Genomic DNA, 57671 nt, shown 5'->3' with positions numbered 1-57671 from the left:
GATCACCTGCTTGGTCTCGCCCGAGAGCTTCAGGTTGAAGCCCATATTCTCGGCGACCGTCATATGCGGATAGAGCGCGTAGGACTGGAAAACCATAGCAATGTTGCGCTCGCGCGGCGTCATGGCGTTGACCACCTGGCCACCGATCGAAACGTCGCCATCGGTGATTTCCTCAAGGCCGGCGATCATCCGCAGCAGCGTGGACTTGCCGCAGCCCGAGGGGCCGACGAGCGCGATGAACTCGCCGTCCTCGATCGACAGCGAGATGTCGTGGATGACGGTCAGCGCGCCATAGGCCTTGTGGATGTTGTGCAGTTCGACGGATGCCATGCTTTTTACTCCAGTAAGGCTCAGGATTTCACGGCGCCGGCGGTGAGGCCGGCAATGATGTGCTTCTGCGCCAGGAAGAAGACGATGACGGTGGGCAGGATAGTGAGTGTGATGAAAGCGAGTACCAGCTCCCACTCCGTGCCGAATTCGCCGCTATAAACCATCATGCCGAGCGGCCAGGGATAGATCGAATCCGAGTTCAGCATGATCAGCGGCAGGATGTAACTGTTCCAGCTGCCGACGAAAGAGATGATGCTGACGGTCGCGATGATCGGCCGCGAGAGCGGCAATGAGATGTGCCAGAAGAAGCGGATATAGCCGCAACCGTCGACAAAGGCCGCCTGGAACAATTCTTCCGGAAGGTTTCGAAAATAATTTCGGAAGAGCAAAATGCTCATGCCCAAGCCGAACGCCACCTGCGGCAGCACCACGCCCCAGTAGGTGTTGAGCAGACCGAGATCGCGGATGCGGATGAAGAGCGGCAGGATGGCGGTGGCGGCTGGGAACATCAGGCCGATCAGGAAATAGTTCAGCAGGAAGTTCGAGCCGAAGAATTTCACATGCGCGAAGGCGAAGGCAGCCATGGCCGAGACCGACAGCGTCAGGAACACGGTCAGCACTGCGATGATCAGGGAATTCATCATCTGCCGCCAGTAGCGGTCGCCGAACAGGATGCCGGTATAATTCTCGAAATGCCATTCCGCCGGCAGGCCGAAGGGATTGGTGCGGAGATCGCCGAGCGTCTTGAAGCCGCCAAGCGCGGTCGTCAGCAGCGGGATCAGCACGATCGCGGCAATAATGGTCAGCGACACGTAGAGATAGATCTTCGTGCCGGTGGTCAGTCGAACGGATGAGGCGAGGTCAGTCATTGCGCATAAATATCCGTTTGTAGCCGAAGGCGAGGGTGACGCAGATCACGAACAGCACGACGCCGACGGCGCTGCCGAGGCCGACCTGCATGCGGGTGACACCGAAATTGTAGAGGAAGGTCACCATCGTCTGGGTCGAATTGAACGGGCCGCCTCCGGTGAGCGGCATGATCATGTCGAAAAGCTGCAGCGATCCGACCACGGCGAAGAAGACCGAGAGACGCAGCGTCGAGCCGAGCAGCGGCAGCGTCACATAGCGGAATTTCTGCCAGCCGGTGGCGCCGTCGATTTCGGCCGCCTCAAGCACGCTCTTGTCCAGCGACTGCATGCCGGCGATGAACAGCATCATGTGAAAGCCGAAATATTTCCAGACGATCACGCCGAGCACGGCGTACATCGCGAGATCCTTATCGGCGAGCACATAGGGCGTCGGCGTGCCGAGGAAATGCGCGATTGCTGCAAACAGGCCGTAGTCGCCGTCATAGACGAAGCGCCAGATCAGGCCGGCGGCCACTTCGGCCAGCACATAGGGCAAAAAGAAGATCAGCCGGAAAAGCACGACGCCGCGAATGCGGTGCGCCAGCATCGTCGCGAGCCAAATGGCAAGCGGCACTTGGACCGCGATCGACACCAGGATGATCAGCGCATTGTTCTTCAGCGACGTCAGGAAGGCGCCGTTCTTGAAGAGAACCTGGAAATTGCGCAGCCCCACGAACTCCGTCGGCGGGCCGTAGCCGTTCCAACGATAAAGGCTGTACCAGGCAGCTTCCCCCATCGGCAGGATGACGAAGATGGTGAAAAGCAGCAGCGCCGGCGGCAGGAACAGCAGAATAACGGGGAGGCGGCCACGGGCAGCCGGCGATTTTCGCTTCGTTGCGGGTCTCGCTCTTGCGACGGAAGGTATGACGGTCGTGGCGCTGACATCGGTCATGGGCAGTCTCGACAATTGCAATTCAAAGAAAAGCCGGCGCCGGCACAAGGGAGAGGCCGGCGCCGGAGGGCGCTAGAACTGGTCCTGTTCGAAGGCGTCCTGGACCTGCTGTGCGCCATCCTTCGGCGAAATCTGGCCGGACACGATGCCGACAGCCACATCGTTGACGACGCGGCCGACCGAGGGTCCAAGATCCTGGTCGAAGAAATTCTGGTGCCAGGTCGAATGCGCCAGCTGGTCGGCGGCTTCGTGCATCAGCGGACCTTTGACGCCGTCTTCGGCGCCGACGGCGACCGGGATGATCATGCCGGCCTGCGCCATGGCGCGCTCGTTTTCGGCATTGGTGAGATAGGCGAGGAAATCGAGCGCCTCGGGTGGGGCCTTCTTGGTGACGGCCCAGCCGTTCAGTCCGCCGAGCGTATCTGTGGGAAGGCCGGCACCGCCGGTCACGGCCGGGAAGGCGAAGCGGCCGATATTGTCATCCGCCAGGCCCTTGCCGTTCCCGGAATTGGTACGCTGGTTGGCAACGGTATTTTCGAAGCCGAGGATCATCGCAGCCTTGCCATCGCCGAAGACGCCGAGCGCCTGCGGCCATGTGGTGCCGAGATAACCGGGCTGGAAGGGTTCGAGCTTGCCGAGCTCGGCAAGCTGTTCGCCGGCCTTGATGATCGCCGGATCGTTGAAGCCGTTGCCCTTGCCGTTCTTGGCGTCGTTGAAGACCTGCTGACCGCCGTCGCGCATCACCAGATAGCTCCAGTAGAAATGGATCGGCCATTTCTCCCCGCCGCCACCGGCGATCGGCGCAATACCGGCAGCCTTGATCTTCTTGACCGCGGCCAGATAATCGTCCCATGTCTTGATGGCACTGGCATCGACGCCGGCCTTGGCGAACAAGGCCTTGTTGTAGAAGAAGGAAACCGTGCCGAGCTTATAAGGTACGGCGCTGATTTTGCCGTCGAAGGTCAAGCCCTTGACGGCTGCCTGATTGTAGCTCTTAAGCCAGGCGCCGTCCTTGGCGTTCATCGCCGCAGTCAGGTCCATCAGCGTGCCCGTCGCCTGCTGCTGCTTGAGCACCCCACCGCCCCAGCTGAAGAAGAAATCGGGAGCGTCCTTCGATTGCAGCAGCGTCGGCAGCTTTGCCTTGAAGGCTTCATTGGCCAGGAACTGCATCTCGATCTTCGTGCCGGGATGCTTGGCCTCGTACTGATCCGCGATCTTGCGCCAGACGGCGACATAGTTCGGATCGGTTTCCAGATGCAGCCATTTGACGACGGTGTCGGCGGCAGCCCCCGTCGCACCGGCGAGAATGGCCAGTCCGGTCGTGGCGGCGACAGCTGCGATGCGAAGGGCTTTAGCCCCACGTAAATGGATCATGATTTTCTCCTCCCAAGGGAACAAAGAGCCTCAATATTTTTTCCCTTATGCGGAATAATTCAACGGAGCTTTGCTGAAATGTCAACCGCCGTCGCTAAATTTTCGGCAGATTGCCCGTAAAATGGCTTGACATTGGGCAAAGGCCATAGGTTATTTAATTCGCACCCCGTTAAAAATACCAGGCCGCAGCCGAGCGGGTTCGTCATTCGGCGCCAATTTCATGAAAACAGCAGATCCCGAGCTTATGCGGGCGATAAACCGCTTCAATGTGCTGGATACGATCCGGCGGGCGGGCTCCATCGCACGCATCGAAATCAGTGACCGCACCCAGCTTTCGACGACCACAGTTTCGGCGATCACCGCGTCGCTGCTGGATGACGGGCTGATCCTGGCCCGCACCGAAGGCGACCTGCGTGAGGCTGCAGCCCGCGGCCGGCCCCGCGTCATGCTGGAGCTCAATCCGGATGCCGCGCGCGTCGTCGGTGCGAAAATCGCCGCCAACCGCATGGTCTTCGTCGTGACGGACTTTCGCGGCGAGGTTCTGTCGACGCTGACGCTGGCGCTACGCGTCGACCGACAGCCGATCGGCGTCATTGCAGATTTGATTGAGGATGGCGTGCGTCGCTGCGTCGTCGATGCCAACCTAGCCCTCGATGAGATCGATTCCGTCTGCCTCGGCCTGCCCGGCGTCATCGAGCACCGCACCGGCCATGTCCGCACCAGCCCGATCTTCCGCGAGACGGGCGTCGATTTCGCCAAGGAGATGTCGGAGCGCCTGGGCGTGACCACCATCGTCGAAAGCGATGCGCATGCCATCACGCTGGCGCATCACTGGTTCGGCAAGGCCAGGGATCTGGACGATATGGTACTGGTGTCGCTGGAACAGACGCTGGGGCTTGGCGTGCTGCATGGCGGCCAACTCTTTCGCGGCGCCGGCGGCCTCAGCCATAATCTCGGCGATCTCGTTCTCGGCATGGGACCGCAGGGCATCATTCGTCTGGCAAGCCTTGCCGGCGAAAGCGCCATTCTCGGCGATCAGCCGAGCGGCCGTTTTGCCGAAGCCATCCGCCTCGGACGCGGAATGGCACATGCCAAGACGCTGATAGACGCCGAGGATAACACGTTGATCAGCGCGGCCATCCGCGCTGGCGAGGCCTGCGGCATGGCACTCGCCAATATCGTCACGCTGTTTGCCCCGCCACGCGTCATTCTTGTGGGTTCGAGCCTGGCGCTCGGCCAGCCCTTCCTCGACAGCCTGCGGGGGGCCTATTCGCTGGCCATCCCGCCATCGATCAGGGGCGTGACCGAACTCGTTTTCGACCAGTCCACCGATGAGACCTGGGCGCAGGGCGCCGCCGTCGTGGCACTGCGCGAACTCTACGAATCGCCCTGGGGAACGACGGGGCCGGCACCGGCCCTGTGATTTTGCAGGACAGCAAAGATAATTCATCTGGAGGAATCTATGAACAAGGTCGGCATCGGCATCATCGGCTGCGGAAATATTTCCGGCGCCTATCTCACCGCCATGAAATCCTTTCCCATCCTCGACATCAAAGGTGTCGCCGACCTCAATCGCGAGCTCGCCGAGGCGAAAGCCGCCGAATTCGGCCTGAAGGCGGTCGACATAGCCGCCTTGCTGGCGGACCCGTCGATCGAGATCATCGTCAACCTGACCATTCCGAAGGCGCATGTCGCCGTCGGTCTGCAGGCGCTCGATGCCGGCAAGCACACCTATTCGGAAAAGCCGCTCGGCATCAATTTCGCCGAGGGCAAGACGCTTGCGGATGCTGCTGCCGCCAAGGGGCTGCGGATCGGCGCTGCGCCCGACACCTTCCTCGGCGGCGGCCACCAGACGGCGCGTGCCATCATCGACGAGGGCGCGATCGGCATCCCGGTCGGCGGCACCGCCACCTTCATGTGCCCGGGGCACGAACGCTGGCATCCGAATCCAGCTTTCTATTATGAGGTCGGCGGCGGCCCGATGCTCGATATGGGTCCCTATTACATCACCGATCTCGTTAATCTGCTCGGCCCGGTCTCGCAGGTCGCCGGCTTTGCGGTGACGCCGCGTAAGGAGCGCATCATCACCAGCGAACCCCGTAATGGCGAGCGCATCCCCGTGCATGTACCGACGCATGTTGCCGGTGTCATGGCCTTTGCCAATGGCGCGGTCGTCCAGATCGGCATGAGCTTCGATGTCGCCGGCCACAAGCATGTACCGCTCGAAGTTTACGGCACCGAAGGCACGCTGATCGTGCCTGATCCGAACCGGTTCGGCGGCCCGGTGGAATTCTTGAAGAAGGGCGGCGAATTTGCCGAGCGCGAGATCACCGCGCCCTATGCCGATGGCAATTACCGCTCGCTCGGCGTCGCCGACATGGCGCATGCCATTCGCTCGAACCGTCCGCACCGGGCCAATGGCAGCCTGGCGCTGCATGTGCTCGAGGTTATGGAAGCATTCCAGACGGCTTCCGATACGGGTCGTACGGTCACCATCACGACGCAAACGGAGCGTCCCGCTCCTCTGTCCGAATCCCTGGTGGATGGACAGATCGGCCGCTAACAGCACAATTTCAGGAGGAATACCATGCGTGAAGCACTTATCGTCTGGGGCGGCTGGAGCGGCCACGAACCGCAGGAATGCGCCCATATCATCCGCGACATGCTGCAGGAGGACGGCTTCAAGGTCTATCTCGAAAACAGCACCGAGGCCTTCGCCGACCCCTCGATCCACGATCTCAGCCTGATCGTGCCGATCGTCACCATGTCGAAGATCGAGAAGGAAGAGGTTAAGAACCTCGCCGATGCGATCGAAAGCGGTGTCGGCATAGCCGGCTATCATGGCGGCGCTGGCGATAGTTTCCGCGAAAGCGTCGAATATCAGTTCATCATCGGCGGCCAGTGGGTCGCCCATCCCGGCAATATCATCGACTATACGGTCAATATCACCCGCCCGGACGATCCGATCATGGAGGGGATCACCGATTTCCCCTACACGTCGGAGCAATATTACATGCATGTCGATCCGTCGAACGAGGTGCTGGCGACCACGACTTTCACCGGCGACCATGCCTACTGGATCGACGGCGTCGTCATGCCCGTCGCCTGGAAGCGCAAATACGGCAAGGGCCGCGTCTTCTATTCCTCGCTCGGTCACCAGGCCAAGGAATTCGATGTGCCGCAGATGAAAACCATCTTCCGCCGCGGCGCCAATTGGGCGGCACGCTGAGCCCTACCTCTTTCGAAAAAACCGCTCCTCATATTCATTTGAGGGGCGGCCTTTCGCAATCATCCTTATGAGGCTCGGCCGGCTACAGCCTCATTGCTTCGAGCAAACCGCAGTCGGAGCAGACCGGACAAGCGCCGCGATAATCGTCCGCGAAAATACCGTGCGGCATTTCTTCTTTAAGGCCTTCTTTCCAGCCCATTCCCAGACATTCCAATTTGTCAGTCTCGCATCCAGCGGCTAACTCAGAGCCAGATCGTACGCGCCGCTGACGCCGAGGAGCAGTCATGCGCCTCGACTGGCGCGAACGGCAGGGCCGCGACGAAAGGCTCGTCGGGCTTCATTTCCAATGCCGATCAATCGGTTAACGGTTTTGTTATCTATCCCTAAAATAGACCTCCAACGAGATTTATGATGCGAAACTGAAACGCGACCAGTTTTCGTTTGACATTCCTTTATCTTCATTTATCGTCATTCTTGTTTCGGTTTTCGCGTGAGGGATGCAAATCGAAACAAAGGGAGGAATAATTGTCCGAAAATCAGATCAAAACGGAAAACGGCATGGTTTGCGGCGTCGGCCGCACTGCCACTGACATCGTGCGGTGCAACTCTCGCCGGCGCGATATTTCCGCAGACAGCTCGGCACAATCCACCTCCCGACAACCATAATCTCAGCAACAGACACCGCCCGGCGATGGCATTTCCGGACGGATCAGTCTCTTCGCGATCCTCGCGGCAGCATCGATATGCGACGCATGGAAGGAATTTATCGTGCTTGAACTTAGAGGCGTATCGAAGTCGGTCGGCGGCGAGACGCATATCGCAGAAACGAACCTGACGCTGCAGCGCGGCACGTTGAATGTGCTGCTGGGACCGACTCTGTCGGGCAAGACGTCGCTAATGCGGCTGATGGCCGGGCTCGACAAGCCGACCACAGGAACGATCCATGTCGACGGCGCCGACGTCACCGGCCAGCCGGTGCAGCGCCGCAACGTCGCGATGGTCTACCAGCAATTCATCAATTATCCCGCCATGACCGTCTACGACAATATCGCCTCACCGATGCGGCTGAGCGGCAAAAGTGCTGCGAGCATCGACAAGGAAGTGAAGAAGGCAGCCGATCTTCTGCGTCTCGGCCCCTTTCTCGACCGCCTCCCCTTGAGCCTGTCCGGCGGTCAGCAGCAGCGCACGGCGCTCGCCCGCGCCATCGTCAAGAATGCGGGGTTGGTGCTGCTCGACGAGCCGCTCGCCAATCTCGACTACAAGCTGCGCGAGGAACTGCGCGCCGAACTGCCGAAGATCTTTGCCGAATCCGGCGCGATTTTCGTTTATGCCACCACCGAACCTTCCGAAGCCCTGCTCCTCGGCGGCAATACCGCAACCCTGGCGGAAGGCCGCATCACGCAATTCGGGCCGACGATCGATGTCTTCCGTAATCCTCGCGACCTGATTACCGCCACGACCTTTGCCGATCCGCCGCTGAACACCATCGCGCTCGATAAGCGCGGCAGGGAATTCGTGCTCGACAGCGATATTCGCCTGCCCGTACCGAGGGGCTTAGAGGATCGGCCGGATGGCCGCTACACGATCGCTTTCCAGCCGCATCATCTCGCGCTCGCGCCGCAGACGCCAGAGGCTGTCGCCGCCCCGGCACGGGTCATGGTGACCGAGATCACCGGCTCGGAGAGCTTCATCCATATCGATTTTGCCGGTCAGCGCTGGGTGATGCTGACCCAGGGCGTGCAGGATATCGATGTCGACGATGCGATCGATGTCTACATCGATCCGCGCCACATCATGGTCTTCGACACCGAAGGCACCGCCGTCACTCCCGCCCTGCAACAAGCCGCCTGAGGAGAGACAATGGCCCGCATCGACCTTGACCACATCAGGCACGCTTACAACGACCATCCCAAATCCGACGCCGATTACGCGTTGAAGGAGGTCAATCACAGCTGGGAAGACGGCAGCGCCTATGCACTGCTCGGCCCCTCCGGCTGCGGCAAGACCACGCTTCTCAACATCGTTTCCGGTCTGGTGCAGGCCTCCGAGGGCCGCATCCTCTTCGACGGCAAGGACGTGACCCGGCTGTCGACCCAGGAGCGCAACATCGCCCAGGTCTTCCAGTTCCCGGTCGTCTACGACACGATGACCGTCTACGACAATCTCGCCTTCCCGCTGCGCAACCGGCACGTTCCGGAAGGCGAGGTCAAGCGCAAGGTCGATGAGATCATCGAGATGATCGGCCTTTCCGACAGTGCCCATCGCAAGGCCCGCGGCTTGACGGCCGATGCCAAGCAGAAGATTTCGCTCGGCCGCGGTCTCGTGCGCTCGGACGTCAATGCCATCCTGTTCGATGAGCCTCTAACCGTCATCGACCCGCATATGAAGTGGGTACTGCGCTCGCAGCTGAAGCAACTCCACCGCCGCTTCGGCTTCACCATGGTCTATGTCACCCACGACCAGACGGAGGCGCTGACCTTCGCCGACAAGGTGGTTGTCATGTACAATGGCGAAGTGGTGCAGATCGGCACGCCGAACGACCTTTTCGAGCGCCCGCGCCACACTTTCGTCGGTTATTTCATCGGTTCGCCCGGCATGAACGTCATGCCTGTCGAAATCGAAGGCAGCAGCGCGCGCATCGGCAACCGCACGATCGCGCTGCCCGGCGCGCCCAGGGAAAAGCGGACCGGCCGTTCCGAACTCGGCATCCGCCCCGAATTCGTCCGCATCGGCCGCGAGGGCATGCCCGCCACCGTCACCAAGGTCGAGGATCTCGGCCGCCGCAAGGTGGTCCGCGCCAAGCTCGACGGCCAGGAGATCGTCGCCGTCATCGGCGAAGACCAGGTGGTGCCGGCCGAGCCGCACATCGCCTTCGATCCGGCCGGCATCAATATCTACGCCGACTCCTGGCGCATCGAGATGGGAGCCTGACGATGGACAAGACCTGGAACAACAAAGCCTGGTTCATGCTCATTCCGGTTCTGCTGCTCGTCGGCTTTTCCGCCGTCATTCCGCTGATGACCGTCGTGAACTATTCGGTACAGGACACGTTCGGCAACAACGTCTTCTTCTGGGCGGGCACGCAGTGGTTCGAAGAGATTCTCCATTCCGGGCGTTTCTGGGATTCGATGATCCGCAACCTGATCTTCTCCTTCGTCATCCTGGCGATCGAGGTGCCGCTCGGCATCTTCATCGCGCTTAACATGCCGAAGAAAGGCATCGGCGTTCCCGTCTGCCTGGTGCTGATGGCCTTGCCGCTGCTGATCCCGTGGAACGTCGTCGGCACGATCTGGCAGGTCTTCGGCCGCAGCGATATTGGCTTGATGGGCTATGTGCTGGTCAATCTCGGCATCGACTACAACTATGTCTCCGATCCGGCGGACGCCTGGGCGACGATCATCATCATGGACGTCTGGCATTGGACGAGCCTCGTCGTGCTGCTCTGCTATGCCGGCCTCGCCTCCATTCCCGACGCCTTCTACCAGGCCGCCAAGATCGACGGCGCCTCGCGCTGGTCCGTCTTCCGCTATATCCAGCTGCCGAAGATGAACCGCGTCCTGCTGATCGCCGTGCTGCTACGCTTCATGGATAGCTTCATGATCTATACCGAACCCTTCGTCGTGACAGGCGGCGGCCCAGGCAATTCCACGACCTTCCTGTCGATCGATCTCGTGAAGGTGGCGCTCGGCCAGTTCGACCTCGGCCCGGCAGCAGCCATGTCGCTGATCTACTTCCTGATCGTGCTGCTGCTCTCCTGGGTCTTCTACACCGTCATGACCAATTACGATGCAGGAGCGAGCCGATGAGCGGCAAACCTCTATCCACCACGGCCGATGCCGCCGCGATGCACAAGATGGCCGCTTCCGATGCCGCCGCAAATGCCGTTACGGCGACGGGCGCGCGGGTCAGCCGCCGCCAAGTCGAGAAAGGGCGCTGGTCCTGGCTGGTGCCGACGCTCTATATCGTCTTCCTGCTGCTGCCGATCTATTGGCTCGTCAATATGAGCTTCAAGACCAATGAGGAAATTGTCAGCGGCCTGACGCTCTATCCGCATCAGCCGACGCTGCGCAACTACGCGATCATTTTCACCGATCCGTCCTGGTACAGGGGCTACATCAACTCGATCACCTACGTCGTCATGAACATGGTGATCTCGGTTGCCTGTGCGCTTCCCGCCGCCTACGCTTTCTCTCGCTACCGCTTCCTCGGCGACAAGCATGTCTTCTTCTGGCTGCTGACCAACCGCATGGCGCCGCCGGCGGTCTTCGCGCTCCCCTTCTTCCAGCTCTATTCGGCCTTCGGCCTGATCGACACCCATATCGCCGTGGCGCTGGCGCACTGCCTGTTCAACGTGCCGCTGGCGGTCTGGATTCTCGAAGGCTTCATGTCCGGCGTGCCGAAGGAGATCGATGAAACCGCTTATATCGATGGCTATTCATTCCCGCGCTTCTTCATCAAGATCTTCATTCCGCTGATCGCAAGCGGTATCGGCGTCGCCGCCTTCTTCTGCTTCATGTTCTCCTGGGTGGAACTGCTGATCGCCCGCACCTTGACCACGACTGATGCCAAGCCGATCGCCGCCATCATGACACGCACGGTCTCCGCCGCCGGCATGGACTGGGGCCTGCTTGCCGCCGCCGGCGTGCTGACCTTGGTTCCCGGTGCGCTCGTCATCTATTTCGTCCGCAACTACATCGCCAAGGGCTTCGCGCTCGGCCGCGTCTGAAGGAAAACCGCCATGAATACAGACTTTTCCTGGATGGCCTGGACGCTGCCGACGGTGCTGTTCTTTGCGACGATCCTGCTCTTGCTGATCGGCATGGCGGTCTGGGAATATTTTTCGCCGGGCGGCAATCCGCGTCTCGGCATCCTGCGCTTCGAAACGACACGCGGCGATCGGCTGTTCATCTCGCTGCTCGGCGCCGCCTTCATCCATCTCGCTTGGCTGGGCCTGGGAGGCCCCAGCCTCTGGTGGGCTCTTGCTCTTTCCGTGGTCTACGCCGTCGGCGTCTTCCGTCTGGTCTGAAGCAAACCGATAAGGCGGCCGGCGGTCCGGCCGTCCCGAAATGCACTCGCAACCTGTAGGGAGGAATATATGCGAAGACATCTCTTGACGACGACGGCTGTCGCCCTGCTGGCCCTGGCCGGCACGGCCAACGCCGGCATGAACGAAGCCAAAGCGTTCCTGGACAAGGAGATCGGCGATCTTTCGACACTCTCGCGCGCCGACCAGGAAAAGGAAATGCAATGGTTCGTCGATGCAGCCAAGCCTTTCCAGGGCATGGAAATCAAGGTCGTTTCGGAAACGCTGACGACCCACCAGTATGAATCGCAGGTTCTGGCACCCGCCTTTACCGCCATCACTGGCATCAAGGTCACCCACGACGTCATCCAGGAAGGCGACGTTGTCGAAAAGATCCAGACACAGATGCAGACCGGCCAGAACCTCTATGACGGCTGGGTCAACGATTCCGACCTGATCGGCACTCATTGGCGCTACAAGCAGGTGCGCAATCTGACAGATTGGATGGCGGACGAGGGCAAGGACGTCACCAATCCCAATCTCGATGTCGCCGATTTCATCGGCACCAGCTTCACCACCGCTCCGGACAAGAAGCTTTATCAGCTTCCCGACCAGCAGTTCGCCAACCTCTACTGGTTCCGCTACGACTGGTTCAACGACCCGAAGAACAAGGCCGACTTCAAGGCCAAATACGGTTACGAGCTCGGCGTACCGGTCAACTGGTCGGCCTATGAGGATATCGCCCAGTTCTTCACCGGCCGCGATGTCGATGGCAAGAAGGTCTTCGGCCATATGGACTACGGCAAGAAGGACCCGTCACTCGGCTGGCGCTTCACCGACGCCTGGCTTTCCATGGCCGGCAACGGCGACAAGGGCCTGCCGAACGGTCTGCCGGTTGACGAATGGGGCATCAAGGTCGATGCCAATTCGCGTCCTGTCGGCTCCTGCGTCGCGCGTGGCGGCGACACCAACGGACCGGCCGCCGTCTATTCGATCCAGAAATATCTCGATTGGCTGAAGGCCTATGCTCCGGCGGAAGCGCAGGGCATGACCTTCTCGGAATCCGGTCCGGTTCCGTCACAGGGCAATATCGCCCAGCAGATCTTCTGGTACACGGCCTTCACCGCCGATATGGTCAAGCCTGGCCTGCCGGTCATGAATTCGGATGGCACGCCGAAGTGGCGCATGGCGCCGTCTCCGCACGGCGTCTACTGGAAGGACGGCATGAAGCTCGGCTATCAGGACGTCGGTTCCTGGACGCTGATGAAGTCGACCCCGGTCGACCGCGCCAAGGCCGCATGGCTCTATGCGCAGTTCGTAACCTCGAAGACGGTGGATGTGAAGAAAAGCCATGTCGGCCTCACCTTCATCCGCGAATCCACCATCCGCGACAAGAGCTTCACCAAGCGTGCGCCGGAACTCGGCGGCCTGATCGAGTTCTATCGCTCGCCAGCCCGCGTGCAATGGTCGCCGACCGGCACGAACGTTCCTGACTATCCGAAGCTCGCGCAGCTCTGGTGGCAGGCGATCGGCGATGCCGCATCGGGTGCCAAGGATGCGCAAGGAGCCATGGATGCGCTCTGCGCCGATCAGGAAAAGGTGATGCAGCGCATCGAACGCGCGGGCGTTCAGGGCGATATCGGTCCGAAACTCGCTGAAGAGCACGATCTTGCCTACTGGAACGCCGATGCCGTGAAGAACGGTCATCTCGCTCCGCAGCTGAAGGTCGCCAACGAGAAGGAAAAGCCGATCACCGTCAACTACGACGAGCTGGTCAAGAGCTGGGCCGACGCGAAGAAATAAATCGGGTTCATGATGCTATAGTGGATGCCGGGGCTCGAAAGAGCTCCGGCATTTTTCGTTTGGTCTTGCAAAAATAACGCTGCGATGACTGTCACAGGCTTGACACATTTCCCGCGAGCACGAACTATCCCTATCCGGATCATGATGTCGACATACATCAGAACCCATTGATATATTTCATGGATTTCTGCACAAGGAGAACAGCGTGAGAAACGGATATTTTGGGCGCAGGACGCTCATCACCGCCATTGGCCTTGCGTCCGCCTTGCCGGCTTTGGCCGCCGATCTGCCGGCGCCATCGCCCGACGACAATCTCAATGCCGTTCTTTGGGACCAGACCTCGGTGGAGGCGCAGGCCAACGCGCTGGGTGCCTATGCGCTCGGCCGTATCAGGCTCGATGAAGCGCTGGCCGACAAGAACTGGACCGCAGCTCCGGTCGAGCAAACAGGTAATTTCCAGGACTTTCCGCCGGCCATCATCCTCGATGTCGACGACACCGTGCTCAATACATCGCCCTACCAGGCGCGTAACGTCACGGCGGGTACGAGCTTCAAGCCAGAAACCTGGACGCAATATGTGAATGCCCAGCAGGACAAGCCGATTCCCGGCGCGGTGGAATTCACCCAATATGCCGCTTCAAAAGGCGTGAAGGTCTTCTACGTCACCAACCGCACTGCCGATGAGGAAGGCCCGACCGTCGAGGAAATGAAGCGCTTCGGTTTTCCGATGGGTGACAATGTCGACACTTTCCTGAGCGCCAAGGAACAGCCGGACTGGGGTTCTGCCAAGGGCACGCGCCGCGCCTTCATCGCCAAGAACTACCGCATTCTCCTGATGTTCGGCGATAATTTCGGCGACTTCACCGACGACTACAAGGGTACGGTCGAAGAGCGTCAGAAAGCCTTCGAGGCCAACAAGGCGCATTTCGGCCACGACTGGATCGCCATCGCAAACCCGACCTATGGCTCGTTCGAAAGCGCACCCTACAAGGGTGACTACAAGCTCGCGCCGGAAGAACAGCGCCGGATGAAGCAGGATGCACTGAAGCCCTGGGATGGGAAGTAACGGCAGACTTTGAGGAGAGTGCGACACCCCCTCTGTCACTTCGTGACATCTCCCCCATAAGGGGGAGATTATTAGGAGTTTGCCGCTTGTCACTCGTAAAACAATAAACAGCAATTTGAGCGAATTCGATGTTTCCTTGAGGTACGGCATGCCCGCGAGTTACCGATCTCCCCCTTGTGGGGAGATGTCACGAAGTGACAGAGGGGGTGACGGCGGCGCGGCATATAACAAAGCCCGGATAAACTCCGCTCAACCCTTCCGCTTCAGCTTCGTCGCACCTTCCTCCACCAGCCGCTTCGCTGCCTCGGCAACCGTGATCTTTCCGAAGGCGAGCTGGTCGGCGACGGGGCGGGCGACGTTTACGTCGAATTCCTGCGAACCGAGCGGTGCCGGCACGGGATAGGTGCCGACCTGATCTTTCAACAGCTCGATATAGTGCACCGTCTGCTGCTCCACCGGATTGAGCGTCGGCAGGATGGCGGCGCGTACGGTGGGCGACATCGGCACGCCGCGTTCGACGCCGAGGATCTTGCCGGCCTCTACATCGTTAACGAAGAAATTGATGAATTTCGCCGCCGCTTCGCCGTTCTTGCTGGTGGCGCCGACGCTCCAGATCAGCGCCGGGCGATAGTAGTGGCCAGATGGACCATCCTTCTTCTCGCGCGGCAGCATGGTGACGGCAAGCTTACTTTTGACGACAAGCTGGTAGCCAACGAGCTGGTTGGAATAGGCCATGCCGATGGCCGATTTGCCGAGCGCCAGGCAGTTGCTCTCGATGACGTTCTGGTCGAGCGTCTGGACATCGGCAGAGACCGTGCCGCCGCGTTTGCGCAGGTCTTCCCAGTAGCTGTACCATTCCTTGGCATCATCGACGCCGAAGCCGAGCCCGCCGTCCTCCGTAAAGAGGCTTTTGCCGCGCTGGCGCAGCCAGACATCGAGCACGTAATTGTAACGTGCGCCATAAGGGCCGCCCCAATAGCCGCGCTTACCGGCAGCCTTGGTCATTTCCACCGCGAGATCGGCATATTCGGCCCATGTGGTTGTCGGACCCGGCGGCGTCAGGCCGGTCTTCTTGAACATCTCCTCGTCATAGAACATTGCGAAGGAATTCAGCCCGAGACCGACGCCGTAAAGCTTGTCGTCGATCGTGGTCAGCTTCAGCACGTCCTTGCCGAAACTGTCGACATTCAGCGTCGAAGGTACGAAGTGGTCGAGCGGCATGCAGGCGCCGCGCTTGGAATAGTCGGAGATCGTGCTTGGCTCGAGCTGGAAGACATCGGCGATGTTCTGGCTGGCCATGCCAGTGGCAAGCTTCGCCCAATAGCCGTCGCCGCTGATGCTCTCGCCGATGACGGACAGATCGGGGTTCTTGCTATGGAACAGCTCGGCAACGGCGACCGTGCGCTTGCCGCGATCGGGCGAACCCCACCACATGGCTCGGAGCTGCGTCGTATCGGCAAAGGCGGGCATTGCGCTTCCCCCGACGGCAAGGCCAGCTGCGGTTCCGGCAGCTCCGATCATGAAAGAACGACGATTCATGCGCATGAGATTCCTCCTTCTCTTGCGTATCATCCGCAGCGATCTCCCCGACGCCTTCAGCGGACAAGTCGGTGCGACGATATGCAACTTCATTGCACTGTGCAATAAAAAATCTTTCTGTTGCAAATTTGCATAATTTTGCATAGCGTTTGCGGCATGAACGATATACGCTCCAAACGCATCAGGCAGGCCGACATCGCCACTGCCGCCGGCGTCTCCGTCTCGACGGTATCGCGGGTCCTCACCAATGAACCCGGCATCAGCGAGATGATCCGCCAGCACATCTTCAAGGTGGCGAGCGATCTCGGCTATCCGCTGAAGACAGCAGCCGAGACGGCGGCCGGCGGCCTGGCATTGATCGCCAGCGACAGCGTCACCGGCGGCCTGAGCGTCTTCTATGAAGGCATACTGGAGGGCCTTCGCGCAGGCGCTGCCGAGCGCGGCATGCGCTTCGACATCCGCCTCATCCGCGAGGCAAGGACGGAACCGGAACTGGTGAGGGAATATCTGCAGGCCGCCGGCGCCGAAGGCCTCTTCCTCGTCGGCATCGACCCCTCGGAAGAGCTCTGCCGGTGGCTCGACGCCAGCGGCACCCCGACTGTGCTTGTCAACGGCACAGACCCGAAGCTGCGCTTCGACGGTGTTTCACCCTCGAATTTCTTTGGCGCCTATAACGCAACCCGACGCCTGCTCGATGCCGGTCACCGTCGCATCCTGCATTTGACCGGCTCACATCGCCAGACGATCCGCGAGCGCATCCGCGGCTTTGAGGCGGCGATCGCTTCGGTGGAAGGCGCTGAAGGCCGCATCGTGCCGATGAATTTTCGCGGTAGCTCCAGCCAGGAAGCTCATGACAAAACCGCCGAGATCCTTGCAGCAGGCGAAGGCTATACCGCCGCCTTCTGCATGAACGATTTCATCGCCGTCGGCGTGCTCGACGCCGTCGTTGAAGCCGGCCTTCGGGTGCCGGAGGATTTTGCCATCGTCGGCTTCGATGATCTTCCCTGTGCCCTGATGACCAATCCCCGGCTGGCAACCATGCGCGTCGACCGCGCAGCCCTTGGCCGGGAAGCCATCGGCCTGATGATCGCACGCTTCCGCGACCGCGATGCGCCGGCCCGCCACATCTGCCACGGCGTTCCGCCGATCGCCGGCGGCACGCTGCCACCCGAAACCTGAAGCGCAATCCCGCCGCGGAAACGATCGAGAAGGCCGAACCGATGATCTATGACCCCGTCAGCGCCAATCCGCTTGCCGGCAATCCGCTGAAGACCCTTACGGACATGCGCCGCGCGCTGACTGACCTGTTCGATCCGCTGCTGCCTTATTTTTCCGAAGGCAATGCACGCGTTCGCATCGATGGTGCAGGCGCCCATTTCGACCGCGCAGCCGCCGATCTCGAAGGTTTCGCCCGCCCCCTCTGGGGCTTGGCTCCGCTCGGCGCCGGCGGTGGCGACTTCAGTCACTGGGATCGCTACGCAGAGGGCCTCGCCAATGGCGTCGACCCGAAGCATCCGGAATATTGGGGCACGGTCAACGGCCGCGATCAGCGCATGGTCGAGCTGGCCGCCCTCAGCTTTGCGCTGGCGCTCGTGCCCGAAAAGATCTGGGAGCCGCTCGATCGGCGCGCCCGCGACAATCTGATTGCCTACCTCAAGCACGCCCGCACCTTCGACTACGCCGACAACAATTGGAAATTCTTCCGCATCTTCGTGGATGTGGCACTCGACCGGCTCGGCGCCACCTTCGACCGCAGCCTGACGGAAACCTATCTGAACGAGCTGGACGGCTTCTACATCGGCGATGGTTGGTATCGCGACGGCAATGTCCGCCGCATCGATCACTATATTCCCTTCGCTATGCACTTTTACGGGCTGATCTATTCCAAGCTCGTCAATGACGACCGCGCCAAGCACTATCGTGAGCGTGCCGTCCTCTTCGCCAAGGATTTCCGTCACTGGTTCGCGCCCGATGGCGCCACGATCCCTTTCGGCCGCAGCCTCACCTATCGCTTCGCCTGCGCCGGCTTCTGGTCGGCATTGGCCTTTGCCGATGTAGAAGCGCTGCCTTGGGGCGAGATCAAGGGCCTGTGCCTCCGACACCTGCGCTGGTGGGCCGACAAGCCGATTGCCCACCGCGACGGCACTCTGCCGATCGGCTTTGCCTATCCCAACCTGCTGATGTCGGAGAACTATAATTCTGCCGGCTCACCCTATTGGGCCTTCAAGGCCTTCCTGCCGCTGGCGCTGCCCGAAACACATCCATTCTGGACTGCAGAAGAAAAGCCACCGGAGAGTGAGCCGGCTATCATCCCGCAAAAACATCCCGGCATGGTCCTGATGCGCAGCAAGGATGACGTCGTTGCACTCTCCTCCGGCCAGGAAAACCAGCAGATGCGCTTCGGCGCGGAGAAATACTCGAAATTCGCCTATTCTGCCCGCTACGGCTTCAGCGTCGAGAGCGACGAGCGTATCTTTGCCGGCGGCGCCTTCGACAGCATGCTCGCCTTCAGTGACGACGGCCTGCACTATCGCGTACGCGAGACCAATGAAGAAGCGAAGCTCGCCGGGTATACGCTTTACGCCAAATGGTCCCCTTATCTGGACGTGACGGTAGAGACATGGTTGGTGCCGGCCTCGCCCTGGCACATCCGCCTGCACAGGATCACCACGCCGCGGCCACTGCAGACGGCCGAAGGTGGCTTTGCCATTGCACGGCGCGACTTCGAGGCCGACACGCTCTTCTCCGCGACCGGCTCCGCCTATACGATCGGCGAAGAGGATTTCAGCGGCATTCTCGACCTCAGCTCGACGATCGCACGCGAAGGCGTTGCGCAAAAAGCGCCGCCGAATACCAATCTTATCGTTTCCAAAACGCTGGTGCCGCAATTGCGGGGCACGATTCAGGCTGGAGAGACCATTCTCGTCTCCGCCGTGCTTGCGGCGAAAGACCCATCCGCCGTCCAGTATGCCTGGAGCAACCCGCCGGCCAAACCCGATATCGATACGCTGCGCACACTCGTCAAGGACAAGGGCATTATGGTCAGCGCCATCGAGGCGCCGGGTCGCCTGCCATGAGGCCATTCCCCTCCAGCCGCCCCGCCATCGCCCTCGCCATGCAGCCATCGCGCACGCAGCATGTGCTGCCGGACGCACTCATCCGGCGCCTCGATGCCGTCGGCCGCGTGCTCGATGCCGCACCGATGCAGCGCTTCGACGATGAACGTGCGGCCAAGCTGCTCTCGGAAACCGAAATCCTAATCACCGGCTGGGGAGCGCCGACAATTGATGTTGCTGCGCTCGCACAGGCGCCGCATCTGAAGCTGGTGGTCCACGCCGCCGGTACGGTGAAGGGCCTGCTGGGGGACAGCCTCTTCGACCGCGGCGTCCTGGTGAGCCATGCCGCCCAAGCCAATGCGCTGCCGGTCGCCGAATTCACGCTGGCCGCCATCATCTTCGCCGGTAAGAAGGTCTTTCAGTTTCGTGATCTCTACGTTGCCGATCGCAACCGCAATCGGACGATACCGATGCACGCCGAGGCCATCGGCAACTACGGCCGCACCATCGGCATCATCGGCGCTTCTCGCATAGGAAGGCGCGTGATCGAGCTGCTTTCGCCCTTCGACTACCGAATCCTGCTCCACGACCCCATGATCGGTGACGCCGAGGCGGCCACACTGGGCGTGGAGAAAACCGAGCTGGACGCACTCATGGTATTAGCCGATATCGTCTCGCTGCATGCGCCTTCGCTGCCGGCGACGCGGCACATGATCGATGCTCGCCGACTCTCGCTAATGAAGAACGGGGCGACGTTCATCAATACGGCACGCGGCGCACTGGTCGATGAAGCGGCCCTGATCGCCGTGCTGAAAACCGGCCATATCGACGCGATCATCGACGTCACCGACCCGGAAATTCCGGAGGCCACCTCGGCGTTTTACGAGCTGCCGAACGTCTTCCTGACACCGCATATTGCCGGTGCCGTCGGGCTGGAGCGAACCCGCCTCGGTGAGATGGCGATCGATGAAGCCATCCGCTTCATCGAAGGCAAGCCGCTGCTCTACGAAATCCGCCGCGAGGATATGGCACTGATGGCATGATGCGGCGCAGCAAATCCATGAAAACACCCTGAAATCGCCCCATTTCGGTACAGGCAAACAACCCGTTTTTAATCATTCCGCGCTAGCAATCTCATAAGCGTAGGTCCGCCAAAGGCTCGGTCTCGAATTTTCGGAAAGGATCATACGCCGGCAGGTTGTTGCTGCGTATCTCGTGCCTTTGAAAGACGCACGGCGCAGCAATGAAGAGGTTCTAGCAATGCGTACCCGCGTCCTTTCCATTCTGGCCGTAATGCTGCTCGGCGTGCTAGCGGGCTGCGCCACCGCACCCCGACATACCCGCAACATCTGCGCGATCTTCGACCAGCGCGATGGCTGGTTCAACAATTGGCAGCGCGCAGCCGAACGCACGGAACGCAAATACGGCGTGCCGGTGCCGATCCTGATGGCGACGATCTATACCGAATCCGGCTTCCGGCCGCGCGCCCGCCCGCCGCGGCGCTATTTGCTCGGCTTCATTCCCTGGAAGCGTCCGACGACGGCTTACGGCTATTCGCAGGCACTCGACGGCACCTGGGACAAGTACAAGCGCGAAACCGGCAACTGGACGGCAAGCCGTACCAACTTCGCCGACGCCATCGACTTTGTCGGATGGTATCACTACCAGACGCATTTGCAGACGGGCGTTGCGCTGAATAACTCCTACGATCTCTATCTCGCTTATTACTCAGGCCCGAAGGGCTACTTACAGGGATCGTGGCGCGGCAATTCGACCGCACTTGCCGGGGCCAGACGCTTCAACGGCATGACGCGAATTTACGCGCAGCAGCTGCCGAGCTGCAGCTGATTTCGAAACGCGAAAGCTCAATACCGCGGCCCTAAGGCCGCGGCTCCAGCAGATTGAGACCGCCATCTTCGCCCCAGATATCGGCGACCGACACCTGCTGGCCGGTGCGGCTGCTCTGCAGCGCGGCAATGCCACAAAGAACCGACATCGCCCCTGCCCGCGAACCTGCTCGCTGCTTGAGTTCGTCATTCGGGCCGGAGCGAAGCAGCATGTTGCGCAGTCGATCGTCGCCGCCATAGTGCCCGCCGGACGAATGCGGCACCCATATGCGCTCGACATCGCCGGAATTCTTCATGACGACGATCTCGTCGGCCGGCGGTGTCGTCCAGTTCTGCTTCTCATATTGCCGGAGCTCGATGCGCCCCTTGTGTCCGTTGAAGGCGATGTGATGACCTTCGATCGGCATATAGGTATTCAGGGAATAGGAGACGTTGATGCCGTTGCGATAGCGGATGGATGCCACCATCGTATCGGGGATATCGATATCCTCGCGGAAGACGCAGGCATCGCGCACATAGCCGTCGACGGTCGATGGATCCTCATAGAGACTTTCGAGCAGTGGCGTCGCGCTGATGTCGAGATAATAGTCGCATTCGCCCTTGTAACGACAGGTGCGACAGCGCTCGCCGCGGAACGGGCCTTTGCGGCCATAATGCTTGAGATCGGCAAAAGCGGCGACCGTTTCCGGATCGGAATCCAGATACCAGTTCAGAAGGTCGAAATGATGCGTCGCCTTATGAACGAAGAGACTGCCGGAATTTTCGACATAAGCATGCCAGCGGCGGAAGTAATCGGCGCCATGGCTTGTATCGAGATACCAATGGAAGTCGACCGAGGTGACATTGCCGACGACGTCGGAATTGATCAGCTCCTTGATCTTCGCAGCGGTCGGCGCGAAGCGGTAGTTGAAGGAGATATCCAACCGTTTGCCGGTGCGCGCCTCGGCATTGAGAATGCGTTTGATCTTCTCGACCGTCGTCGTCATCGGCTTCTCGCTGATGACATCGGCGCCCGCCTCCATCGCCTTGACGATCAGGTCGTCATGGGTGGAATCGCGGGTGCAGACGATGACGAGATCCGGCTTTTCCGTCCGCAGCAGCTCGTCGAAGTCGGTATAGATGGGCACCGATGCGCCGATATACTGCAGCGCCCGCTTCGCGCGCATGGCATTGAGATCGCACACCGCCACGAGTTCGACCTCGTTGCTCCAACGCTCGACCAGATCCTTGCCCCACATGGTCGTGCCACGATGGCCAGTGCCGACGAGGGCGTAACGTTTTTTCGATGGCTGCATCTGCTCCTCCACAATCTGCGAACAGCGATAATGAGGCCTGGGCGGCCTGAACTTACCTCAGCGAAGTGCCCCTCACCCGACCCTCTCCCTGCTTGCGGGGAGAGAGGGCTTTCCCACCAAATCAGCACCCAACCCGCGTCCTGAACTTGAATGTCTTACCCTAGCCCTCTCCCCGGGCGCGGGAAGAGGGCTAGGGTAAGGGGCCAGGCACGGGGGCAGGACGCCAACGCAGACCCTCATTACTCTGACTAACGTCCTATGCCGGCGACCTCTCCATCGCCGTCCAATCCGGCTCCACCGATGAACCAAGTCCGATAGCACCGATAACGGAGCTGATCGCGAGTTGCCCCGCCTCGATCCGCAGCCGCGTGCGGTCATTGCTGACGCGGTAGAGATCGGAATGCGCCTCGGCGAAAGCTGCCTGCTCCGCCTCGGGCGCACCAGCCATGCCGTCGACATAGTGATGACCGTTGCGTTCGATATGTGTCATGCCGATGAGGGAAGCGAGCGCCAGATCCTGCTGCACGGCAAGGCCGCCCTGCGTGGTCAGATCCTCGGCCGACATGAAATAGGGAATGCCGTCCTCAGCGCTCCATTTGGCGACACGCGCCCGGTTCAATAGCGAGCGATAGAAGCCCTTGCAGGATTTGGAGGATATGCCGGTATAGCCGAGTCGCCTCGCCGTGACGAACGCACCGATACCGGCATCGGATTCATCGATCTCCACCGGCCTGAAGGCGGCTAGCGCGTTGACCGGCTTCTCGAAGGCATGCGCGCGGGCGATCGGCTGCTCGACGAACAGGATCGAAGAGGCGAAACGCGCAAGCCTCGGCTCCTCCTTCACACGGGAAAGCAGATCGGCAACGGCTTCGGCGGAGGAAAATTGTTCGTTGCCGTCGAGCGTCACCGAATAGTTCGGCACCTTGGCGTCGATGACGGCAGCGACGCGGCAAAGGCGGTCGATATCCGCATCGGGAACGCCCGACACCTTCACTTTGAAGAACGTCAGCCCATAGGCGTCGATCGCCTCTTCGAAACTTTCCGGCAGGCCGTCGTTCAGCCGCTCGCTTGCCGGAATATCATCGGGCACGATGGCATCGACCAGGCCGACAGTATGGCGGGCGGCAAGGCCTACGGATGGCTGCAAAGTCGCAAGGAAACCTGAGAGATCGAAACCCGAGAGATCGTGCGCGGTGGAAGCATCGATGGCGGGACGGTTCGCCTTGATCGCTTGCGCGACGGTCAGCCCTTCCAGCCGGCAGAGTGCATCGAGAATAGCCCGGTTGGCTAGTGCCAGGCCGAAGGATGCGACAAGCCCGTTCAGCTTCTCGGCTGCCGCTTGCGCATGATGCGAGGCCTCGACGGCGGCATGCAGGCCAAAAGCCGTTCCCACACCCGCACCTCTCAGCGAATCGAGCGCCAGAGCCAGCGAACGCCGCAGCTGGTTTTCATTGTCGGCATTGGAAAGCTCGGGCGATTTGTCGAACCATTTCGGCACCATCAACTCGGCGGCCATCCCCTCGGCCGAGCGCCCTAGCGCATTCTCGATGCGTACGCGCAGAAAAATCTGCCGCGCCTCGCGCAAGGTTGCTGCACCGAAACGGAAGGGCAGCCGCAGCTTGACCGGACGCTCAAATGTCTCGGCCTCGACAAGCCTGATGGTCAATGGTTCGATCATGATGCTGGTCGGCTCCTGTGATTGTCAGGCAAGTCTATTCGTGTACGCATTGCGTTGCATTGCCCCTCACCCCAGCCCTCTCCCCGCCCCTTCGACAAGCTCAGGGCGGGGAGAGGGAATCTTCCAGCCGATATCCAGCTCGAAATAGGGATAGCTAGTCGGCTTGCTCTGTCGCCCCTCTCCCCGTTTCAGCGGGGAGAGGGCTGGGGTGCGGGGCTATTCAGTTCATTGCAGAAACAGTTGTACCGTCAGCCGGTCGCATCACCTTGTGGCAGGCGATGGATCATGTCGATACGACAGGCTTCATGATTATCCTCCATGCCTGGTTCCCTCCAGAACCAGGAAAAGCAAATGCTTGGTCACCCAAGCAATGTAACCATATAGTTACAAGATCGCGCGTTGCCGTCAACCTTGTCAATCGCCTTTTGAAAATTTCTCCAAACCATCACGGTAGGATCACCTACGCCCGGATTGAAGCGAGCGTGACGGCAACGATATGCTCACCCCAGTCATTCAGCGCATCCGGCGACGTTAGCTTCCGCGCGAAAATTGTCGACAGCGTATGGCGGTTCGACAGATAGAAAAAGCCGAGTGCCGCGATCGTGAGATAGACGGATATGGGATCGACCGCCGGCCGGAAAATACCAAGTACCTCCCCACGGCGCAGCACGTCCGCGAGTTCGTCGATCAGATGCGAATGCATGGCCGACACTTTGTCGGAGCGCTGCAGATAATGCGCATGATGTAGGTTCTCGGTGGCAAGCAGGCTCAGAAACTCAGGATGCGCGAGAAAATGCCGCCATGTGAACAAGGCGAGTTCGCGCATTCCCTCCTCCGGATGGCGACGGGCGAGATCGAGCTGCTTTTCTGCATTACGGATCGTCGCATAGCTCGCCTCCAGCACGGCGAGATAGAGCCCCTCCTTGTCGCCGAAATAATGATAGAGCATCCGCTTGTTGGTCTGCGCCCGTGCGGCGATCGCATCCATGCGAGCGCCGCCGAAACCATGGGCGGCAAATTCTTCCGTCGCCGCGTCCAGGATTGTGGCATGGGTGCGTTGCGGATTGCGTGAGACCTTCGTCGTTTGCGTCTTTACAGTCTTGCCGGCGTCGGCTTCTGCTTTATTTCCAGTCTGTTGCCGCGCCTTGGCCGCCATGGACGATCTCCTTCCCGATCGGGGCTGCAGCAATGGACGCCCACCGCCGCGCATAGGCCCGTTTTGATTGTGACGCGATTGGCGCTTGACAGCGGTCGCGTTTCTATCCAACTTGTAACCAAATAGTTATATCATGCAAAGCAGTTCGTAAATCATCGGTTCACTGGGGAGGAGACCAGGATGACGTTGACGATCGACCGCCGGCAGTTGCTAGCCGGCATGGCAGCCACGCTTGCCTTCAGCTGTATGGGACTTTCGAGCGCCAATGCGGCAACCGCGATGCGCCTTCTTTGGTGGGGGTCGAAGGAGCGCAGCGACCGGACATTTGCAGCCGTAAAGGCCTATCAGGCCAAGAATCCGGATATCACCATCGCCGGCGAATCCTTCGGCTGGGACAGCTATTGGACGCGCTTGGCCACCCAGACCGGCGGCGGCAATGCCCCCGACCTCATCCAGATGGATTACCGCTACATCTTCGAATATGCCCGTCGCGGCGCGTTGCTCGACATGACGCCTTATCTCGGCAAGAGCCTGGCAATCGAGGATTTCGGCACGGCCAACATCGATTCCGGCAAAGTCGACAACAAGATTTACGGTGTCAGCCTCGGCGTGAATTCCTCAATGGTCGTCGTCAATACTGCCGCCTGGAATGAAGCCGGCGTCGAGCCGCCGCATGACGGCATGACATGGGAGCAGCTCGGCGAGGCCTGTGCCAAGGTGACGGCTGCCAAGAAACGCCGTGGCTTCTATGGCACGGCAGATGCCGGCGGCAGCGAGCCGGCTTTGGAATGCTGGCTGCGCCAGCGCGGCAAGGCTCTCTATACGGCTGACGGCAAGCTGGCTTTCGAAGCCAGGGATGCCACCGAATGGTTCGACTTCTGGGGCCATATGCGAGAGATCGGCGCGTGCACGCCAGCCGACGTCCAGGCGCTGGACCAGCAGACCCTCGAAACCGACATGCTCGTGACCAAGAAGGCAGCGGTCAGCTACGCACATTCCAACCAGTTCGTCGCCATTCAGGGCCTTGTCAAGGAGAAGCTCGATATCGTCTCCTATCCGGCCAATGCCGACAGCAAGCCCGGCCAGTATCTGAAACCGTCGATGCTGATGTCGGTTTCGGCCACGTCCGCGAACAAGGATGCCGCCGTCGCCTTCGTAAACTACCTGGTCGAAGACCCGGAAGGCACCAAGGCGCTCGGAGTCGAGCGCGGCGTTCCGCCTTCGAAAAAAATCCGCGATCTCCTGACCCCGGGTCTGGATCCCGTCAGCAAACAGGTGGTCGACTATATCGGCCGGTTGACGCCGCGTGTCGGAGCGCTACCGCCGTCTCCACCGAACGGCGCCGGCGAGAACGCTTTCCTGCTGAAGAAGATCGCCGAGGAGGTGGCCTTCGGCAAAACCAGTGCACAGGACGCTGGCACGAAGTTCACCGAACAGGCAGCAGCAAACATTACGCGAGGCTGACACCGTGGGTACAAACAGCAAGAGCGTTGCCGGCGGCTTGGCCGTCGGCGCGCGCGCGCCGTTGCGCGTTGAAACTGCCTATAAAGCGCCGAGCGCATTCGCGCGCAACGCACCCGGCTATCTCTTCCTTCTGCCGTGGTTCATCGGCTTCTTCGGACTGACCCTCGGGCCGGCGATCGCCTCACTCTATCTCTCCTTCACCGATTACAATCTGCTGCAGGCGCCGAACCTCGTCGGTATGGAGAACTACGTGCGGATCGCGACGGCCGATGACAAATTCCTGTCGTCGATGAAGGTGACGCTGTTCTACGTCGTCTGTTCGGTGCCGCTGAAGCTCGCCTTCGCGCTGCTGGTGGCGCTGCTGCTCAACCGCGGTATCAAGGGCCTACCGGTTTACCGTGCCATCTTCTACCTGCCCTCGCTTCTCGGCTCCAGCGTCGCGATCGCGGTGCTGTGGCGGCAGATCTTCGATGCCGACGGCATCGTCAATACCCTCCTCTGGTACGCCTTCGGCATCAACGGGCCGAGCTGGATCTCCAATCCGGACTATTCGCTCTACACACTCATCATCCTGGCCATCTGGCAGTTCGGTTCGCCAATGATCATCTTCCTCGCCGGCCTGCGCCAGATCCCGACCGATCTCTACGAGGCCGCCAGCCTCGACGGAGCTTCCAAGGCGCGGATCTTCTTCAAGATCACCCTGCCGCTTCTGACGCCGGTCATTTTCTTCAATGCCGTGGTCCAGACGATCGACGCCTTCAAGGCCTTTACGCCGGCCTATGTGATTTCATCCGGCACCGGCGGCCCGATCGATTCGACGCTGTTCTACACGCTCTATCTCTACCAGGAAGCCTTCGGCTATTTCCGCATGGGTTATGCCTCGGCGCTGGCCTGGATCCTGGTGATCATCATCGCGATCTTCACCGCCTTTTCCTTCCTCTCCGCTCGTTATTGGGTCCACTACGATGACTGACGCGAAGCTCACTCATTTTGCCGACGACATGAAGCCGCCGCGCGAGCGCCCGTGGTTCCTCTCCGTCCTCATCCACGTCGCTCTCGTCGCCGCGTCGATCGTGATGCTCTATCCGCTGCTGTGGATGCTCTCGGGCTCGATCAAGGACCAGAACGAGATCTTCGGCACGGCATCGCTGATCCCTTCGCAATTCGATTTCAGCGCCTATGCCCGCGGCTGGTTCGGCGGACAGGTCACCTTCGGCAAGTTCGTCTGGAATTCAGCCGTCATCGCCGTGCTTTCGGTCATCGGCAACGTCATCTCTTGCTCGCTGGCGGCTTACGCCTTCGCCCGACTAAATTTCTGGGGCAAGAATTTCTGGTTCGCCCTGATGCTGGGCACGCTGATGCTGCCCTATCACGTGACGCTGATCCCGCAATATATCCTCTTCCTGAAGCTCGGCTGGGTGAAGACCATGCTGCCGCTCGTCGTGCCGAAATTCCTCGCGGTCGATGCCTTCTTTATCTTCCTGATGGTGCAGTTCTTCCGCGGCATTCCCCGTGAACTGGACGAGGCCGCCATGATGGATGGCTGCAGCCCATGGCGCATCTACTGGCGCATCATGCTGCCTCTGTCGCTTCCCGTTCTGGCGACGGCCGCCATCTTCTCCTTCATTTGGACCTGGGACGATTTCTTTGGACCGCTGATCTACCTCTCGGACATCAACACCTACACGGTACAGCTCGGCCTGCGCTCCTTCGTGGACTCCACGGGAAGTTCCGATTGGAGCAGCCTGTTTGCCATGTCGAGCCTGTCGCTGATCCCGGTCTTCCTGATCTTCCTCTTCTTCCAGAGGCTGCTGATCGACGGCATCGCGACCGCCGGCCTCAAACGCTGATTACGAACCTCGCAGCCCCGAATACCCAAGATTTGGGGCTGCGAACCAACAAACCCACGAAAGGAAATGTCGCATGAGCGCGCTGCGCTTCGCCGCCATCGGCCTCAATCACGATCATATCTACGGCCAGGTCAACGTCATGCTGCGGGCCGGCGCCGAACTCGTCGCCTTCCATGCGGTGGAGGACGATCTCGCCGCCACCTTCGCCGAACGCTTCCCGCAGGCGAAACGCGTTGCCGATAAAAGGGAAATCCTCGAAGACAGCTCCATCGCGCTGATCGTCAGCGCCGCGATTTCCAGCGAGCGCGCCGACCTTGCTATCGAGACCATGCGCCACGGCAAGGACGTGATGCTCGACAAGCCCGGCATGGTGACGCTGGATCAGCTCGCTGAAGTGCGAAAAGTGCAGGCCGAGACCAAGCGCATCGTCTCCATCCTCTATTCCGAGCATTTCGAGACGGCATCGACGGTCAAGGCCGGTGAACTGGTGAAGGCTGGCGCTATCGGCAAGGTCATCCACACGACCGGCCTCGGGCCGCACCGTCTGCGCAAACCGACCCGGCCCGACTGGTTCTTCGACCGCAAGCGCTATGGCGGCATCATCGCCGACATCGCCTCGCATCAGTGCGAGCAGTTCCTGTTCTTTGCAGACTCCCTTGAAGCCGAGGTGCTGTCGGCAACGGTGTCCAACCGCGCCAATCCGGAAACGCCGGGCCTGCAGGACTATGGCGATTTTCATGTAAGGACGCCCGACGTCACGGGCTATGTCCGCGTCGACTGGTTCACGCCGGACGGGCTTTCCACCTGGGGGGACGGCCGCCTCTTCATCGTTGGCACCGAAGGCACGATCGAGCTGCGCAAATATATCGATGTCGCCGGTCGGCCCGGCACCGACCATCTCTTCCTCACCGACCGCAAGGGCATGCAGCATATCGACTGCAGCGGTGTGGAACTGCCCTATGGCCGCCAGCTTGTTGACGACGTCAGAGATCGCACCGAAACCGCGATGAGCCAGGAACATTGCTTCAAAGCCATGGAGCTGGCGCTGAAGGCGCAGGCGCTTGCCGAGGCAACATCGCTCAACAGCATTCAAAGGTAATTGCGTCATGTCCGACATCAAGAAAGTCGCGATCATCGGCCTTGGCATCGGCCGCTCTCATATCGTCGAAGGCTATCTGCCGCATCCGGATCGCTTCGAAGTCGCCGTCCTTTGCGATCTCAACGAGGAACGCCTGAACGCCGTCGGCGACGAGTTCGGCATCGGCAGACGCCTCAAGGATTTCTCCGAAGTCCTCAACATGCCCGATATCGACATCATCGACATCTGCACGCCGCCCGGCTCGCACTTCCAACTGATCATGCAGGCGCTTGCCGCCGGCAAACACGTGGTCTGCGAAAAGCCGCTCGTGGGATCGCTCGCCGATGTCGATGCGGTCATCGAGGCCGAAAAGACCGCCAAGGGCCGGCTGATGCCGATCTTCCAATATCGCTATGGCGACGGCATCCAGAAAGCCAAGCGTATCATCGCTTCAGGCATTGCCGGCAAACCCTATGTCGCAACGTCGGAGACGCATTGGGTACGCGGCGCCGACTATTATGCGGTCCCCTGGCGCGGCAAGTGGGACACCGAACTCGGCGGCGTGCTGATGACGCACTCTATCCATCTGCACGACATGCTGACCTATCTGATGGGGCCGATCGCGGGCCTCTTTGGCCGTGTTGCCACCCGCGTCAACGATATCGAGGTGGAAGATTGCGCCAGCGCCAGCCTGCTGATGGAAAACGGCGCGCTCGCCACCATCAGCGCGACGCTCGGCTCGCAGGAGCAGATCAGCCGCCTGCGCCTCGCCTTCGAAAACGTCCTGATCGAGAGCAACCACGAGCCCTACAGCCCCGGCCAGGACCCCTGGAAGATCATCCCCGCCAATGAGGAGATCGGCGCGAAGATCGATGCGCTGCTCACCGATTGGTCGCCGATCCCCAACCGTTTCAACACGCAGATGAGGCTGTTCCACGACGCGCTGGTGTCGGGCGGACCGCTGCCGGTGACCACAGTCGATGCCCGCCAGGCGCTGGAGTTGGTCACCGCATTCTATGAATCGTCGGAAACCCGCACTGAAGTCCGCTTCCCCGTCGGGCCGGAAGCCAAGAAATACAAGAGCTGGAGGCCGTCATGAACGTTGCTCCGCGAGCCATCAGGACCAACAAGGAGGAAGCGCCCATGGCGACAAGCGTATCGCTGCAGAAGGTTATCAAGCGCTATGGCGAGCTCCAGGTGGTTCACGGGATTGACCTCGAAATCGAGCCGGGGGAATTCACCGTCTTCGTCGGTCCCTCCGGCTGCGGCAAGTCCACGCTCCTGCGCATGATCGCTGGCCTCGAGCCGATTTCCGGCGGCGGGCTTTATCTTGACGGCAGCCGCATGAACGATGTCCCCGCCTCCAAACGCGGCATCGCCATGGTCTTCCAGTCCTATGCGCTCTACCCCCATATGACCGTCTACAAAAACCTTGCCTTCGGCCTGGAAACGGCCGGCATGAAGAAGCAGGACATTCATCCGCGCGTCGAAAAGGCGGCCGAGATCCTGCAGATCAAGCAGCTGCTGCAGCGCAAGCCAAAGCAGCTCTCCGGCGGTCAGCGCCAGCGCGTCGCCATCGGCCGCGCCATCGTGCGCGAACCGAACATCTTCCTCTTCGACGAGCCGCTCTCGAACCTCGATGCCGAACTGCGCGTGCAGATGCGCGTCGAGATCGCCCGCCTGCACCAGCGGCTCGGCAATACCATGATCTACGTCACCCACGACCAGACCGAGGCCATGACGATGGCCGATAAGATCGTGGTGCTGAACGGCGGCAAGATCGAGCAGGTCGGCGCGCCGCTCGACCTCTACAACAAGCCGAAGAACAAGTTCGTCGCCGGCTTCATCGGCTCGCCGAAGATGAACTTCCTCGACGCGAAGATCGTCGCCTCCGACGACGGCTCCGCCGTCATCGATCTTGCCGGCCAGACGGTGCGCCTGCCGCGCCGGCTGGGCAGCCTTCAGCCTGGACAGCCGGTGACCCTCGGCGCCCGCCCGGAGCACCTGAACGTCGGCGATCGCGGCCTGGCGCTCGGCAATGCCCGCGTCGATCTCGTCGAACATCTCGGCGGCCAGACGATCCTCTACGTCACGCTGCATGGCGGTCAGGCGCTGACGGTTGCGCTAGAAGATCAGCAGGCCATCCGCGCCGGCGAGACAGTTAGCATTCACATCGATCCCGAGCGCTGCCATCTGTTCGGGCCGGATGGGGTGACGCTGTAGGAGAGCTGGCGCAGGACCGATCTCGACCCTAGCGGGCGAGATAACTCCTCGTGCCCGCCATCACCTACACCTCGACGATCCGCCGGCTGCCGACGGAGCGGATTTGCCCGGATGGAATGACCTCGGCCGGAACGCCTTCCCGCCGGTACAGCAGAATCCGCCGGCTGCCTGGCGCAAGATGGAACCAGTCATCCTCGGCCCGATAGGTTTCCAGATCGATCTGCACCGATTGCGCCAGTTGATTAGTGCTGAGATCGAGGAACCAGTCCTCGCCCTCCTGCACTGCCGATGCCGTGATTTCGGCATCGTGGAATGCCTTGGTGCGGCCAAGCGGGAAGTAAAAGGCCTCGGCAATCACCGCGCCGGTTACCGAATTCGTCAGCCGCGCGACAGTGACATCGTGCGACGGTGGTCCGAAACGGAAAGCGTAGGTCGTGTCGAAGAAGGCGCCGAAAAGATCAGTGCAGGCTATCTTTTGCTTGCCGCGTGCTTCGAGCACCAGATCGCGGCCGCCACCGACGACGACCTGACGGCCATCGCGCAGGCAGGAGACTTCGACGGTCAGATCGAGCGCCGCATCGCTCTCGTTGATGACATGTACGTCGAGACCGTTCGTGCCCTCGTCTATCAATAATACCTGCACCGGCCGGAAAGCGCGGCGCAGCCCATACCAGACCGGCTTCGGCTCCCCGATCGAATCGATCACACCCCAGCCGGCGCCGGGAAGCAGATCCTGCAGCGTCCAGACGAGCGCGCCGTTGCAGCCGGAGCCGTGACGGCGCCACTCGGCATAGGTCTCCTCAGCCACCTCGCCCGTCACCGCACGGGAGAGGTTGAGATAGAGATCCGGGTCTTCCCGCCGCAGTTTGTTCGGCTCGAAACCGTAAAGCTCCTGAAGATAATGATCGCGCACATCCTCGAAATCCCAGGATGCGCCGCGATCGCGCGGCACGCGCTCCTTCCATAGTGGGCTATGGACTGCCGGAACCGGCAGATGCTGGCTCAACGTACGGGCTTGCGGCACATGCGCGAAAGCCAGGCTCTCGGCGGCAAAACGAACATCGGCGCGGCGCGCATCGGCAAGCGGCCGCATATAGGCGCCGACGCCGTAATAATGCGTGACCCCGGCATTCGGCGAAAACGGCATCGGCCCGCCCGTTGGCGAATTGACTACATAGGGCACATCCGGCCGCAGCGATTGCACCAGCGGCGGGATGATTTCTTCGACGATGGGGCTTTTCCAGAACTGTTCCGGCAGACCCATCATGGCCGCCTGCTGGTGGATCTCGCTGCCGCCGCAAAGGATAGCCAGCGAGGGCGAGAGGCGTGTGCGGCTCAGAAACTGTGAAACCTCCGCCTCGACATGGACGTTGAACGCCTTGTCGGTCTTCGGATAGTCGAAATTGGCGAACATGAAATCCTGCCAGACCAGCAGGCCGAGTTCGTCACAGAGACGAAAGAATTCCGACGTCTCGTAAGCCATGGTGCCGCCGATGCGGATCATGTTCATGCCGGCCTCAGCCGCCAGCCGCAGCCAGGGTTCATAATCGTCGCGGCCGCCAGGCAGGCGTGCGATATCGGCCGTGGTCCAGACCGCGCCGCGGCAGAAAATCCGCTCGCCATTCACGACAAGAGCGAAATCCTGGCGATCGGCACCACGATCGATCGACAGCCGGCGAAACCCGGTCTGCCCAAGTGCGTGCTCGACTCCATTGACGACGAGGGCGACATCATGGAGTTGCGGCACGCCGTGCGTATGCGGCCGCCAGGGCGCTACATCGGGAATTTTCAGAATTGCGGTATAGCGGCCGGCGCTATCCTTTTCGAACGCCTGTTCCGTCTCTCCGCAGCGCAAAAGCAGCTCTTCAACATCGCTCTCGATCGAGAGCGAAGCGTAGAGCCTGCCCTCGCCATTCTCGAGCAGGTCCGGCCGCAAAGAGAGATCGCGAATAACGGGAGCGCCCGGCCGCAGCAGCGTAATCGGCCGCCATGGACCAACGGCCTGAACCTCCGGGCACCAGCCGGGCATATGGCCAAGCAACGTCGTGCGCACCATCCGCAGACCCTGCGGCGTGATCATCTGCGGCCGCCAGCGGGCGCGCGGACCCGGTTCGGAAAGCTTCGGCTCCAGCGCACGGAAGCAGAGCGCCAGCTCGTCACCGCCAAGCAGGATAACGTCGATGTCATGTGCCTCGAACATGCTTTCGGAAACAAGGATTTGCTGGCCGTTGAGGAAGACTTCGCAAAGCGTCGCCAGCCCCTCCAGCCGCAGCACCGCCTCGCCGGCCTCTGCATCCACCAGACGGCAGATGTACCAGGCATCGCGATCATGAAGAGGCTGTGGCTTTGTCCTATCGAAACGCCCCGCTTTTTCCAGTGCTTGCGCTGCCGTGCCCGGCACGGGCGCGGGGATGAAGCCAGACGTCAGCGGCACATCGGAGGGCGAGAGGCATGTGCCCGCCTCCGTCAGTACCAGATTCCAACCCTCGCTCAGCCTCATTCCGCCGCCGAGATCCGCCAAGCGCCCGCCCATGACATCTTCCGGGGGATTACCCCGCCCCAATATGTTCAGAAATGACCCAGCCGTATCGCGGTCAAACGGAAGCTTGTCAAAGCTTCCGTTCGAGCTCGCTCATCATGGAATCCCACGCATCGGCGGCCGGATCAAGCGCCGTGCGCAATGGCTCGAATTTCTTGCGCGTAATGGCGCGGGCAAGCTGGAACTGCACCGATTTTGCCGTCTCGGAAATTTTCCGCGCTTCGCCGGCCGCATTGCCCAGATCGGCCGCAAGCCAATCGAAATGGCTGCCGGCGAGCTCGAAATTGGCACCGAGCTGACGCAGCGTGTTGAAGGCATATTTATGAAAGAAGCCGAAAGGCCGTTCGGCGACCGCCTCCACCTGCGTCGGGAAGACCTCCGCGAAGGCGCGGATCGGATTGGCCTTGGGACGACGGCGGAAATGGAAAGACAGAAGCTGCCGCGCCGTCTGACGGATCGCGGCGTCGCTCGGTGCCTTCTCCGGAAATTTCGCAAATTCCGTATAGGGCAGGAATGGCAGATCTTCATCCGTCAGATGCAGCTGGAAGAGCCCGTCGAAATCTTCGCCCGACAATTGGAAGAACCCGCCATTGTGGAAATAGTCGACCGTGCGGCCTTCCATGTCGAGCCTGTTGATCGCCACCGTCGTCTTGCCGTGTTCGCGGCGATAGCCGACGCCCTGCGTATCCGGCATGAAGAAGGAATCCATCTCCACCAGGCAGAGCCGGCCACGGCCGATCTGCTCGGCGACATGGTTCTGCACCTTGTCGTAGATCGCAAGTTCGGTGCAGCGCACGCCATAGAGCGCTTCCAGATCCTCGAGCGGCACCTTGAAGAAGGTGAACTGGTCGCCCTCGAAATCCTGTGTCAGCGTGAAGCCGAGCATGGCTTCCGGCGGCAGCTCCAGGCGCGAAAGCACTTCGATCCAGAGATCGATATAGCAGTTGGTCTCGGGCCACATGCGCTCGCTGTCGTGCAGCGCATGTGGCTTGTAGGCGGCGGGATCCAGTCCCTGAAACACGGCTGCCATGGAAGCGATCAGCCCCACAGCGCCTTACGCACGCTCTCGGGCCATTCCTTGACGTCGAGACCGTGGGTGTGGAACAGCGCCAGCGCGATGCGCTCCAGGCCGAAACCGACGCAGGCCGTATGCACGACGCTGCCATCGGTGAAGTTCAAGCCCCACTTCGTGCCGAAGGCATCCTGGTGGTAGTTGAAGCTCATGCAGGCGGTCGGCTTGGCGGTCGAGGTGATCGGGATCAGCAGCTCGAACTTCAGGTTCTGGTCGCGCTGGTTGTTGGCGAGCATCTTGCCGGCCCGGCCGAAGAACGGATCGTTGGCGACATCTATGGTCACGTCGAGGCCAACGGCCTTCATCATCTCGACACCACGATCCATCCAGCTCTGGCGGAAATCCGTCACATGCTTTTCGCTGCCCATGCAGACATATTCGCGCATGCGGAAGAGCTGCTGGCGGGCCGGGTCCTTGGAGGGCTCGTGGCGGAAGCAATAGGACTGCAGGTCATAGAGCGCGCCGTCTTCCGGAATGGCGCCGCGCTTGGCAACGGTCGGATAGAGCGGATAGCAGGCGGCCGGCGTCAGCACGATATCGGTCGCCTGCTGGTCTTTCGTCCAGTCGTCGCCGACTTCCATGCACTTCAGCAGGCTCATGTGATCGAGTTCGTTGCCGCAGAAGCTGTGCACCGTGCCGGCGAGCTGCGGGAAGCTCTTCATGTAGCCGCTCTTTTCGAAGAAGGCGCGGTTCATGCCGGGCGGAAAACGGATGGCCTCGGCGCCATCGGCGCCGCCGAATTTGTCGATCAGCCGCTCAAAGGCGGAAATGACATCTTCGAACTGGCCGCTGCGGCCGTAGAGTCCATCAACGCCGGTGTCGATCAGGAGACCGGAATCGAAAAGGCGGTCGAGAAACGATGTTTGCATATCCATGACGGTTACCCCAACAGGCTGGTATCTTGTTTGTGGACGAGCAGCATGGTCGACGTATTGCCGAGAATGCGGTCATTCGAGATCATTAATTGCGCCGAGTGCGCGTCGCGCAGGTGGCGGCCGAGGCTGTAGGGCGTACCGTTCTTGTAGCCCATGATGCCGCAGATCAGCATCGCATGATTGATGATCGGCAGGATCATCTCCGACGATGCGATCTTGACGTTGTTCATCGCCACGGCGAAGGCCATCGACGACAGGCGGTCCGCGTCGAGTTTCGCCTCTTCATAGGCCTTCAGCCCGGCAACCACATTGGATTTCACCATCTGCAGCATGCTGGAGGCTTCGGCGAGACGCAGTGCGCCGGGCGGCGGTGCGCCGGGAGACTTGCGGGCAGCGGCACGAACAAAAGCCTGTGCACGGGAAACCGCATCAGCGGCGATGCCATACCACACACCGCTCCAGAGCAGGTGCGAACTGGCTAGCATCGATTGCGCGGCGATCTCGGCAAACGGCTTTGGCAGGATCTGCTTGGCCGGCGCCACGCCCTTGAATAGGAAACCGTCGGAGCAGGTACCGCGCATGCCGAGCGTGTTCCACTCGACCGTGCGCTTGATCTCGTATTGATCTCTAAGGAAACAGGTCAGCACCTGATCGGAAGACGCCGCCTCGGCATGGCTGCGCGAGGTAATCAGAATGGCGTCGGCATGGGCGCCGTATGAAATGACGGTCGCATCCTTTTCGAGGGTGCAGGTATCGCCTTCGACCTTGATGGCGCAGATGCTGTTGCGCAGATTGCCGCCGATCCCGCCCTCGGTCGTCGCCGAGGCAAGCAACAGCTGTTCCCTGGCGATGCGGCGCATGAAATCGCGGTGCCAGTCGCTATCGACGCCGTGCTCGACCAGGCTCGACAGCTTGATCTGATGCATGGCGAAGACCATGGCGCTGGCGGCGCAGGCCTGACCGAGGATCGAGCAGAGCTCGGCGATTTCGGTCATCGATGCGCCTTCACCGCCGAGATCGGCGGGGATCTGAATGGAGAGCAGCTTTTCAGCGCGCATCGCGTCGACAGCTTCGCGTGGGAACCGGCCTTCGGCATCGACGGCATCGGCGTGTTGGCTGGCGATCGCTGCGACTCGGGCGGCACGTACCGCCGCTCCCTCGCCCGTCCCAACCTCAAGTAGAGCGACCGCCGCAGTCATCAGGCGACCTTTCTGCTGTCCAGGATCATGCCGACGGTTCTTTCGATCGCGGCGATGCTGGCGAAGGACTTGCGATTCAGCAGGTTGTCGGGAAATTCGATGTCGAAGGCTTCCTCGATGCCGAGCATCAACTGTACGGAAGCGAAAGAAGACAGGCCGGTCGCGTAAAGATCAGCATCATCTTCGATCTGATCGATAGTAACAGGAAGCGCACCGAACTTGGCCAGCAAATCGCGAATCGTCTTGTTCATAATCTAGTCCCTTCTGGCAATTGCAAGCATAACCGAAGTCATGCCGTCTTATCGTTCGCCAAGAAGTAACAGGTAAAATAGAACATTCCGCTAAGCGACGTGGTAAATACAAACGACTTATACTTCGTAGAAAATTGCTATATTCAACAATTTTCTGATTAAAATTTACCTTCCGTAAGCCATATAAATGATGACTTCCACGCAAATATTAAATTTACCTAATATTATGCCATGTCGATTTTTGGAAGAGCGAGGTCCCGAAGAGGGTTAACGCACCAAAATTCGCCACTACGTTTTATTCGAAAATCATCATCACAATCAGAGCGTCAGTCCAATATAAGATCGTAAGTATGCACTTTAGCTTTGCGGCGGATAGATATGCTCGCCGCCGCGATAGTCTGAAATCGAGTAGCAACCTTCACCCGTTTCACGGACGGAACTCTGGCCGATATCGGCTTTGCCGTAGCCACCGGGGATATCGAGAATGTAAGTGGGCTGGCAAAGGCCGGAAATACGGCCGCGCAGTGCCGCGACGATCGCTTGCCCCTCGGCGATCGTCAGGCGGAAGTGGCTGGTTCCGGGCGCAAGGTCAGGATGATGCAGATAATAAGGCTTCACCCGCGTTTCGACGAAAGCCTTCATCAGCGCCGCCAGCACCTCCGGATCGTCGTTGACGCCCTTGAGGAGAACCGACTGGCTGATAAGCACGATGCCCGCATCGACCAGCCGGGCACAGGCGGCGCGCGCCTCCTCCGTCAGTTCTCGCGGATGATTGGCATGCAGCGCCACATAGATGGTCTTGCCGCTCGCCTTCAGCGCCGTAATCAGCGCCGCATCGACCTTCAGGGGATCGACGACCGGAATACGGGTGTGAAAGCGGACGATCTTCACGTGATCGATCTCGGCAAGCTGCCCGAGAATCTCTTCCAGCCGGCGCGGCGAAAGCACCAGCGGATCGCCGCCGGTCAGGATGACCTCCCAGATCTCCTGATGGTCGCGGATATAGGCAAAGGCGCCGTCCAGCGCCTCGCCATCCAGCGTGCCGAGCCCTTGGGGGCCGACCATCTCGCGGCGGAAACAGAAGCGGCAATAGACCGGGCAGACATGTACGGCCTTCAGCAGCACGCGATCCGGATAGCGATGCACAATGCCCTCGACCGGGCTATGCGCGTGATCGCCGATCGGATCAGCCCGCTCCTCCGGCATGACGCGCAATTCGGCAGCATCGGGCACGAACTGCCGAGCAATGGGATCGGCGGAGTTTGCGGGATCGATCAGCCGCGTCACGGTCGGCGTCAGGGCAACGGCATAGCGTTCCGCCACCGCTTCGAGCGCGACCGCCTGATCGGCATCGATCAGCCCGGCGCGCTCAAGCTCTCCGATGGTCCGGATCGGGCGCACCACATTCATGCGTCATACTCCGCCACCGGAGCCCACAGCACCTGCTCGATCCGTGAGGCGCCGGTTGCCAGCATCACGAGCCGGTCGAAACCCAGCGCAATGCCGCTTGCGTCAGGCATGACTGCAAGCGCCTTCAGAAACTCCTCATCCAGCGGATAGGTCTCGCCATAGACGCGCTGCTTTTCCGCCATCTCGATCTCGAAGCGGCGGCGCTGCTCTTCGGCATTGGTCAGTTCGCCGAAGGCATTGGCAAGCTCGACGCCGCAGGCATAGAGCTCAAAACGCTCGGCGACACGATGATCCCTGGCCGATGGCCGCGCAAGCGCCGCTTCGGAAACGGGATATTCGTCAAGGATCGTGGCACGGCCGAAGCCCAGATTCGGCTCGATCTTCTCGACCAGCACACGGCTGAAGAGATCCTGCCACAGGTCGTCGTCGGCAACGCGGATGCCCGCCTGGCGCATATCCGCCGCTAGACGCTCGCGATCGGTCGATCCGTCAAGGCCGATGGAGGCAAAGAGATCGATGCCGGCATAGCGCTCGAAAGCAGCGGCCACGCTGATGCGCTCGGGCGGCAGGAACGGATCGGTTTCTGCGCCGCGATAGCTGAATTTCTTCGCCCCGACGGTCTCGGCCGCAAGCCCCAGGATTGCGGCGCAATCGGCCATCAGGACCTCATAGCCTTCGCCGGCCCGATACCATTCGAGCATGGTGAATTCCGGATGGTGCAGCGGCCCTCGCTCGCGATTGCGGTAGACATGGGCGAAGCAGGCAATGCGCTCCTCGCCCGCCGCAAGCAGTTTCTTGCAGGCGAATTCCGGCGAGGTGTGCAGATAAAGCGGCAGCGCCTTTCCGTCTGTCGTCAGCGCCTCCGTCTCGAAGGCGTGCAGATGCGCCTCGTTACCCGGCGATACCTGCAGTGTCGCCGTATCCACCTCGATGAAGTCGTTGCGGGCAAAGAAAATGCGCAATGCAGCCTGGATGGCATTGCGGCCAATGAGGAACGGCCGCCGGTCCGCATGGACATTGCGGGTCCACCAGGGGGACGCTTTGCTCGTCTTCGGCTTCATTCCTAGCTTTCTTCGTGGCACGAGCCACGCAAGGGGGTGGCAATTTCCATTGATTTAGGGTAGTTGCGCCCCCAAGCAAACAATTGCTGCGTCTCGGAGAGCATTTCGACAGTCCCTCTACGACGCAAAACGCAGCGTTACAAGGAAGTCTTATGGTCAAGGTCATCGCCTCTTCGGTCCGCAAGGGCAACGTTCTCGACGTCGACGGCAAGCTCTACGTCGTTCTCACCGCACAGAACTTTCATCCAGGCAAGGGCACTCCGGTCACCCAGGTCGACATGCGCCGCATCGTCGACGGCGTGAAGGTGTCCGAGCGCTGGCGCACCACCGAACAGGTCGAGCGCGCCTTCGTTGAAGACGTGAACTTCCAGTACCTCTATGAAGACGGCGAAGGCTTCCACTTCATGAACCCGGCCACCTACGACCAGGTCGTCGTCGATGCCGAAACCATGGGCGACCAGAAGGCCTATCTCCAGGAAGGCATGACCTGCATCCTGTCGATCCACGAAGGCGTTCCGCTGGCGCTCGAACTGCCGCGTCACGTCACGCTCGAGATCACCGAGACGGAACCGGTCGTCAAGGGCCAGACGGCATCGTCTTCCTACAAGCCGGCTATGCTGTCCAACGGCGTGCGCACCATGGTGCCGCCGCACATCAACGCCGGCACCCGCGTTGTCATCGCGACGGAAGACAATTCCTATGTCGAGCGCGCCAAGGACTGACCTCGGCCGCCCACATGCATGGAAAACGCCTCGTCCTGGTGACGGGGCGTTTTGCATTTGGGGTGTATGGAGATCAAATCGAACTCGTAAAGGCGCGCGGCATCACGAATTCACGTTATGGGGCACTGGCCTTTTTCTGATTCTTCTGCGCCGCGCTGACGGTTTCCGGCTGCGTATCGATCTCGATGCTATGCTCATGCGGCGCCAAGGTCTGCAAATGCAGGAGGCGCGGCGACATGGCCTGCATGAAGGCCTCGGAGCGGCCGATATAGATCAAGGTCGCATCCGGTAGTTCGGCCAGCAGGGCACAGGCCTTGGCCTGAACTTCAGCCTCCAGCCCTTCCAGGGCATCATCCAGGATGACCCATTTCGGCTTTGCCAGCAGCAGATGCGCAAAACCGATGGCCTTCTGTTCTTCCGTATCCAGCAATCGATCCCAGCGGGCCTGCGTGTCGAGGCGGCTCTTGAGGCGACCAAGACCCACCGTGTCCATGATGGCATTGACGGCGGCATCGTCATAAGCGTCGCGATCCTCGGGAAAGCAGATCGCTTCTCTCAACGTGCCGCTGGGAACGTAGGGCGTATGCGGCATGAACAGCATATCGTCCATCGGCGGCAAGCTCACAGTGCCGGAACCGCTGTACCACTGATGCGCCAGCACCTCGAACAGCAGCCTGCGGTTCACGCCGTGATCGCCGTTGATCATGACATGCTCGCCGGCATGGATGGTGACGGTGCCTTCGGCAATCGAGAAACCGTTTTCCGTGGCCTCGTCATTGGTTTTCGTGGAAACTTCCAGATCGGTCCATACCATCGTTCCAGGCGGCGCCTTATCGAAGACGAGCGTATGCGGCATCGGCGTCTTGTCGTCCATTTCCGTCAGCGCCTTGCGGAAATCGGTGACGCGCATCAGCGTCGCACGCCATTCGGCGATCGGGCCGAAATTGGCAACATACCAGCGCAATGCCGAATTGACCTGATTGAAGGCGCCAACGGCCACCATCAGCTGACCGAAGGTCAGACCGCCGGAGAAATAGGCGGGGGCGGCAACGAGGATCGGAATAATCAGCACCAACCAGCCATAGCCTGCGGAGACCCAGGTCAGATTGGTATTGGCGATGGCAAGCTGGCGGATGACGCCAAGAACGGCTGATATATCGAGGTTGATCCGCCGCCGCTCGTTCTCCTCGCCACCGGCAATGGTGATCGCCGCCATGTGCTCGTTGGCATGCATGAGCGCAAAGCGCAGCTCGGCTTCTTTCGAATAGCGGTCCGCATTCAATCGCACCAGCCGGCGGCCGACGAACTGGCTGAGGAACGATGCCGATCCGGCATAGAGGATCGCGGCCCAGACCATGTAGCCGGGGATGGCAAAATTCATGCCGTTGACCTTGAACACCATGCCGCTGGACAGCTCCCAAAGCACGCCGATGAAGCTGAAGAGCAGGATCGTCGCCTGCACCAGACCGATGGCAAGCCCCGTCGTGCTTTCGGCGAGATTGCGGGCATCTTCATGCAGGCGCTGATCGGGATTGACGCCGATCAGCCCTGAGGAGGCGAGACGAAGCGCGCGCTTGGCCTGAAGCCACTGATTGACCAGATCGCGTGCCAGGCCTTCGCGCATATAGAGCGCGGTCATCTGGTTAAGCCAGGCCTGGACGACGTTGAGAACCAGAAGCGAGCCGGCGATGATGCCGAAGACGCCGAGCTGGTGGAAGAAGGCGGCGATATCGCGCCTTGCCAGCGAATCGTAAAAGGGAGCGTTCCAGCTGTTGAGCAGCACCTGGACATAGGCCGTGACCACGATGATTGCGAAAAGCGCGACGACAAGAATAATGAGCTTGATGCGGACCGGCGAATTCCAGAACGCGGAAAACATCATCCTCAACCGAAAGAAGAGGCTCAAATCGTATCCGACCTGCTCGTTCCCCTGCACATTCGGCTTGGCTTGCGTTTCAACTGCCATCAGCACTTCCCTGCGACCACATCCCGTCAGTTAACCATGACCCGCCCCCATGTCCATCCTTGCAATAGATCAGTGCGATCACGTTCCTATATACACGGTTTCGCGCCTTGAACCGAATTAGGTCAGCAATTAGCTTGCCGTTGAAAGATTGAGAAAGCCTTCCGATGCAATTTCAGGGAACGGCGGACTATATCGCCGACAAGGATCTGATGGTCGCCGTCAACGCCGCCATAAGGCTGGAGCGTCCGCTTCTGGTCAAGGGCGAACCCGGGACGGGCAAGACCGAACTCGCCCGTCAGGTGGCCGCAGCCCTTGGGCTCGATCTCATAGAGTGGAATGTCAAATCGACGACGAAGGCCCAGCAGGGCCTCTATGAATATGATGCGGTTTCGCGCCTGCGCGACAGCCAGTTGGGCGACATCAGAGTTCACGATGTCAGCAATTATATCCGCCGGGGCAAGCTGTGGCAGGCCTTCACCTCGCCGATGAAGTGCGTGCTGCTGATCGACGAGATCGACAAGGCCGATATCGAATTCCCCAACGACCTGCTGCAGGAACTCGACCGCATGGAGTTCCACGTCTATGAGACCGGCGAGACCATCCAGGCCGCCGTCCGCCCGATCGTCATCATCACCTCGAACAACGAGAAGGAACTTCCGGACGCCTTTCTGCGCCGCTGCTTCTTCCATTATATCCGCTTTCCCGACATGGAGACGCTGACGCGCATCGTCGAGGTTCACTATCCCGGTATCAAGCAGACGCTCGTCCGCGCGGCGCTGACGCAGTTCTTCGAAATCCGCGACGTACCGGGGCTGAAGAAGAAGCCGTCCACCTCCGAAGCGCTCGATTGGATCCGCCTGCTGGTTGCCGACGATATCGATCCGGAAACATTGCGTGCCGATGCGAAGAACGCGCTACCGAAACTGCATGGCGCGCTTCTGAAGAACGAACAGGATGTGCATCTGTTCGAACGACTGGCCTTCATGGCGCGGGGGCAAGGGAAATGATTCAGCCGGATGCTGCGCTTTCTGCCCACAAAACTGCAGAAGCCTTCTCCGACAGACAACGGGGTTATCACCCGCCCTCGCCCTTCGAGGCTCCGGCTTTCAGCCTGCGCACCTCAGGTGAGGTCTGATCTCCTGTGTCTTGGCGCGGACCCCTCTCTGCCTCACCCTGAGGTGCCCTGGTCTTGAGCGTCAGCGTAAAGGCCAGAGCCTCGAAGGGAGAGGCGGCCCCTACACTTGGAGTTAGCCCATTGACCCGCGGAAATGTCAGGTCTATTGAATTTCCCTCGTGGTGATTTGGCCGGCCGGCTTGCAGCCACGTTAAATAAGTCGCTAAAGGGCCGCGTGCGGACCGGTAGCGATTCTTATCGCGGCCGGTTTTTTTGTATTTGGCGAGTGAAACAATGCCCATCAAGATTCCCGATACGCTGCCCGCGTTTGAGACCCTCCAGAGCGAGGGTGTGCGGGTGATGACCGAAACGGTGGCGTTCCGTCAGGATATCCGCCCCCTTCAGATCGGGCTGCTCAACCTCATGCCGAACAAGATCAAGACCGAGGTCCAGATGGCGCGCCTGGTCGGCGCATCGCCGCTGCAGGTAGAGTTTTCGCTGGTGCGCGTTGGCGGCCACAAGGCCAAGAACACCTCGCAGGAGCATCTGCTTGCTTTCTACGAGACGTGGGAAGAGGTGAAGCACCGCAAGTTCGACGGCTTCATCATAACCGGGGCGCCGATCGAGCTGCTGGAATATGAGGACGTCACCTACTGGAACGAGATGCAGGAGATCTTGGATTGGACGACCACCAATGTCCATTCGACGATGAACGTCTGCTGGGGCGCAATGGCGGCGATCTACCATTTCCACCAGGTGCCGAAATACACGCTGAAGGAAAAGGCGTTCGGCGTCTATCGCCACCAGAACCTGAAGCCCTCCTCGGTCTATCTTAACGGCTTCTCCGACGATTTCGCCATTCCGGTGTCCCGCTGGACGGAAGTGCGCCGCGCAGACATCGAAAAAGTGCCTGGCCTGGAAATCCTGATGGACTCGAGCGAGATGGGCGTCTGTCTCGTGCACGAACAGGCTTGCAACCGGCTCTACATGTTCAATCACGTGGAGTATGATTCCACATCGCTGGCGGACGAGTATTTCCGGGATGTGAATGCGGGCGTGCCGATCAAGATGCCGCATAACTACTTCCCGCATAACGATCCCGAAATTCCCCCGCAAAACCGGTGGCGCAGCCACGCGCACCTGTTCTTCGGTAACTGGATCAACGAGATCTACCAGACCACGCCGTATGATCTGGAGGAGATCGGCCAGGAAAGGACTTGAGGCTTGTTCATTCCCTTCTTCCTAAAGCTGAAGGAAGCGAAGGTTCCGGTGACGCTCCGGGAGTTCCTGTCGCTGCTTGAGGGAATGGAAGAAGGGATTGCCGATTATGACGTCGAGGCCTTCTACTATCTGGCCCGCGCAACACTCATCAAGGACGAGCGCTTCATCGATCGCTTCGACCAGGTCTTCGCCGATTACTTTCGCGGCGTCGAGGTGATCGGCGGCAATGCCGATGGAGAAGCGGTGGAGCCGACCGCCCTTCCCGAGGAATGGTTGCGCAAACTTGCCGAGCGGCACCTGACCGAAGAGGAAAGACGGCAGATCGAGGCACTCGGCGGCTTCGACAAGCTGATGGAGACGCTGCGCGAGCGGCTGGCAGAACAGAAGGGCCGGCATCAGGGCGGCTCGAAATGGATCGGCACGGCGGGTACCTCGCCCTTCGGCGCCTACGGCTACAATCCGGAAGGCGTGCGCATCGGCCAGGAAACATCGCGCCATCGCCGCGCGGTAAAAGTCTGGGATCGGCGCGACTTCAGGAATCTCGACGACGGCGTCGAGCTTGGCACCCGCAACATCAAGGTAGCGCTAAAGCGCCTGCGCCGGTGGGTACGCGAGGGGGCGGCCGAGGAACTGGACCTCTCCGGCACCATCCGCTCTACCGCCGAGCATGGCTATCTCGACGTTCAGACACGGCCCGAACGCCGCAATGCCGTGAAGCTGCTGATGTTCTTCGATGTCGGCGGCTCGATGGACGACCATATCCGTGTCGTGGAGGAGCTCTTCTCCGCCGCCCGTGCGGAGTTCCGCCACATGGAGTATTTCTACTTCCACAACTGCCTCTACGAAGGCGTGTGGAAGGACAATCGCCGCCGGCGCGTCGACATCACGGCGACGGCCGACTTGATCCGCACCTTCGGTCCCGATTACCGCGTCGTTTTCGTCGGCGACGCCTCTATGAGCCCCTACGAAATCACTCAACCAGGCGGCTCGGTTGAGCATTGGAACAAGGAGGCTGGCGAGACCTGGCTCGCCCGAATGACGGGCCATTTCCGCAAATGCATCTGGATCAACCCCGTGCCGGAAAGCTATTGGGGCCATACGACCTCGATCTCGATGATCCGCCGGCTGATGACCGATCGCATGTATCCCCTGACGCTCGGCGGATTGGAAAAGGCGACGCGGGAACTGTCGCGCTGACCGATTAGCCTGGGCTTACAATAGTCAAGCGCGCACTGTTCTGCTGCACTCTCGTGCCTGGCCCCTCACCCCAGCCCTCTGCTTACGGGGAGAGGGTTAGGATGAGGGCCGTTACAGAAACCGGCGCTCTGTCATAGGCATTGCATACTTCCGGTGCAGCGTAGCGTCTCGAAAGCCGGACGGAACCTTGATCCCCTTTAGCCTGCCCCTAAATTTCGCCCCTGACCGGTTGCGGATCGCGGCGAATGGGGGCAGGGTCTGGCCTCGCATTTCGATAGGGAGCGGATGAGCAGATATGACGGAAAGCACTTTGCAGCGGGAACATTTTGGGACGACGGCCGATGGAGAGACCGTCTATCGCGTTAAGATCGTGGGCGGCGGCCTGACGGCGCATATCATGTCCTGGGGCGCGGTCATCCAGGATCTGCGTCTTGATGGCCACGGGCCCTCGCTGCTGCTCGGCTTCGACGATTTTGCCGATTATCCCGCCCACTCCTCCTATTTCGGCGCCACGCCGGGACGCTGCGCCAATCGCATCGGCGCCGGTCGCTTCACGCTTGATGGTAAGCAGTACCAGCTGGAGCTCAACGAGAAGGGCGTCACCCATCTGCACGGCGGCAAGAACAATATCGCCAAGCGCAACTGGACCATCGTCGAGCACGACACAGACCGCGTTGTCCTGAAGATCGTCGATCCCGATGGCCGCGCCGGTTATCCCGGCAACTGCACGATCCAGGCGACCTACCGGGTCCATGGCAACGGCGAACTGTCGGTCACCTACGAATCGACCACCGACCAGCCGACGCTCGCCAATGTCTGCCAGCATGCCTATTTCAACCTTGACGGCCGCGAAGATGCCCTCGGCCACGACATCATGATCGCCGCCGATCACTACACGCCGACGGACGACAAGCAGGTGCCGACTGGCGAGATCCGCTCCGTGGAAGGCACGGTCTTCGATTTCCGCGAGATGGCGCCAATGAAGCGCTTCGAAGGAAGCGAGCAGGCGCTCTACGATCACAATTTCTGCCTCTCGCCCGAGCGCACCGCCAAGCGCTCCGTCGTGCTTGCCCGCAGCGTCAATTCCGGCGTCTCGCTTGAAGTTCGCACCACCGAGCCCGGCGTGCAGTTCTATACCGGCTTCAAGCTCAACGTGCCGGTTCCCGGCCATGACGGCCGCAAAATCGGCCCGTTTGCCGGTTTCTGCCTGGAAACGCAGGTCTGGCCCGACGCCATCAACCACGAAGGCTTTCCCAACGCCGTGCTCCGCCCGGGCGAGGTATTGCGGCAGGAAACGGATTACATCTTCACCAAGAACTAAGCTGGGAATGCCGGCTTTCCTAAATTTCGGCCGGGCGTCCAAAGCGCCCGGCCGATTCTTTTTTGCCTGCAGCCAGATTCATCTTGTGAATTGGTTCTAAATAGGTTCTATATGGCAGCCATGGATAGAACCAGTTTGATCACCGAACTGAACAATCGCGGCTTGAGCGACGAGACCGCGAGCGGCCCGCTTTACAAGCGCTTGGCACAGGCACTGACCGGCCTTATCCAGGAAGGCCTGCTGAAACCGGGCACGGCACTGCCGGGCGAGCGCGATCTCGCCGGCGCCCTGCAGATCGGCCGCGTCACTGTGCGGACAGCCTATCGCGACCTGCTCACCTCAGGCGTCATCGAATCCCGTCACGGCAGCGGTACCTTCGTCTCGCAGCATGTGGAGCGCATCGAACAGCCGCTCTGGCGTCTCTCCTCCTTTTCCGCAGACATGCGCTCGCGCGGCCGCGAACCGGCAGCGCGCATCCTGTCCCGGACTGTCAGCGCGCCGGCGCCGGAAGAATCCTTCCTGCTCGGCCTCGGCCTAGACGAGCCCGTGCTGCGGCTCGACCGACTGCGCCTGGCGGATGGCCAGCCGCTTGCCATCGAGCGCGCCGTCGTTCCCGTCAAATTCCTTGGCGAAGACGCCATATCCGAAGGATCGCTCTATGATGCGCTGGCCGCCAAAGGTTTCAAGCCGGTGCGTGCCCAGCAGAGGCTGACGGCCGTGACGCTCGACCCGACATCCGCATCGATCCTGACCGTCAAGGCCGGGGCGCCGGCGCTGCTGATCGAACGCGTCTCCCGGCTCGCGGACCAGCGCGTCGTTGAATACACACGCTCGCACTATCGCGGCGATGCCTATGATTTTGTTGCTGAATTGAGAATTGGAGATGACCAATGAGCGAGACCCAATCCCTGATGCTGACGGAAGCCGGACAATCGCCGGAGGTGATCGCAACCCTGCTTGAAAAGGAAAAGCCCGCTTTTGCCGAGATCGCGAAGCTTTTCGCCTCAGGCCGTCCCTCGCTGATCACGACGGCGGCGCGCGGCTCTTCCGACCATGCCGCCACCTTCTTCAAGTATCTCTTCGAAATTTCCTGCGGCATCCCGGTCGCCTCCGTCGGCCCATCGATCGCCTCGGTCTATGGCGCACCTCTTCACCTGAAGGGCGGCATCCACTTCACAGTCTCACAATCCGGCGGCAGCCCGGATATCATCGCGCTGCAGGCGGCCGCCAAAAAGGGCGGTGCGACGACGATCGCCGTCGTCAACGTCACGGATAGCCCGCTTGCCAAGGAAGCCGATATCGTGCTCGGGCTCAATGCCGGCCCGGAAAAGAGCGTTGCGGCCACGAAATCCTTCATTGCCTCCGTCGCCGCGCTCGCTGGCGTCACCGCAGCGATTTCGCAGGATAAGACGCTATCTGCCGGCCTCGCAAAGCTGCCGGAAGCGCTTGCCGCAACCTCGGGTATCGACAGCAAGGCCGCGGAGGACGTGCTTTTCAACGCCTCCTCGCTCTATACCGGTGGCCGCGGCCCGGCCTTTGCCATCGCGCTCGAAGCGGCGTTGAAGGCCAAGGAAACCGCCGGCCTGCATGCGGAAGCCTTTTCGCTCGCCGAACTCATGCATGGCCCGATGCGCCTCGTGCAGCCGGGCTTCCCGATCGTGGCCTTCTCGCCCGACGATGCCGCCTTCGCCAACAATGCCCAGGCGCTCGAACGTCTGCAGAAGCTCGGCGCAACCGCCGTCTCCTTCTCGACCGCACCGCTTGCCGGCATCAACCTGCGCATGCCGACGACCGGCAACGGCCTGCTCGATCCGCTCGTCTCGCTGCTATGCTATTATCGCCTCGTCGAGTCCGTAACGCGGCGCAAGGGCTTTGACCCGGATAAGCCGGCTAACCTTCTCAAGGTAACGGAGACCATGTGATGGACTACAAGGTCTTTACCGGCGCCCGCATCTTCGATGGCGACCGTTTTCATGAAGACAGTGCGCTCGTCATCGGCAATGCCCGCATCCATGCCATCACCGGCATCAACGATGTGCCTGAGAACGCCGAAACGATCCAGCTGAAGGGTGGCGTGCTCTCTCCGGGCTTCATCGATGCACAGGTGAATGGCGGCGGCGGCCGTATGCTGAACGACGAGCCCTCGCCCGAATCCATGTTCATGATCGCCGCAGGACATCGCCCCTACGGTACGACATCGCTGCTGCCGACCCTCATTACCGATGTCGCAGCCGCGACCACGGCGGCGATCGAAGCGGCCGTCGAGGCCGTGAAGGCCAATCGCGGCGTTGCCGGCCTGCATCTCGAAGGTCCGCATCTGGCGCCTGCCCGCAAAGGCGCGCATCTCGCGGAGCTGATGCGTCCGGTCGAAGACAGCGACGTCCGGACCTTCATCCGCGCCCGTGAGGCGATCGGCACGCTGCTTGTCACGATCGCGGCCGAACAGGTGACGGAGCGGCAGGTGCAGGCACTCAGCGAAGGCGGCGTCATCGTCAGCATCGGCCACAGCGATTGCACGGCGGAAGCCGCCAATGCGCGGTTCGATGCCGGTGCGCGCGGAGTCACTCATCTTTTCAATGCCATGAGCCAGATGGGCCATCGTGCCCCCGGTCTCGTTGGGGCGGCGATCGATCATCCCGCCCCCTGGTGCGGCATCATCGCCGACGGTCATCACGTCGAGCCGATTGCACTCAGGGTCGCGCTGCGCGCCAAGCGCGGTGAGGGCCGCCTGTTTTTCGTCACCGACGCCATGTCGCTCGTCGGAACCGACCTTCCGAGCTTCACCCTGAACGGCCGCACGGTCTATCGCACCAAGGGCGGTTATTGCTCCAAGCTGACGCTCGACGACGGCACGCTGGCGGGCTCCGATGTCGATATGGCCTCCACCGTCCGCTATGGCGTCAATATTCTCGAGCTGCCGCTGGCTGAGGCCCTGCGCATGGCGACCTCCTATCCCGCCCGTTTCCTGCGGCTTGCTGATCGCGGCCATCTGGCGCCGGGAATGCGCGCCGACCTCGTTCACATCAACGACGGCATCGAAGTCACCGAAACCTGGATCTCCGGCGAGCCTTCGCGGTAGATCATTTCCAGGAAAGATGCGCAGCGAAATCTCGCCCCGAATGCGCAAAACAAAGAGTAGCACTCGAAAGGGAGGCTCGACATGAGCGCAGTCACGGACAGCTATTTCTCCGCCCTCGTCGGCCGGCTGGAAACCCTGCGTGAAACGCTGGCCGAGCCCATGTCCCAGGCTTCGGCCGCCATTTGCACGGCTGCACGCGCCGATCGCCGCGTCTATGTCTTCGGCACCGGCCATTCGCACATGCTGGCGGAAGAAGTGCATTATCGCGCCGGCGGTCTCGCCTTCACCATCCCCGTGCTTGTGGGATCTGCCATGCTGCATGAAGGCGCCGTCATCAGCTCGGTCTATGAGCGCACCGAAGGTCTCATCCGCCCGATTTTCGAGCGTTACGGCATGCAGCCGGGCGATGTGCTGATCATCGCCTCCAACTCCGGCGTCAACGCGGCGCCGCTCGAGGCCGCCGATTATGGCCGCGAGATCGGCGCGACAGTCATCGCCATCACATCGCTCGCCTATTCGGCCGCAATCGCCAATGGTCGCAGGAAGCTCGCCGATATCGCCGATATCGTGCTGGATAACGGTCTGCCGCCGGGCGACGCTATGGTCGAGCTGCCAGGTACCGCTCTGAAGGTCGGCCCGGCGTCGACGGCGGTCGGCGCCACCGTGCTGAACGCCATCTTCGCCGATGTCGCCGCCGAACTTTGCAAGGACGGCGATCCGCCGGTCTACCTCAGCGCCAACATGCCGGGCGCCAAAGAGACCAATCAGCGGCTCGTTAAGAAATACCGGCCGCGCAATCCGCATCTCTAAAGTAGTCAGCGGCTTTTCGCATTTAGAGCGTGATGCCGAAAAGCGTAGGCGGTTTCGGACGACATCACGCTCTACGTCTTTCATTCTAGCGCGGATTCAGGTTTTAGGTCGACTCGACCTATCATCCGGCTCTAGCTTCATAAAAGCGGAAATATGGAGCGGCCGAGCGTTTCCCGTGAAACGCTCGGCCGCTCCATTTGACATCACTGTGCCGCTGCATCTGTGACCGAGGATTCCTGTGCTGCAGCTTCTGCCTGTCGGCGCCGCCGGCGCAGGACGACATAGAAGACCGGCGTCAGGAACAGGCCGAACAGCGTCACGCCGAGCATGCCGGAAAAGACTGCCGTGCCGAGCGACTGGCGCATTTCCGCGCCTGGGCCGGTAGCGATCATCAGCGGCACCACGCCGAAGATGAAGGCGAAGGCGGTCATCAGGATCGGACGCAGACGCAGATGGCTGGCCTCGATCGCGGCTTCGACAGCGCTTTTTCCCTCAAGCTGCGCCTGCCGGGCGAACTCGACGATCAGGATCGCGTTCTTGGCCGCAAGACCGATCAGCACGATCAGCCCGATCTGCGTGAGGATATTGTTGTCCATCCCTCGCAGATACACGCCGATCAGCGCCGCCAGAACCGCCAACGGCACGATGAGAATGATCGCAAGCGGCAGGATCCAGCTTTCATACTGCGCCGACAGCGCCAGGAAGACGAAGATGACCGACAGGGCGAAGATATAGATCGCCGTGTTGCCGGTGTGCTTCTCCTGATAGGCGAGCTCCGTCCATTCGAAGGTCGTGCCCGATGGCAAGAGGTTCTTTGCCAGCCCCTCCATAGTGTCGAGTGCCGTACCCGTAGAAACCCCCGGCCCTGGATTACCCTGGAGAGGGACCGAGACATACATGTTATAGCGCTGCACGAGCGTCGGCCCGGTCGTATCCCGGATATCGACCAGCGTGCCAAGCGGCACCAGCGCCCCGGTCGCCGAACGCACCTTCAGCGCCAGAATGTCCTCGCGATCCATGCGATATTGCTGATCGGCCTGCGCCCGCACCTGATAGACGCGGCCGAAGGCATTGAAGTCGTTAACATAGGAGGTGCCGAGATTGATCGACAGCGTCTCGAAGATATTCGGGATCGGCACGTTGAGCGCCCGCGCCTTGTCGCGGTCGATCGCCAGGAAATATTGCGGGCTGTTGGCGGAGAAGGTGGTGAAGACGCCGCTGACGCCTTTGTTTTGCGCCGCGACGCCCATCATCTGGTAGGCAAGCGGCAGTATGCGTCGCATGTCCGGGTTTTCCCGGTCCATGATCTGCATCTTGAAGCCGCCGGAATTGCCGATGCCTCGAATCGAGGGCGGCGGAATGGCGATGATGAAGGCCTCCTGCAGGCCCTGCAGACTGCCGAAGAGCTGGCCGATGATCTTCGTCGCCGACTCCCCGCTCTTCAGCCGTTCCTCGAATGGCTTGAACGGCGTGAAAATCACGCCCGAGTTCGAGGCATTGGTGAAGGTCGCGCCGTTGAAGCCGGCGAAGGCGACGGCATTGGCGATGCCGGGCGTCTTGTTGATGATACCGGTCGCCTTCTGGATGACGGCGTTGGTGCGCGCAAGCGAGGCCCCATCGGGCAATTGGACGACGACGATGGCATAGCCCTGGTCCATTGTGGGAACGAAGCCCTGCGGCACGATCCGGCCCATGTACCATGTGCCGGCGAGCAGCCCGGCAAAAACGAGAAGCGCGCAGGCGAGCGCCGCCCAGGTCGTCACCAGATGGCGGACGATCCAGGAATAGCCGCGGCTCATCCGCTCGAAACCCCGGTTGAACCCGTCACCCAGAGCACGGCCGAAGCGCGCGAAGATATTGTTGGATTTCTCGTGGCTATGCGGGCGCAGCACGATCGCGGCGATCGCCGGTGAGAGCGTCAGCGAGTTCAGGCAGGAGATCGCCGTCGCGACCGAAATCGTCACTGCGAACTGCCGGTAGAACTGTCCGGAGATGCCCGGAATGAAAGCGGTCGGCACGAAGACGGCGATGAGCACCAGCGAAATTGCCAGAACGGCAGTGCCAACCTCGTTCATCGTCACATGCGACGCCTCCTTCGGCGTCATGCCGAGCGAGAGGTTGCGCTCGACATTTTCGACCACCACGATCGCATCGTCGACGACAATGCCGATCGCCAGCACGAGGCCGAACAGAGTCAGCATGTTCAGCGAGAAACCGAAGGCAAGCAGGAAGGCGAAGGTGCCGATTAGCGAGACTGGGATGGCGACGATCGGGATGATCGCCGTCCGCCACGATTGCAGGAAGACCAATACCACGATCGCGACGAGAATCGCCGCCTCGAAAATGGTCTTGTAGACCTCATGGATCGATTCGGCGATGAACTCGGTCGGGTTATAGATGATGCGATATTCAAGCCCCTGCGGGAAATCCTGCGCCAGGGTCTCCATCGTCTTCTGGATATCGGCAGCGGCGGCAAGCGCGTTGGTGCCGGGCCGGGCGAACACGCCCAGCGCCACCGCCGGGCTGCCGTTCAGATAGCTGTTGGTGACGTAATCCTGAGCTCCGAGCTCGATGCGGGCGACATCCTGCAGCTGCACGAGGCGGCCATTACCTGTTGCCTTGACGATGACATAGCGGAATTGCCGCGCATCGGAAAAGCGCCCTTGTGTCGTCACCGTATATTGGAAAGCATTGGTGCCCGAAACCGGCGGCCCGCCGATCGCACCGCCGGACACCTGAACGTTCTGATCCCGAAGCGCCTGCACGATGTCGCCTGCAGTCATGCCGTAGGCGGCGAGCTTTTCCGGATCGAGCCAGATGCGCAGCGAATATTGCCGCTCGCCGAAGAGCTGCACATCGCCGACGCCATCCAGACGAACGAGAAGGTCGCGGATGCGCGTACGCGCATAGTTGGAAATATAGAGCTGATCGTAGCGGTTGTTCGGCGAGAGAAGATGCACGACCATCATCAGGTCGGGCGAGCTCTTGACGGTCGTAATGCCGATGCGGCGAACGTCGTCAGGCAGGCGCGGCTCGGCAATGGCGACGCGGTTCTGTACCAGCACCTGCGCCTTGTCGAGATCGGTGCCGAGCTTGAACGTGATCGTCAGGGACATGGAGCCGTCGGCACTGGAATAGGAGGACATGTAAAGCATGTCCTCGACGCCGTTGACCTCCTGCTCGATCGGCGTCGCCACGGTATCGGCAATGGTCTGCGCGTCGGCGCCCGGATAGGAAGTGCGCACGACGATCGTCGGAGGCGCGACCTCCGGATATTGAGCTACCGGAAGCTGGAAATAGGCGATGCCGCCGACGATCAGCAGTACGATGGATAGGACCGATGCAAAGATCGGCCGATCGACGAAGAAGTGGGAAAACCTCATTGGTTCGTCCCCTGTACGTCGGCCTGGGCCGGCGGCTCCTCATTCGTCGCCTGCTGCGGCAGTTCGATCAACTGCGGCGTCACCTTGGCGCCGGGCCGAATGCGCATCAGCCCGTTGACGACGATCGTTTCGTCGCCGGTCATGCCGTCACGGATGACGCGATAGCCATAGAGCTTCGGCCCGAGGCGCACCGGCTTCGGCGTGATATTACCGGCGGTATCGGCGACATAGACGACGCGCTGGTTCTGGTCCGAGCCGATAGCTTCATCTGGGACCAGGATCGCCTTGTAGCTGTTCGAGCCTTGCACCTGAACGCGTCCGAACAGGCCAGGCTGCAGGATGAGATCAGGGTTCGGGAAGCGGGCGCGGACGCGGATCGTGCCCGTCTCGTTGTCGACGCGGTTTTCAGCGAAATCGAGCTTGCCCTTGAACGGCTTCTGCCGTTGATCGGCAATCGTGACGGTCACGTCAAGCCCGCCGCCGCCCTGCTGCAGGGCGCTGCCGTTCTTGCGGGCCTCGTCGGCATAGGAGAGCAGACGGCGTTCGTCGACGTCGAAATAGAAATCGATGGGATCGAGCGACACGATGGTGGTCAGCACGGTCTGATCGGCCTGCACGAGATTGCCGACCGAAATCAGCCGTCGGTCGATGCGGCCGCTGAGCGGCGCGGTGATCCGGGTGAAATCCATATCCAGATTGGCGCGATCGACAGCGGCCTGCGCGCCACGCACATTCGCCTCAGCGGAAACGAGATCGCGACGGCGGTCGTCGAGGGTCGAAGCCGACTGGCTGCCCGTCGTCGACAGCGATTGGGCGCGCTTGAACTGCGCATCGGCAAGCGTCAGCGACGATTTCGCCACTTCCAGCGAGGCCGTCGATTCGTTCAGCGCGGTCACGAATGGCCGTTGGTCGATGACGAAAAGCAGGTCGCCCTGTTTGACGATAGCACCATCCTGGAAATGCACTTCCTGAAGATAGCCGCCCACCCGCGAGCGCACAGAAACCTCATCGACCGCCTGGAAGCGCCCGATGAACTCGTCACTGTCGACGACATCGCGAACGATCGGCTTGGCGACCGTCACAGGCGGGGCCGGCGGCGCACCCTGCGCCAGCGCCTGAGCGCCCGAGAAAACGGCAAAAACACAGCTGAACAAAACGGCACGCGGCAGCATCGGCATGAAGCCCCCTTCGAAAAACCGCATACGGCAAGAGGCGCCGTTATCACGGTAAGCACTCACAAAATTTGCCTGCAACTTTCCGCAAAAGACCCGTCGCCATCAGGCGCCATACAACCGGGTCTCTTCGGACTTCCCCAACATGCGCCCGGGCCGCGCGGGCCCGGGTATCATCCAGCCCTCGGGGGGCCAGCATCACGCGTTTAATGTATAAACGGTTTATCGAATTGGACAACAGGCAATGAAGCCGGCGCAATCAAAACGCAACCAATTGTTTTCATTATACGGAAAGACGCCCATAAGATGAGCTGGCCGAGCGATCAGCCCTCCAGCTCCTCGCGCAGCATTTCGAGCTCGAGCCATTCCTCTTCCATGCTGACAAGGCTTTCTCGCAGCTTTTCCATCTCCGCCGCCAGGCGATTGAAGGTTGCGGGATCCTTGGAAAAGAGGTTCGGATCGGCCATCTTCTTTTCGCGAGCTGCAATCTCGGCTTCCGCCTTGGCCATGTCCTTCGGCAGGTTTTCGAGCGCGAATTTCTGCTTGTAGGAGAGCTTGCCCTTGCCTTTCGAGCCTTCGGCGACCGGTGTTGCGGCTTCGGCTGATTTCGGCTTTTCGGCCGCCTTTTCCGCCCGCTTGCGCTCCTCGATCGCGCCCTTGCGCTGGGCCAGCATGTCGGAATAACCGCCGGCATATTCGATCCAGCGACCATCGGGCTCTTCCGGATTGGCGGGAGCGATCGTCGAGGTCACGGTGCGATCGAGGAAATCGCGGTCGTGGCTGACGAGGATGACCGTGCCGGCAAAGCCGGACACGATTTCCTGCAGCAGATCGAGCGTCTCGATGTCGAGATCGTTCGTCGGTTCGTCGAGGATCAGGAGATTGGTCGGCCGCGACAGGATGCGGGCCAGCATCAGCCGCGCGCGTTCGCCGCCGGAAAGATTCTTGATCGGCGTGCGCGCTTGTTCGGGCTGGAAGAGGAATTCCTTCATATAGCCGGTCACATGCCGCTGCTCGCCGTTGACGAGGAGGTTCTCGCCGCGGCCGTCGGTCAGATAATTGGCGAGCGTGTCCTCCGGGTTCAGCTCCTCGCGCTTCTGGTCGAGTGTCGCGATCTCCAGATTGGTGCCGAGCTTCACCGTGCCGCTGTCCGGCTCCAGCTGGCCCGTCAGCATTTTCAGCAGCGTTGTCTTACCGGCACCATTCGGGCCGACGAGACCGATGCAATCGCCGCGATGCACGCGAATCGAAAAGGGCGCGACGATGACCCGCTCATCATAGGCTTTGGTGATCTTGTCAGCCTCGATCACCAGCTTGCCGCTTTCCTGCGCATCGGAAGCAGTCGCCTGCACCGTGCCCAGAGCGCCCTTGTGGCCACGATAGCGCGAACGCATATCCTGCAGCTCGCCGAGGCGGCGCATATTCCGCTTGCGCCGCGCCGTCACGCCGTAGCGCAGCCAATGCTCCT

At 60.9% G+C, this 57671-nt stretch carries 48 protein-coding genes and 1 riboswitch (2 of these 49 cut by a window edge); of the genes, 29 read left to right on the top strand and 19 right to left on the bottom strand.

All coding sequences use genetic code 11. The annotated features are described in order from the left end of the window. The 4 genes from PH552_RS09585 to PH552_RS09570 all read right to left on the bottom strand — a co-directional run. A protein-coding gene (locus PH552_RS09585; RefSeq protein WP_113249681.1) for an ABC transporter ATP-binding protein crosses the window boundary here: on the bottom strand, positions 1-330 show its 5' portion. It extends 741 nt beyond the left edge of the window; only the first 330 of its 1071 coding nucleotides appear in the window; the start codon lies at positions 328-330; its stop codon lies beyond the left edge, outside the window. A gap of 20 nt (positions 331-350) precedes the next feature. Beyond that, positions 351-1199, bottom strand: a complete 849-nt coding sequence (locus tag PH552_RS09580; protein WP_015341575.1) for a carbohydrate ABC transporter permease — start codon at positions 1197-1199, stop codon at positions 351-353. After that, positions 1192-2130: a carbohydrate ABC transporter permease gene (locus PH552_RS09575; RefSeq protein WP_112341516.1), complete on the bottom strand. Its 939-nt coding sequence runs from the start codon at positions 2128-2130 to the stop codon at positions 1192-1194. Before PH552_RS09575 ends, PH552_RS09580 begins: the two co-directional genes overlap by 8 nt. A gap of 72 nt (positions 2131-2202) precedes the next feature. Beyond that, positions 2203-3504 carry an ABC transporter substrate-binding protein gene (locus PH552_RS09570; protein WP_113249684.1) on the bottom strand — a complete coding sequence of 434 codons (1302 nt, stop codon included), beginning with the start codon at positions 3502-3504 and terminating at the stop codon, positions 2203-2205. A 220-nt stretch (positions 3505-3724) separates the two neighbouring features. On the opposite strand from PH552_RS09570, the gene PH552_RS09565 reads away from it, so the two are divergent. The 10 genes from PH552_RS09565 to PH552_RS09520 all read left to right on the top strand — a co-directional run bounded on the left by PH552_RS09565 (position 3725) and on the right by PH552_RS09520 (position 14625). Further along, the gene (locus PH552_RS09565; RefSeq protein ID WP_113249685.1) at positions 3725-4927 is read left to right on the top strand and encodes an ROK family transcriptional regulator; all 1203 of its coding nucleotides are present in this window, start codon (positions 3725-3727) and stop codon (positions 4925-4927) included. Positions 4928-4966: 39 nt separating this feature from the next. After that, a complete protein-coding gene (locus tag PH552_RS09560) occupies positions 4967-6067 on the top strand; it encodes a Gfo/Idh/MocA family protein (RefSeq protein WP_112341520.1) in 1101 nt (366 codons plus the stop codon). 24 nt (positions 6068-6091) lie between these two features. Beyond that, a complete protein-coding gene (locus PH552_RS09555) occupies positions 6092-6733 on the top strand; it encodes a ThuA domain-containing protein (RefSeq protein WP_112341522.1) in 642 nt (213 codons plus the stop codon). Positions 6734-7501: 768 nt separating this feature from the next. Beyond that, positions 7502-8584 carry an ABC transporter ATP-binding protein gene (locus PH552_RS09550; RefSeq protein ID WP_113249687.1) on the top strand — a complete coding sequence of 361 codons (1083 nt, stop codon included), beginning with the start codon at positions 7502-7504 and terminating at the stop codon, positions 8582-8584. Positions 8585-8593: 9 nt separating this feature from the next. Continuing rightward, complete coding sequence (locus PH552_RS09545) at positions 8594-9664, top strand: ABC transporter ATP-binding protein (protein ID WP_113249688.1); 1071 nt, start codon at positions 8594-8596, stop codon at positions 9662-9664. Between the two features lie 2 nt (positions 9665-9666). After that, a complete protein-coding gene (locus PH552_RS09540; RefSeq protein WP_112341526.1) occupies positions 9667-10539 on the top strand; it encodes a carbohydrate ABC transporter permease in 873 nt (290 codons plus the stop codon). A 47-nt stretch (positions 10540-10586) separates the two neighbouring features. Beyond that, on the top strand, positions 10587-11459 hold the full coding sequence (locus PH552_RS09535; protein ID WP_245430301.1) for a carbohydrate ABC transporter permease: 873 nt from the start codon (positions 10587-10589) through the stop codon (positions 11457-11459). Between the two features lie 12 nt (positions 11460-11471). Continuing rightward, entirely contained in the window at positions 11472-11759 is a 288-nt protein-coding gene (locus tag PH552_RS09530) for a DUF2160 domain-containing protein (protein WP_112341527.1), read from the top strand. 69 nt (positions 11760-11828) lie between these two features. Next, positions 11829-13559: an ABC transporter substrate-binding protein gene (locus PH552_RS09525; RefSeq protein ID WP_113249689.1), complete on the top strand. Its 1731-nt coding sequence runs from the start codon at positions 11829-11831 to the stop codon at positions 13557-13559. 205 nt (positions 13560-13764) lie between these two features. Further along, positions 13765-14625 (top strand): 5'-nucleotidase, lipoprotein e(P4) family, encoded by an 861-nt coding sequence (locus PH552_RS09520; protein ID WP_112341530.1) that lies wholly within the window; start codon positions 13765-13767, stop codon positions 14623-14625. Positions 14626-14874: 249 nt separating this feature from the next. Here the strand turns inward: PH552_RS09520 and PH552_RS09515 are convergent, their stop codons facing one another. Then, positions 14875-16170: an ABC transporter substrate-binding protein gene (locus tag PH552_RS09515; protein WP_113249690.1), complete on the bottom strand. Its 1296-nt coding sequence runs from the start codon at positions 16168-16170 to the stop codon at positions 14875-14877. 150 nt (positions 16171-16320) lie between these two features. Here PH552_RS09515 and PH552_RS09510 point away from each other — a divergent pair, with 150 nt between their 5' ends. The 4 genes from PH552_RS09510 to PH552_RS09495 all read left to right on the top strand — a co-directional run bounded on the left by PH552_RS09510 (position 16321) and on the right by PH552_RS09495 (position 21068). Then, positions 16321-17343: a LacI family DNA-binding transcriptional regulator gene (locus PH552_RS09510; protein ID WP_113249691.1), complete on the top strand. Its 1023-nt coding sequence runs from the start codon at positions 16321-16323 to the stop codon at positions 17341-17343. A gap of 41 nt (positions 17344-17384) precedes the next feature. Beyond that, the gene (locus tag PH552_RS09505) at positions 17385-19241 is read left to right on the top strand and encodes a DUF2264 domain-containing protein (RefSeq protein ID WP_113249692.1); all 1857 of its coding nucleotides are present in this window, start codon (positions 17385-17387) and stop codon (positions 19239-19241) included. Further along, positions 19238-20263: a hydroxyacid dehydrogenase gene (locus PH552_RS09500; RefSeq protein ID WP_113249693.1), complete on the top strand. Its 1026-nt coding sequence runs from the start codon at positions 19238-19240 to the stop codon at positions 20261-20263. Before PH552_RS09505 ends, PH552_RS09500 begins: the two co-directional genes overlap by 4 nt. Positions 20264-20480: 217 nt before the next feature. After that, the gene (locus tag PH552_RS09495) at positions 20481-21068 is read left to right on the top strand and encodes a transglycosylase SLT domain-containing protein (protein WP_112341537.1); all 588 of its coding nucleotides are present in this window, start codon (positions 20481-20483) and stop codon (positions 21066-21068) included. A gap of 31 nt (positions 21069-21099) precedes the next feature. Here PH552_RS09495 and PH552_RS09490 read toward each other — a convergent pair whose 3' ends face one another. From PH552_RS09490 to PH552_RS09480, 3 genes are all read right to left on the bottom strand, one after another. After that, positions 21100-22362, bottom strand: a complete 1263-nt coding sequence (locus PH552_RS09490) for a Gfo/Idh/MocA family protein (RefSeq protein WP_113249694.1) — start codon at positions 22360-22362, stop codon at positions 21100-21102. 256 nt (positions 22363-22618) lie between these two features. Next, positions 22619-24040: an enolase-like domain-containing protein gene (locus PH552_RS09485; RefSeq protein WP_113249695.1), complete on the bottom strand. Its 1422-nt coding sequence runs from the start codon at positions 24038-24040 to the stop codon at positions 22619-22621. A 460-nt stretch (positions 24041-24500) separates the two neighbouring features. Continuing rightward, positions 24501-25196: a TetR/AcrR family transcriptional regulator gene (locus PH552_RS09480; protein ID WP_113249631.1), complete on the bottom strand. Its 696-nt coding sequence runs from the start codon at positions 25194-25196 to the stop codon at positions 24501-24503. A gap of 180 nt (positions 25197-25376) precedes the next feature. Between PH552_RS09480 and PH552_RS09475 the strand changes: the two genes are divergently transcribed. From PH552_RS09475 to PH552_RS09450, 6 genes are all read left to right on the top strand, one after another. Continuing rightward, positions 25377-26660, top strand: a complete 1284-nt coding sequence (locus PH552_RS09475; protein ID WP_113249630.1) for an ABC transporter substrate-binding protein — start codon at positions 25377-25379, stop codon at positions 26658-26660. Positions 26661-26721: 61 nt separating this feature from the next. Beyond that, complete coding sequence (locus tag PH552_RS09470; protein ID WP_210260659.1) at positions 26722-27633, top strand: carbohydrate ABC transporter permease; 912 nt, start codon at positions 26722-26724, stop codon at positions 27631-27633. Continuing rightward, a complete protein-coding gene (locus PH552_RS09465) occupies positions 27626-28510 on the top strand; it encodes a carbohydrate ABC transporter permease (protein ID WP_112341546.1) in 885 nt (294 codons plus the stop codon). Before PH552_RS09470 ends, PH552_RS09465 begins: the two co-directional genes overlap by 8 nt. A gap of 73 nt (positions 28511-28583) precedes the next feature. Beyond that, positions 28584-29609, top strand: coding sequence for a Gfo/Idh/MocA family protein (locus tag PH552_RS09460; RefSeq protein ID WP_113249628.1), 1026 nt, complete (start codon positions 28584-28586; stop codon positions 29607-29609). A gap of 7 nt (positions 29610-29616) precedes the next feature. Next, positions 29617-30687 carry a Gfo/Idh/MocA family protein gene (locus PH552_RS09455; RefSeq protein WP_112341550.1) on the top strand — a complete coding sequence of 357 codons (1071 nt, stop codon included), beginning with the start codon at positions 29617-29619 and terminating at the stop codon, positions 30685-30687. A gap of 44 nt (positions 30688-30731) precedes the next feature. Continuing rightward, positions 30732-31811, top strand: a complete 1080-nt coding sequence (locus PH552_RS09450) for an ABC transporter ATP-binding protein (protein WP_113249641.1) — start codon at positions 30732-30734, stop codon at positions 31809-31811. Positions 31812-31875: 64 nt separating this feature from the next. Here PH552_RS09450 and PH552_RS09445 read toward each other — a convergent pair whose 3' ends face one another. The 7 genes from PH552_RS09445 to epmA form a co-directional block, all read right to left on the bottom strand. Next, the gene (locus tag PH552_RS09445; protein ID WP_285165898.1) at positions 31876-34344 is read right to left on the bottom strand and encodes a glycoside hydrolase family 2 protein; all 2469 of its coding nucleotides are present in this window, start codon (positions 34342-34344) and stop codon (positions 31876-31878) included. A gap of 76 nt (positions 34345-34420) precedes the next feature. Next, positions 34421-35380, bottom strand: a complete 960-nt coding sequence (locus PH552_RS09440; protein ID WP_112341732.1) for a DUF1839 family protein — start codon at positions 35378-35380, stop codon at positions 34421-34423. An 8-nt stretch (positions 35381-35388) separates the two neighbouring features. Further along, the gene (locus PH552_RS09435) at positions 35389-36297 is read right to left on the bottom strand and encodes an amino acid--[acyl-carrier-protein] ligase (protein ID WP_113249626.1); all 909 of its coding nucleotides are present in this window, start codon (positions 36295-36297) and stop codon (positions 35389-35391) included. 5 nt (positions 36298-36302) lie between these two features. Beyond that, the gene (locus PH552_RS09430) at positions 36303-37496 is read right to left on the bottom strand and encodes an acyl-CoA dehydrogenase family protein (protein WP_112341553.1); all 1194 of its coding nucleotides are present in this window, start codon (positions 37494-37496) and stop codon (positions 36303-36305) included. After that, complete coding sequence (locus tag PH552_RS09425) at positions 37496-37747, bottom strand: acyl carrier protein (protein WP_112341555.1); 252 nt, start codon at positions 37745-37747, stop codon at positions 37496-37498. Before PH552_RS09425 ends, PH552_RS09430 begins: the two co-directional genes overlap by 1 nt. Before the next feature lie 357 nt (positions 37748-38104). Continuing rightward, positions 38105-39157 (bottom strand): lysine-2,3-aminomutase-like protein, encoded by a 1053-nt coding sequence (locus PH552_RS09420; RefSeq protein WP_285165896.1) that lies wholly within the window; start codon positions 39155-39157, stop codon positions 38105-38107. Next, positions 39154-40218 carry an EF-P lysine aminoacylase EpmA gene (gene epmA / locus PH552_RS09415; RefSeq protein ID WP_285165895.1) on the bottom strand — a complete coding sequence of 355 codons (1065 nt, stop codon included), beginning with the start codon at positions 40216-40218 and terminating at the stop codon, positions 39154-39156. The genes PH552_RS09420 and epmA overlap by 4 nt, the downstream gene beginning before the upstream one ends. Before the next feature lie 152 nt (positions 40219-40370). On the opposite strand from epmA, the gene efp reads away from it, so the two are divergent. Next, entirely contained in the window at positions 40371-40940 is a 570-nt protein-coding gene (gene efp, locus PH552_RS09410; RefSeq protein WP_069611558.1) for an elongation factor P, read from the top strand. A 115-nt stretch (positions 40941-41055) separates the two neighbouring features. Here the strand turns inward: efp and PH552_RS09405 are convergent, their stop codons facing one another. Continuing rightward, positions 41056-42906 (bottom strand): ABC transporter ATP-binding protein/permease, encoded by a 1851-nt coding sequence (locus PH552_RS09405; protein WP_112341560.1) that lies wholly within the window; start codon positions 42904-42906, stop codon positions 41056-41058. Positions 42907-43070: 164 nt separating this feature from the next. Here PH552_RS09405 and PH552_RS09400 point away from each other — a divergent pair, with 164 nt between their 5' ends. From PH552_RS09400 to PH552_RS09365, 8 genes are all read left to right on the top strand, one after another. After that, complete coding sequence (locus PH552_RS09400) at positions 43071-43913, top strand: AAA family ATPase (RefSeq protein WP_113249623.1); 843 nt, start codon at positions 43071-43073, stop codon at positions 43911-43913. A 276-nt stretch (positions 43914-44189) separates the two neighbouring features. Further along, positions 44190-44267: riboswitch (SAM riboswitch) on the top strand. A 47-nt stretch (positions 44268-44314) separates the two neighbouring features. Then, a complete protein-coding gene (gene metA / locus PH552_RS09395; protein ID WP_112341563.1) occupies positions 44315-45241 on the top strand; it encodes a homoserine O-acetyltransferase MetA in 927 nt (308 codons plus the stop codon). A gap of 3 nt (positions 45242-45244) precedes the next feature. Then, positions 45245-46438 (top strand): vWA domain-containing protein, encoded by a 1194-nt coding sequence (locus tag PH552_RS09390; protein ID WP_183761578.1) that lies wholly within the window; start codon positions 45245-45247, stop codon positions 46436-46438. 295 nt (positions 46439-46733) lie between these two features. Beyond that, positions 46734-47759 carry an aldose epimerase family protein gene (locus PH552_RS09385; protein ID WP_113249620.1) on the top strand — a complete coding sequence of 342 codons (1026 nt, stop codon included), beginning with the start codon at positions 46734-46736 and terminating at the stop codon, positions 47757-47759. A 120-nt stretch (positions 47760-47879) separates the two neighbouring features. Continuing rightward, positions 47880-48653, top strand: coding sequence for a GntR family transcriptional regulator (locus PH552_RS09380; protein WP_112341733.1), 774 nt, complete (start codon positions 47880-47882; stop codon positions 48651-48653). Beyond that, positions 48650-49681 (top strand): SIS domain-containing protein, encoded by a 1032-nt coding sequence (locus PH552_RS09375; protein ID WP_112341568.1) that lies wholly within the window; start codon positions 48650-48652, stop codon positions 49679-49681. Before PH552_RS09380 ends, PH552_RS09375 begins: the two co-directional genes overlap by 4 nt. Then, positions 49681-50838 carry an N-acetylglucosamine-6-phosphate deacetylase gene (gene nagA, locus PH552_RS09370; protein WP_113249619.1) on the top strand — a complete coding sequence of 386 codons (1158 nt, stop codon included), beginning with the start codon at positions 49681-49683 and terminating at the stop codon, positions 50836-50838. Before PH552_RS09375 ends, nagA begins: the two co-directional genes overlap by 1 nt. 81 nt (positions 50839-50919) lie before the next feature. Then, positions 50920-51648: an SIS domain-containing protein gene (locus PH552_RS09365; protein ID WP_113249618.1), complete on the top strand. Its 729-nt coding sequence runs from the start codon at positions 50920-50922 to the stop codon at positions 51646-51648. Between the two features lie 203 nt (positions 51649-51851). Here the strand turns inward: PH552_RS09365 and PH552_RS09360 are convergent, their stop codons facing one another. The 3 genes from PH552_RS09360 to PH552_RS09350 all read right to left on the bottom strand — a co-directional run. Further along, entirely contained in the window at positions 51852-55031 is a 3180-nt protein-coding gene (locus PH552_RS09360; RefSeq protein WP_112341573.1) for an efflux RND transporter permease subunit, read from the bottom strand. Then, positions 55028-56209 (bottom strand): efflux RND transporter periplasmic adaptor subunit, encoded by a 1182-nt coding sequence (locus PH552_RS09355; RefSeq protein ID WP_112341734.1) that lies wholly within the window; start codon positions 56207-56209, stop codon positions 55028-55030. Before PH552_RS09355 ends, PH552_RS09360 begins: the two co-directional genes overlap by 4 nt. A 317-nt stretch (positions 56210-56526) precedes the next feature. After that, a protein-coding gene (locus PH552_RS09350; RefSeq protein WP_112341574.1) for an ABC-F family ATP-binding cassette domain-containing protein crosses the window boundary here: on the bottom strand, positions 56527-57671 show its 3' portion. It continues 685 nt past the right edge of the window; the window shows 1145 of its 1830 coding nt (coding positions 686-1830); its start codon lies beyond the right edge, outside the window; the stop codon is at positions 56527-56529.

The organism is Rhizobium aureum (assembly GCF_030182495.1).
Classification (GTDB): domain Bacteria; phylum Pseudomonadota; class Alphaproteobacteria; order Rhizobiales; family Rhizobiaceae; genus Rhizobium; species Rhizobium tropici_C.
Note: the sequence above shows the minus strand (reverse complement) of the source record. Positions and strands in the feature narration are given on the sequence as shown.

What these genes read in the sequence shown, in the direction of transcription:
- PH552_RS09480 (WP_113249631.1), bottom strand. Translation starts at nt 25,196, where the DNA reads ATGGCGGCCAAGGCGCGGCAACAGACTGGAAATAAAGCAGAAGCCGAC.
- PH552_RS09365 (WP_113249618.1), top strand. Translation starts at nt 50,920, where the DNA reads ATGAGCGCAGTCACGGACAGCTATTTCTCCGCCCTCGTCGGCCGGCTG.
- efp (WP_069611558.1), top strand. Translation starts at nt 40,371, where the DNA reads ATGGTCAAGGTCATCGCCTCTTCGGTCCGCAAGGGCAACGTTCTCGAC.
- PH552_RS09485 (WP_113249695.1), bottom strand. Translation starts at nt 24,040, where the DNA reads ATGATCGAACCATTGACCATCAGGCTTGTCGAGGCCGAGACATTTGAG.
- PH552_RS09530 (WP_112341527.1), top strand. Translation starts at nt 11,472, where the DNA reads ATGAATACAGACTTTTCCTGGATGGCCTGGACGCTGCCGACGGTGCTG.
- metA (WP_112341563.1), top strand. Translation starts at nt 44,315, where the DNA reads ATGCCCATCAAGATTCCCGATACGCTGCCCGCGTTTGAGACCCTCCAG.
- PH552_RS09525 (WP_113249689.1), top strand. Translation starts at nt 11,829, where the DNA reads ATGCGAAGACATCTCTTGACGACGACGGCTGTCGCCCTGCTGGCCCTG.
- PH552_RS09555 (WP_112341522.1), top strand. Translation starts at nt 6,092, where the DNA reads ATGCGTGAAGCACTTATCGTCTGGGGCGGCTGGAGCGGCCACGAACCG.
- PH552_RS09490 (WP_113249694.1), bottom strand. Translation starts at nt 22,362, where the DNA reads ATGCAGCCATCGAAAAAACGTTACGCCCTCGTCGGCACTGGCCATCGT.
- PH552_RS09455 (WP_112341550.1), top strand. Translation starts at nt 29,617, where the DNA reads ATGTCCGACATCAAGAAAGTCGCGATCATCGGCCTTGGCATCGGCCGC.
- PH552_RS09495 (WP_112341537.1), top strand. Translation starts at nt 20,481, where the DNA reads ATGCGTACCCGCGTCCTTTCCATTCTGGCCGTAATGCTGCTCGGCGTG.
- PH552_RS09405 (WP_112341560.1), bottom strand. Translation starts at nt 42,906, where the DNA reads ATGGCAGTTGAAACGCAAGCCAAGCCGAATGTGCAGGGGAACGAGCAG.
- PH552_RS09460 (WP_113249628.1), top strand. Translation starts at nt 28,584, where the DNA reads ATGAGCGCGCTGCGCTTCGCCGCCATCGGCCTCAATCACGATCATATC.
- PH552_RS09430 (WP_112341553.1), bottom strand. Translation starts at nt 37,496, where the DNA reads ATGACTGCGGCGGTCGCTCTACTTGAGGTTGGGACGGGCGAGGGAGCG.
- PH552_RS09360 (WP_112341573.1), bottom strand. Translation starts at nt 55,031, where the DNA reads ATGAGGTTTTCCCACTTCTTCGTCGATCGGCCGATCTTTGCATCGGTC.
- PH552_RS09380 (WP_112341733.1), top strand. Translation starts at nt 47,880, where the DNA reads ATGGATAGAACCAGTTTGATCACCGAACTGAACAATCGCGGCTTGAGC.
- PH552_RS09375 (WP_112341568.1), top strand. Translation starts at nt 48,650, where the DNA reads ATGAGCGAGACCCAATCCCTGATGCTGACGGAAGCCGGACAATCGCCG.
- PH552_RS09575 (WP_112341516.1), bottom strand. Translation starts at nt 2,130, where the DNA reads ATGACCGATGTCAGCGCCACGACCGTCATACCTTCCGTCGCAAGAGCG.
- PH552_RS09440 (WP_112341732.1), bottom strand. Translation starts at nt 35,380, where the DNA reads ATGGCAGCCGTGTTTCAGGGACTGGATCCCGCCGCCTACAAGCCACAT.
- nagA (WP_113249619.1), top strand. Translation starts at nt 49,681, where the DNA reads ATGGACTACAAGGTCTTTACCGGCGCCCGCATCTTCGATGGCGACCGT.
- PH552_RS09565 (WP_113249685.1), top strand. Translation starts at nt 3,725, where the DNA reads ATGAAAACAGCAGATCCCGAGCTTATGCGGGCGATAAACCGCTTCAAT.
- PH552_RS09400 (WP_113249623.1), top strand. Translation starts at nt 43,071, where the DNA reads ATGCAATTTCAGGGAACGGCGGACTATATCGCCGACAAGGATCTGATG.
- PH552_RS09545 (WP_113249688.1), top strand. Translation starts at nt 8,594, where the DNA reads ATGGCCCGCATCGACCTTGACCACATCAGGCACGCTTACAACGACCAT.
- PH552_RS09535 (WP_245430301.1), top strand. Translation starts at nt 10,587, where the DNA reads ATGGCCGCTTCCGATGCCGCCGCAAATGCCGTTACGGCGACGGGCGCG.
- PH552_RS09385 (WP_113249620.1), top strand. Translation starts at nt 46,734, where the DNA reads ATGACGGAAAGCACTTTGCAGCGGGAACATTTTGGGACGACGGCCGAT.
- PH552_RS09435 (WP_113249626.1), bottom strand. Translation starts at nt 36,297, where the DNA reads ATGGATATGCAAACATCGTTTCTCGACCGCCTTTTCGATTCCGGTCTC.
- PH552_RS09425 (WP_112341555.1), bottom strand. Translation starts at nt 37,747, where the DNA reads ATGAACAAGACGATTCGCGATTTGCTGGCCAAGTTCGGTGCGCTTCCT.
- PH552_RS09505 (WP_113249692.1), top strand. Translation starts at nt 17,385, where the DNA reads ATGATCTATGACCCCGTCAGCGCCAATCCGCTTGCCGGCAATCCGCTG.
- PH552_RS09510 (WP_113249691.1), top strand. Translation starts at nt 16,321, where the DNA reads ATGAACGATATACGCTCCAAACGCATCAGGCAGGCCGACATCGCCACT.
- PH552_RS09560 (WP_112341520.1), top strand. Translation starts at nt 4,967, where the DNA reads ATGAACAAGGTCGGCATCGGCATCATCGGCTGCGGAAATATTTCCGGC.
- PH552_RS09580 (WP_015341575.1), bottom strand. Translation starts at nt 1,199, where the DNA reads ATGACTGACCTCGCCTCATCCGTTCGACTGACCACCGGCACGAAGATC.
- PH552_RS09450 (WP_113249641.1), top strand. Translation starts at nt 30,732, where the DNA reads ATGGCGACAAGCGTATCGCTGCAGAAGGTTATCAAGCGCTATGGCGAG.
- PH552_RS09475 (WP_113249630.1), top strand. Translation starts at nt 25,377, where the DNA reads ATGACGTTGACGATCGACCGCCGGCAGTTGCTAGCCGGCATGGCAGCC.
- PH552_RS09540 (WP_112341526.1), top strand. Translation starts at nt 9,667, where the DNA reads ATGGACAAGACCTGGAACAACAAAGCCTGGTTCATGCTCATTCCGGTT.
- PH552_RS09515 (WP_113249690.1), bottom strand. Translation starts at nt 16,170, where the DNA reads ATGCGCATGAATCGTCGTTCTTTCATGATCGGAGCTGCCGGAACCGCA.
- epmA (WP_285165895.1), bottom strand. Translation starts at nt 40,218, where the DNA reads ATGAAGCCGAAGACGAGCAAAGCGTCCCCCTGGTGGACCCGCAATGTC.
- PH552_RS09500 (WP_113249693.1), top strand. Translation starts at nt 19,238, where the DNA reads ATGAGGCCATTCCCCTCCAGCCGCCCCGCCATCGCCCTCGCCATGCAG.
- PH552_RS09420 (WP_285165896.1), bottom strand. Translation starts at nt 39,157, where the DNA reads ATGAATGTGGTGCGCCCGATCCGGACCATCGGAGAGCTTGAGCGCGCC.
- PH552_RS09570 (WP_113249684.1), bottom strand. Translation starts at nt 3,504, where the DNA reads ATGATCCATTTACGTGGGGCTAAAGCCCTTCGCATCGCAGCTGTCGCC.
- PH552_RS09465 (WP_112341546.1), top strand. Translation starts at nt 27,626, where the DNA reads ATGACTGACGCGAAGCTCACTCATTTTGCCGACGACATGAAGCCGCCG.
- PH552_RS09355 (WP_112341734.1), bottom strand. Translation starts at nt 56,209, where the DNA reads ATGCCGATGCTGCCGCGTGCCGTTTTGTTCAGCTGTGTTTTTGCCGTT.
- PH552_RS09445 (WP_285165898.1), bottom strand. Translation starts at nt 34,344, where the DNA reads ATGGGCGGGCGCTTGGCGGATCTCGGCGGCGGAATGAGGCTGAGCGAG.